At 57.1% G+C, this 56,375-nt stretch carries 56 protein-coding genes, 1 tRNA gene and 1 other RNA gene (2 of these 58 only partly in view); 13 read left to right on the top strand and 45 right to left on the bottom strand.

The features are described 5' to 3' along the window. On the top strand, positions 1–18 hold the end of the coding sequence (locus tag DVA43_RS22835) for an EAL domain-containing protein (RefSeq protein WP_063215959.1). The gene continues 654 nt to the left of window position 1, outside the view; 18 of the gene's 672 nt are visible here — the last part of the coding sequence; its start codon lies beyond the left edge, outside the window; the stop codon is at positions 16–18. A 45-nt stretch (positions 19–63) separates the two neighbouring features. Here DVA43_RS22835 and DVA43_RS22830 read toward each other — a convergent pair. Beyond that, positions 64–1,184, bottom strand: a protein-coding gene (locus DVA43_RS22830) for an IS3-like element ISSen4 family transposase (protein WP_087451024.1) whose coding sequence is annotated in 2 segments (ribosomal slippage) — positions 64–926 and positions 926–1,184 — 1,122 coding nt in all. Because the reading frame shifts where the segments join, the coding sequence is not laid out codon by codon here. Positions 1,185–1,556: 372 nt separating this feature from the next. Here DVA43_RS22830 and DVA43_RS22820 point away from each other — a divergent pair. Further along, positions 1,557–1,856 (top strand): hypothetical protein, encoded by a 300-nt coding sequence (locus DVA43_RS22820; RefSeq protein ID WP_062773082.1) that lies wholly within the window; start codon positions 1,557–1,559, stop codon positions 1,854–1,856. A gap of 755 nt (positions 1,857–2,611) precedes the next feature. Here the strand turns inward: DVA43_RS22820 and DVA43_RS22815 are convergent. Continuing rightward, positions 2,612–2,685 (bottom strand) — tRNA-Gly (locus DVA43_RS22815). Positions 2,686–2,765: 80 nt separating this feature from the next. After that, the gene (gene actS, locus DVA43_RS22810) at positions 2,766–3,503 is read right to left on the bottom strand and encodes an amidase activator ActS (RefSeq protein WP_114316862.1); all 738 of its coding nucleotides are present in this window, start codon (positions 3,501–3,503) and stop codon (positions 2,766–2,768) included. A 184-nt stretch (positions 3,504–3,687) separates the two neighbouring features. Here actS and idi point away from each other — a divergent pair, with 184 nt between their 5' ends. Continuing rightward, positions 3,688–4,239 carry an isopentenyl-diphosphate Delta-isomerase gene (gene idi / locus DVA43_RS22805; RefSeq protein WP_114316861.1) on the top strand — a complete coding sequence of 184 codons (552 nt, stop codon included), beginning with the start codon at positions 3,688–3,690 and terminating at the stop codon, positions 4,237–4,239. A 46-nt stretch (positions 4,240–4,285) separates the two neighbouring features. Here the strand turns inward: idi and lysS are convergent, their stop codons facing one another. From lysS to xerD, 5 genes are all read right to left on the bottom strand, one after another. Further along, positions 4,286–5,803, bottom strand: coding sequence for a lysine--tRNA ligase (gene lysS, locus DVA43_RS22800; protein WP_103822764.1), 1,518 nt, complete (start codon positions 5,801–5,803; stop codon positions 4,286–4,288). 9 nt (positions 5,804–5,812) lie between these two features. Further along, a protein-coding gene (prfB, locus tag DVA43_RS22795) for a peptide chain release factor 2 (RefSeq protein ID WP_103176869.1) occupies positions 5,813–6,911 on the bottom strand; the annotation gives its coding sequence in 2 pieces (ribosomal slippage) (positions 5,813–6,835 and positions 6,837–6,911; 1,098 coding nt in all). A gap of 90 nt (positions 6,912–7,001) precedes the next feature. Continuing rightward, positions 7,002–8,735, bottom strand: coding sequence for a single-stranded-DNA-specific exonuclease RecJ (recJ, locus tag DVA43_RS22790; protein ID WP_114316860.1), 1,734 nt, complete (start codon positions 8,733–8,735; stop codon positions 7,002–7,004). A gap of 5 nt (positions 8,736–8,740) precedes the next feature. After that, positions 8,741–9,454, bottom strand: a complete 714-nt coding sequence (dsbC, locus tag DVA43_RS22785) for a bifunctional protein-disulfide isomerase/oxidoreductase DsbC (protein ID WP_114316859.1) — start codon at positions 9,452–9,454, stop codon at positions 8,741–8,743. Between the two features lie 21 nt (positions 9,455–9,475). Then, the gene (xerD, locus tag DVA43_RS22780) at positions 9,476–10,402 is read right to left on the bottom strand and encodes a site-specific tyrosine recombinase XerD (RefSeq protein ID WP_255584722.1); all 927 of its coding nucleotides are present in this window, start codon (positions 10,400–10,402) and stop codon (positions 9,476–9,478) included. A 70-nt stretch (positions 10,403–10,472) separates the two neighbouring features. On the opposite strand from xerD, the gene fldB reads away from it, so the two are divergent. Then, the gene (fldB, locus tag DVA43_RS22775; protein WP_103176873.1) at positions 10,473–10,994 is read left to right on the top strand and encodes a flavodoxin FldB; all 522 of its coding nucleotides are present in this window, start codon (positions 10,473–10,475) and stop codon (positions 10,992–10,994) included. A 4-nt stretch (positions 10,995–10,998) separates the two neighbouring features. Here the strand turns inward: fldB and DVA43_RS22770 are convergent, their stop codons facing one another. Both DVA43_RS22770 and sdhE read right to left on the bottom strand, forming a co-directional pair. Beyond that, on the bottom strand, positions 10,999–11,412 hold the full coding sequence (locus DVA43_RS22770; RefSeq protein ID WP_103822769.1) for a protein YgfX: 414 nt from the start codon (positions 11,410–11,412) through the stop codon (positions 10,999–11,001). Further along, on the bottom strand, positions 11,393–11,659 hold the full coding sequence (sdhE, locus tag DVA43_RS22765; RefSeq protein WP_103176875.1) for an FAD assembly factor SdhE: 267 nt from the start codon (positions 11,657–11,659) through the stop codon (positions 11,393–11,395). The genes DVA43_RS22770 and sdhE overlap by 20 nt, the downstream gene beginning before the upstream one ends. A 302-nt stretch (positions 11,660–11,961) precedes the next feature. On the opposite strand from sdhE, the gene ygfZ reads away from it, so the two are divergent. Further along, on the top strand, positions 11,962–12,942 hold the full coding sequence (gene ygfZ, locus DVA43_RS22760) for a tRNA-modifying protein YgfZ (protein ID WP_114316858.1): 981 nt from the start codon (positions 11,962–11,964) through the stop codon (positions 12,940–12,942). Between the two features lie 90 nt (positions 12,943–13,032). On the opposite strand, the gene DVA43_RS22755 is transcribed toward ygfZ, so the two are convergent. Beyond that, a complete protein-coding gene (locus tag DVA43_RS22755; RefSeq protein ID WP_114316857.1) occupies positions 13,033–13,692 on the bottom strand; it encodes a hemolysin III family protein in 660 nt (219 codons plus the stop codon). Positions 13,693–13,857: 165 nt separating this feature from the next. Beyond that, a complete protein-coding gene (gene yqfB, locus DVA43_RS22750; RefSeq protein ID WP_114316856.1) occupies positions 13,858–14,169 on the bottom strand; it encodes a N(4)-acetylcytidine aminohydrolase in 312 nt (103 codons plus the stop codon). Positions 14,170–14,221: 52 nt separating this feature from the next. Here yqfB and DVA43_RS22745 point away from each other — a divergent pair, with 52 nt between their 5' ends. After that, the gene (locus DVA43_RS22745; RefSeq protein WP_114316855.1) at positions 14,222–14,953 is read left to right on the top strand and encodes a MurR/RpiR family transcriptional regulator; all 732 of its coding nucleotides are present in this window, start codon (positions 14,222–14,224) and stop codon (positions 14,951–14,953) included. 114 nt (positions 14,954–15,067) lie between these two features. Beyond that, on the top strand, positions 15,068–16,501 hold the full coding sequence (locus DVA43_RS22740) for a 6-phospho-beta-glucosidase (RefSeq protein ID WP_114316854.1): 1,434 nt from the start codon (positions 15,068–15,070) through the stop codon (positions 16,499–16,501). Positions 16,502–16,579: 78 nt separating this feature from the next. Here DVA43_RS22740 and DVA43_RS22735 read toward each other — a convergent pair whose 3' ends face one another. From DVA43_RS22735 to DVA43_RS22695, 8 genes are all read right to left on the bottom strand, one after another. After that, positions 16,580–17,323, bottom strand: a complete 744-nt coding sequence (locus tag DVA43_RS22735) for an SDR family oxidoreductase (RefSeq protein ID WP_114316853.1) — start codon at positions 17,321–17,323, stop codon at positions 16,580–16,582. 69 nt (positions 17,324–17,392) lie between these two features. Next, on the bottom strand, positions 17,393–20,266 hold the full coding sequence (gene gcvP / locus DVA43_RS22730; RefSeq protein WP_114316852.1) for an aminomethyl-transferring glycine dehydrogenase: 2,874 nt from the start codon (positions 20,264–20,266) through the stop codon (positions 17,393–17,395). Positions 20,267–20,393: 127 nt separating this feature from the next. After that, positions 20,394–20,783, bottom strand: a complete 390-nt coding sequence (gcvH, locus tag DVA43_RS22725) for a glycine cleavage system protein GcvH (RefSeq protein WP_039029826.1) — start codon at positions 20,781–20,783, stop codon at positions 20,394–20,396. Positions 20,784–20,806: 23 nt separating this feature from the next. Beyond that, entirely contained in the window at positions 20,807–21,901 is a 1,095-nt protein-coding gene (gene gcvT, locus DVA43_RS22720) for a glycine cleavage system aminomethyltransferase GcvT (RefSeq protein WP_114316851.1), read from the bottom strand. A gap of 426 nt (positions 21,902–22,327) precedes the next feature. Continuing rightward, a complete protein-coding gene (gene ubiI / locus DVA43_RS22710) occupies positions 22,328–23,530 on the bottom strand; it encodes an FAD-dependent 2-octaprenylphenol hydroxylase (RefSeq protein WP_114316849.1) in 1,203 nt (400 codons plus the stop codon). 12 nt (positions 23,531–23,542) lie between these two features. After that, positions 23,543–24,721 (bottom strand): 2-octaprenyl-6-methoxyphenyl hydroxylase, encoded by a 1,179-nt coding sequence (gene ubiH, locus DVA43_RS22705; RefSeq protein ID WP_114316848.1) that lies wholly within the window; start codon positions 24,719–24,721, stop codon positions 23,543–23,545. After that, positions 24,718–26,031, bottom strand: coding sequence for a Xaa-Pro aminopeptidase (gene pepP / locus DVA43_RS22700; protein ID WP_114316847.1), 1,314 nt, complete (start codon positions 26,029–26,031; stop codon positions 24,718–24,720). Before pepP ends, ubiH begins: the two co-directional genes overlap by 4 nt. A 21-nt stretch (positions 26,032–26,052) precedes the next feature. Then, positions 26,053–26,631, bottom strand: a complete 579-nt coding sequence (locus DVA43_RS22695) for a YecA family protein (protein ID WP_139156297.1) — start codon at positions 26,629–26,631, stop codon at positions 26,053–26,055. 167 nt (positions 26,632–26,798) lie between these two features. On the opposite strand from DVA43_RS22695, the gene zapA reads away from it, so the two are divergent. The 3 genes from zapA to DVA43_RS22675 all read left to right on the top strand — a co-directional run bounded on the left by zapA (position 26,799) and on the right by DVA43_RS22675 (position 27,975). Next, positions 26,799–27,128 (top strand): cell division protein ZapA, encoded by a 330-nt coding sequence (gene zapA / locus DVA43_RS22685; RefSeq protein ID WP_039029820.1) that lies wholly within the window; start codon positions 26,799–26,801, stop codon positions 27,126–27,128. Between the two features lie 41 nt (positions 27,129–27,169). After that, positions 27,170–27,353: non-coding RNA, 6S RNA (gene ssrS / locus DVA43_RS22680), on the top strand. A 25-nt stretch (positions 27,354–27,378) separates the two neighbouring features. Next, the gene (locus DVA43_RS22675; RefSeq protein WP_114316846.1) at positions 27,379–27,975 is read left to right on the top strand and encodes a 5-formyltetrahydrofolate cyclo-ligase; all 597 of its coding nucleotides are present in this window, start codon (positions 27,379–27,381) and stop codon (positions 27,973–27,975) included. A 90-nt stretch (positions 27,976–28,065) separates the two neighbouring features. Here DVA43_RS22675 and serA read toward each other — a convergent pair whose 3' ends face one another. Both serA and rpiA read right to left on the bottom strand, forming a co-directional pair. Continuing rightward, positions 28,066–29,298 (bottom strand): phosphoglycerate dehydrogenase, encoded by a 1,233-nt coding sequence (gene serA / locus DVA43_RS22665; RefSeq protein ID WP_114316845.1) that lies wholly within the window; start codon positions 29,296–29,298, stop codon positions 28,066–28,068. Positions 29,299–29,565: 267 nt separating this feature from the next. Further along, positions 29,566–30,225 carry a ribose-5-phosphate isomerase RpiA gene (gene rpiA, locus DVA43_RS22655; RefSeq protein ID WP_114317187.1) on the bottom strand — a complete coding sequence of 220 codons (660 nt, stop codon included), beginning with the start codon at positions 30,223–30,225 and terminating at the stop codon, positions 29,566–29,568. Positions 30,226–30,375: 150 nt separating this feature from the next. On the opposite strand from rpiA, the gene argP reads away from it, so the two are divergent. Continuing rightward, complete coding sequence (gene argP, locus DVA43_RS22650) at positions 30,376–31,269, top strand: DNA-binding transcriptional regulator ArgP (protein WP_103822785.1); 894 nt, start codon at positions 30,376–30,378, stop codon at positions 31,267–31,269. A 57-nt stretch (positions 31,270–31,326) separates the two neighbouring features. Here the strand turns inward: argP and DVA43_RS22645 are convergent, their stop codons facing one another. The 7 genes from DVA43_RS22645 to tkt all read right to left on the bottom strand — a co-directional run bounded on the left by DVA43_RS22645 (position 31,327) and on the right by tkt (position 39,766). After that, a complete protein-coding gene (locus tag DVA43_RS22645; protein WP_114316843.1) occupies positions 31,327–32,112 on the bottom strand; it encodes an oxidative stress defense protein in 786 nt (261 codons plus the stop codon). Positions 32,113–32,204: 92 nt separating this feature from the next. Then, a complete protein-coding gene (gene argO / locus DVA43_RS22640; RefSeq protein ID WP_103822787.1) occupies positions 32,205–32,840 on the bottom strand; it encodes an arginine exporter ArgO in 636 nt (211 codons plus the stop codon). Between the two features lie 141 nt (positions 32,841–32,981). Next, the gene (locus DVA43_RS22635; RefSeq protein WP_103176894.1) at positions 32,982–33,839 is read right to left on the bottom strand and encodes a small-conductance mechanosensitive channel MscS; all 858 of its coding nucleotides are present in this window, start codon (positions 33,837–33,839) and stop codon (positions 32,982–32,984) included. Positions 33,840–34,024: 185 nt separating this feature from the next. After that, positions 34,025–35,104 carry a class II fructose-bisphosphate aldolase gene (gene fbaA, locus DVA43_RS22630; protein ID WP_039029814.1) on the bottom strand — a complete coding sequence of 360 codons (1,080 nt, stop codon included), beginning with the start codon at positions 35,102–35,104 and terminating at the stop codon, positions 34,025–34,027. Positions 35,105–35,193: 89 nt separating this feature from the next. After that, on the bottom strand, positions 35,194–36,357 hold the full coding sequence (pgk, locus tag DVA43_RS22625) for a phosphoglycerate kinase (RefSeq protein ID WP_103822789.1): 1,164 nt from the start codon (positions 36,355–36,357) through the stop codon (positions 35,194–35,196). 49 nt (positions 36,358–36,406) lie between these two features. Beyond that, positions 36,407–37,426 (bottom strand): erythrose-4-phosphate dehydrogenase, encoded by a 1,020-nt coding sequence (gene epd, locus DVA43_RS22620; RefSeq protein WP_103822790.1) that lies wholly within the window; start codon positions 37,424–37,426, stop codon positions 36,407–36,409. Between the two features lie 348 nt (positions 37,427–37,774). Further along, entirely contained in the window at positions 37,775–39,766 is a 1,992-nt protein-coding gene (tkt, locus tag DVA43_RS22610) for a transketolase (protein WP_103176897.1), read from the bottom strand. A gap of 279 nt (positions 39,767–40,045) precedes the next feature. Between tkt and DVA43_RS22605 the strand changes: the two genes are divergently transcribed. Continuing rightward, positions 40,046–40,804 carry a M48 family metallopeptidase gene (locus DVA43_RS22605; protein WP_103176898.1) on the top strand — a complete coding sequence of 253 codons (759 nt, stop codon included), beginning with the start codon at positions 40,046–40,048 and terminating at the stop codon, positions 40,802–40,804. A gap of 115 nt (positions 40,805–40,919) precedes the next feature. Here DVA43_RS22605 and DVA43_RS22595 read toward each other — a convergent pair whose 3' ends face one another. From DVA43_RS22595 to DVA43_RS22530, 14 genes are all read right to left on the bottom strand, one after another. After that, complete coding sequence (locus DVA43_RS22595) at positions 40,920–42,560, bottom strand: thiamine pyrophosphate-binding protein (RefSeq protein WP_114316842.1); 1,641 nt, start codon at positions 42,558–42,560, stop codon at positions 40,920–40,922. Between the two features lie 13 nt (positions 42,561–42,573). Continuing rightward, complete coding sequence (locus DVA43_RS22590) at positions 42,574–44,043, bottom strand: aldehyde dehydrogenase (RefSeq protein WP_114316841.1); 1,470 nt, start codon at positions 44,041–44,043, stop codon at positions 42,574–42,576. Between the two features lie 9 nt (positions 44,044–44,052). Then, positions 44,053–44,823, bottom strand: coding sequence for an aspartate dehydrogenase (locus DVA43_RS22585; RefSeq protein WP_114316840.1), 771 nt, complete (start codon positions 44,821–44,823; stop codon positions 44,053–44,055). Positions 44,824–44,832: 9 nt separating this feature from the next. Further along, positions 44,833–45,627, bottom strand: a complete 795-nt coding sequence (locus DVA43_RS22580) for an SDR family oxidoreductase (protein ID WP_114316839.1) — start codon at positions 45,625–45,627, stop codon at positions 44,833–44,835. Then, positions 45,611–46,381: an alpha/beta fold hydrolase gene (locus tag DVA43_RS22575; RefSeq protein ID WP_114316838.1), complete on the bottom strand. Its 771-nt coding sequence runs from the start codon at positions 46,379–46,381 to the stop codon at positions 45,611–45,613. The genes DVA43_RS22580 and DVA43_RS22575 overlap by 17 nt, the downstream gene beginning before the upstream one ends. A gap of 10 nt (positions 46,382–46,391) precedes the next feature. Further along, positions 46,392–46,922, bottom strand: a complete 531-nt coding sequence (locus DVA43_RS22570; protein ID WP_103822797.1) for a cupin domain-containing protein — start codon at positions 46,920–46,922, stop codon at positions 46,392–46,394. Positions 46,923–46,932: 10 nt separating this feature from the next. Next, positions 46,933–48,189 (bottom strand): MFS transporter, encoded by a 1,257-nt coding sequence (locus tag DVA43_RS22565; protein ID WP_114316837.1) that lies wholly within the window; start codon positions 48,187–48,189, stop codon positions 46,933–46,935. 25 nt (positions 48,190–48,214) lie between these two features. Next, on the bottom strand, positions 48,215–49,402 hold the full coding sequence (locus DVA43_RS22560) for an NAD(P)/FAD-dependent oxidoreductase (protein ID WP_114316836.1): 1,188 nt from the start codon (positions 49,400–49,402) through the stop codon (positions 48,215–48,217). Then, entirely contained in the window at positions 49,399–50,325 is a 927-nt protein-coding gene (locus DVA43_RS22555) for a VOC family protein (protein ID WP_114316835.1), read from the bottom strand. The genes DVA43_RS22560 and DVA43_RS22555 overlap by 4 nt, the downstream gene beginning before the upstream one ends. Positions 50,326–50,403: 78 nt before the next feature. Further along, on the bottom strand, positions 50,404–51,192 hold the full coding sequence (locus DVA43_RS22550; RefSeq protein ID WP_114316834.1) for an IclR family transcriptional regulator: 789 nt from the start codon (positions 51,190–51,192) through the stop codon (positions 50,404–50,406). Positions 51,193–51,204: 12 nt separating this feature from the next. Next, positions 51,205–51,954 (bottom strand): SDR family oxidoreductase, encoded by a 750-nt coding sequence (locus DVA43_RS22545; RefSeq protein WP_114316833.1) that lies wholly within the window; start codon positions 51,952–51,954, stop codon positions 51,205–51,207. Continuing rightward, on the bottom strand, positions 51,954–52,976 hold the full coding sequence (locus tag DVA43_RS22540) for an aromatic ring-hydroxylating dioxygenase subunit alpha (RefSeq protein WP_114316832.1): 1,023 nt from the start codon (positions 52,974–52,976) through the stop codon (positions 51,954–51,956). The genes DVA43_RS22545 and DVA43_RS22540 overlap by 1 nt, the downstream gene beginning before the upstream one ends. A 10-nt stretch (positions 52,977–52,986) precedes the next feature. Further along, positions 52,987–53,295 (bottom strand): recombinase-like helix-turn-helix domain-containing protein, encoded by a 309-nt coding sequence (locus tag DVA43_RS22535; protein ID WP_103822804.1) that lies wholly within the window; start codon positions 53,293–53,295, stop codon positions 52,987–52,989. Further along, positions 53,292–53,615, bottom strand: coding sequence for a non-heme iron oxygenase ferredoxin subunit (locus tag DVA43_RS22530; protein WP_114316831.1), 324 nt, complete (start codon positions 53,613–53,615; stop codon positions 53,292–53,294). The genes DVA43_RS22535 and DVA43_RS22530 overlap by 4 nt, the downstream gene beginning before the upstream one ends. A 414-nt stretch (positions 53,616–54,029) precedes the next feature. On the opposite strand from DVA43_RS22530, the gene DVA43_RS22525 reads away from it, so the two are divergent. After that, on the top strand, positions 54,030–55,241 hold the full coding sequence (locus DVA43_RS22525; RefSeq protein ID WP_114316830.1) for an MFS transporter: 1,212 nt from the start codon (positions 54,030–54,032) through the stop codon (positions 55,239–55,241). A 3-nt stretch (positions 55,242–55,244) separates the two neighbouring features. On the opposite strand, the gene speB is transcribed toward DVA43_RS22525, so the two are convergent. Together speB and DVA43_RS22515 are read right to left on the bottom strand one after the other, a co-directional pair. Then, positions 55,245–56,165 (bottom strand): agmatinase, encoded by a 921-nt coding sequence (speB, locus tag DVA43_RS22520; protein ID WP_058608614.1) that lies wholly within the window; start codon positions 56,163–56,165, stop codon positions 55,245–55,247. 151 nt (positions 56,166–56,316) lie between these two features. Next, positions 56,317–56,375 carry the 3' portion of a sugar phosphate isomerase/epimerase gene (locus DVA43_RS22515; protein ID WP_168194676.1) on the bottom strand. The gene runs 757 nt beyond the window's last position, so only the last 59 of its 816 coding nucleotides appear in the window; the start codon falls outside the window, past its right edge — the gene reads right to left on this strand; its stop codon occupies positions 56,317–56,319.

Genomic DNA, 56,375 nt, shown 5'->3' with positions numbered 1-56,375 from the left:
GTAGTTTCCTTGGTATAGCTCGAATCATCTTCCTTTGACCTGCCCCACGATTAGATACAACACTCAGTTAGTAACGTCGGAATCTTCATTCTCAGAATGACCCTTTCTCCAGCCCGCTGCAAATTCAGACGGTGTCTGATAATTCAGCGTGGAGTGCGGGCGGCATTCGTTATAATCCTGCCGCCAGTCATTAATAATTTTCCTAGCATGAACGATATCGCTGAACCAGTGCTCATTCAAACATTCATCGCGAAATCGTCCGTTAAAGCTCTCAATAAATCCGTTCTGCGTTGGCTTGCCCGGCTGGATTAAGCGCAACTCAACACCATGCTCAAAGGCCCATTGATCCAGTGCACGGCAAGTGAACTCCGGCCCCTGGTCAGTTCTTATCGTCGCCGGATAGCCTCGAAACAGTGCAATGCTGTCCAGAATACGCGTGACCTGAACGCCTGAAATCCCAAAGGCAACAGTGACCGTCAGGCATTCCTTTGTGAAATCATCGACGCAGGTAAGACACTTGATCCTGCGACCGGTGGAAAGTGCGTCCATGACGAAATCCATCGACCAGGTCAGATTGGGCGCCGCCGGACGGAGCAGCGGCAGACGTTCTGTTGCCAGCCCTTTACGACGTCTTCTGCGTTTTACGCCCAGGCCACTGAGGTGATAAAGCCGGTACACGCGCTTATGATTAACATGAAGCCCTTCACGGCGCAGCAACTGCCAAATACGACGGTAGCCAAAACGCCTGCGCTCCAGTGCCAGCTCAGTGATGCGCCCTGATAAATGCGCATCAGCAGCCGGACGGTGAGCCTCATAGCGGCAGGTCGACAGGGATAAACCTGTAAGCCTGCAGGCACGACGTTGCGACAGACCGGTCGCATCACACATCAACATCACGGCTTCCCGCTTCTGGTCTGTCGTCAGTACTTTCGCCCAAGAGCCACCTGAAGCGCCTCTTTATCCAGCATGGCTTCGGCAAGCAGCTTCTTGAGTCTGGCGTTCTCTTCCTCAAGCGACTTCAGGCGCTTAACTTCAGGCACCTCCATACCGCCATACTTCTTACGCCAGGTGTAAAACGTGGCATCGGAAATGGCATGCTTGCGGCAGAGTTCACGGGCGGGTACCCCAGCTTCGGCTTCGCGGAGAATACTGATGATCTGTTCGTCGGAAAAACGCTTCTTCATGGGGATGTCCTCATGTGGCTTATGAAGACATTACTAACATCGGGGTGTACTAATCAACGGGGAGCAGGTCAAAGTGGTGAAATTTGCAGGGACGACGATACAGCTTCACCTGTTACCAACAAACCTTAGAAGAGCAGTTGATCAACAAGTGGCAGGGGCAGCCAACCACCAAGAAGCCCGCCCCCGCCGTACTCAACATTCCCAACGGAGAGAAGGAAATGCCGAACAGCAGCATTATGACGTTAGCGCTCGCGATGTGCAACGTAAGCAACGGTAAAACCGTCCGAATCCCTGCCATGACAGGAAGCCAGCTTCATTTGCTTATGATGTGGCTACGGGCTTTGAAATAACCATAACGAACGAGGAGATAAAATGGCGACATACAATTCTTATTCAATCAAGCAAGACATTGAACTCTATCAAGAAGAGTTGCAGGAAAAACACCCACGGCTATCTGAGAAACGGTTAGATGCGATCCTTGAGGTGAAAAGTGCAATAGCGCTACGTTTTAAAGACATTGCCGACAAGGACGAAGCAGCGAAAGAGCACATTGCTGTATGCAACATTATCCGAGCCAACAAAGAACTAAGTAAGGCTGATTTCTCGAAGTTTATGGACTTTGCGCAAATGTACTGGCGACAGTATCAAAGCGAATGTGCTCAAGAAGCCTAACCAATTTCTTGACGGGGGCGCAATGCCCCTTTTTCTTTAGGGTATTACTCCCCGTTGGTTTTATCCCCGTCCTCTTGCCGCATAGATTCGATAAACTCCCGTTGTTCCTGTGTGAGTGCAAGCTCGTCCAGCAAGCGATCCAACTCTTCTTCAGGTGATTCCTCTTGAATCTGTCTGTTCCCGGTAACCATACTCACCCTTGATTTATTCAGATTAATCTTAGGTTAACCAGGGTGCAGAAAATGCCCAACTCACAGATTTTAGAGAATAGAAGCCATAATGCCCGTTGGTGGTAAGACAACGTGCGGAGCCGTTAGGCGACTTCATCAGGGTTATGTCAGACAGTGAAGTTTATCAGGATGACCATGTACCCGAAGGAGCGAGGCCGAACCGCTGGCAGAGCCGGATCTGTAGCTACCGGAGCATCACCACCATAAACCTGTTTATTCCCTGCAACGTCATCACGACGTGTGGCATGGGGGAGCATCGGCAAAAAATGCGCTTCACTGTAAGGTTATGAGAAGTGCGATCCGTCGCTGCCTGGTGTAGGCTTTGCGTTCATTGTTGGGCTATCGCGGTAAGAACTTGAAACCACCGCCGACGATTGGCTACACTCTCATCTCACCGAGTAACCATTCGTGACAAGTCTCAAAGTAGTGAACTATGGTAGAACGCCTCAGCATGTTAGTAAGCACTACTGCGTAACATGCTGAAAGAACCGGAGTTTTTTCGAACGGTTCCACCTGGGGAGATGCTGGAGCGGGCGAAGGGAATCGAACCCTCGTATAGAGCTTGGGAAGCTCTCGTTCTACCATTGAACTACGCCCGCGTTGAGGTGCGTAAAGCATTATAGACCTTACGCCTCTGCTGACAAGAGACCGGCTCGCTAAGTGGCGATTAAATAATCACTTAGCACTTCGGTTTACCACCTGGTGCCGGTAAATAGCGGATCGGATCGATAGCCGTCGCCCGGTAGCGGATCTGGAAATGGAGCGCCACGGTATTGGATCCGGTGCTGCCCATGGTGGCGATCTTCTGCCCTGACTTCACGTTTTGCCCATTATTCACCAGCATCGTGTCGTTATGGGCATAGGCGGTGATGTAGTCCTCGCCGTGCTTAATCATGATCAGGTTGCCATAACCCCGCAGCTGGTTGCCGACATAGACCACCTTGCCTGCATCGGAGGCATACACCGGCGCGCCGCGGGTGCCGGCGATATCAATGCCTTTGTTTCCCCCTTCCGCAGTGGAGTACGGAATCACCACTTTGCCGCTGGCAGGCCAGACCCAGCAGCGCTGCCCGACAGGCGGCCAGGAGGATTTAGGTACGGTGTAAGAAGGGGTGACCGCGGCGGTTTTACCGCTGCTCTTTGAGGAGGATTTTCTGGCCGTGCTGCTGCTGCCGTTAATCTTCAGCTTTTGCCCCACTTCGATGGTGTAAGGCGGGGAAATATTGTTCAGGCGCGCCAGATCCTTCACGCTGGTGCCGGTTGCACGTGATATACGGTACAGCGTATCACCGCGTTTAACGGTATACACAGGACCAGAATCCGATGATTTACTGCCCGCACATCCCGCCAGCAACAGGGCCAGGGTCAGGCAAAACAGAGCAGAAACAGGGTTTTTCGTCGGGCTTCCTGCAAACAAAACAGTACCTCGGTCAACGTGAATGGCAGCGCTATCATAACAGTCTCAATCAGGATGCCAATAGCACCCTGAGCGACAACCCGTTTAGCAGCGATTACGATATAATCGCCCAGCCAGGCCGTGCTGAACTTACTGGAATGCTAACAGGTCAGTATCGCCCGGTAATTTCAGCACGGGAGCTACAATGGGAACGCACGAACACGTCATTTTAGTTAACGACCACGGAACGGTTATTGGCACACAGGAAAAGTACGCCGCACACACCTCGCACACCCCTCTTCATCTGGCCTTCTCATGTTGGTTATTCAATGCCAGGGGGGAGACGCTGGTTACGCGTCGCGCCATGAGCAAGAAAGCCTGGCCCGGCGTCTGGACCAACTCCGTTTGCGGACATCCGCAACAGGGGGAATCTCTGGAGCAGGCCATGATCCGCCGCTGCCGCTATGAAGTGGGCGCAGAGATCGCCGGGATCTGCCCGGTCGCACCGGCATTCCGCTACTGCGAAACCGATCCTTCCGGGATTGTCGAAAATGAGATCTGCCCCGTCTTCGCGGCGCTCGCCGTTAACACCGTGATCATCAACCGCGACGAAGTGATGGATTATCAGTGGGTAACGCTGGAGGCGATGCTCGGCGCGCTGGAGGCCACTCCCTGGGCGTTCAGCCCGTGGATGGTGATGGAAGCCCAGGCAGCGAGAGACACCCTGCTTCGCTTCGCGGCAAACGCCAGGCAATAAAAAAGCCCCGACGCGTTATACGCCGGGGCTTTTTATCAACAATGACTTATTTTACCGGACGCATCGCCGGGAAGAGGATCACGTCGCGGATGGTGTGGCTGTTGGTGAACAGCATCACCATACGGTCGATACCGATACCCAGACCCGCCGTTGGAGGCAGGCCGTGTTCCAGGGCGGTCACGTAGTCTTCGTCGAAGAACATCGCTTCGTCGTCGCCTGCGGCTTTCGCATCAACCTGATCCTGGAAACGCTGCGCCTGATCTTCTGCATCGTTCAGCTCGCTAAAGCCGTTGCCGATTTCGCGGCCACCGATGAAGAACTCGAAGCGGTCAGTGATTTCCGGATTCACATCGTTACGACGTGCCAGCGGAGAAACTTCAGCCGGGTATTCGGTGATGAAGGTTGGCTGAATCAGGTGCGCTTCGGCCACTTCTTCGAAGATCTCGGTCACGATACGGCCCAGACCCCAACTCTTCTCAACCTTGATACCGATGCTCTCAGCGATCGCTTTCGCAGAGTCGAAGTTATCCAGATCCGCCATCTCAGTTTCCGGACGGTATTTCTTAATCGCTTCACGCATGGTCAGCTTAGCGAACGGCTTACCGAAGTCGAACACCTCTTCGCCATACGGCACTTCGGTGGTGCCCAGAACGTCCTGCGCCAGGGTGCGGAACAGGGATTCGGTCAGCTCGATCAGATCTTTGTAATCCGCGTAGGCCATATAGAGTTCCATCATGGTGAACTCTGGGTTATGACGCACGGAGATGCCTTCGTTACGGAAGTTACGGTTGATCTCAAATACACGATCGAAACCGCCCACCACCAGACGCTTCAGGTACAGTTCCGGCGCGATACGCAGGTACATGTCCAGGTCCAGGGCATTGTGATGGGTGATGAATGGACGCGCGGAGGCTCCGCCCGGGATCACCTGCATCATTGGGGTTTCCACTTCCATAAAGTCGCGGTTAACCATGAACTGGCGGATACCGGCCATGATCTTAGAGCGAATTTTGAAGGTATTGCGGGATTCATCGTTAGAGATGAGATCCAGGTAGCGCTGACGGTAACGCGCTTCCTGATCCTGCAGGCCGTGGAACTTGTCCGGCAGCGGGCGCAGGGCTTTGGTCAGCAGACGCAGCTCGGTGCAGTGGATGGAGAGCTCGCCGGTCTTGGTTTTGAACAGCTTGCCTTTGGCGCCCAGGATATCGCCCAGGTCCCACTTTTTGAACTGCTCGTTGTAGATGCCTTCAGGCAGATCGTCGCGAGAAACATACAGCTGAATGCGGCCGCCAACATCCTGCAGCGTAATAAAGGAGGCTTTACCCATGATACGACGGGTCATCATACGGCCAGCAACGGCCACTTCGATGTTCAGCGCTTCCAGCTCTTCGTTCTCTTTAGCGTCGAAGTCAGCGTGCAGTTGGTCTGAGGTACGATCGCGACGAAAATCGTTCGGGAACGGCACGCCCTGCTCGCGCAGCGCAGCCAGCTTCTCGCGGCGGGTTTTCAGTTCATTATTAAGATCGGCTACCGCGTCAGCGCCCTGTGCTTGTTGTTCAGACATGTTGGTTCCTCATAACCCTGCTTTCAAACTTGCTTCGATAAATTGGTCCAGGCTGCCATCCAGCACCGCCTGCGTGTTACGGGTTTCGACACCGGTACGCAGGTCTTTGATGCGGGAGTCATCAAGGACGTAAGAACGGATCTGGCTGCCCCAGCCGATATCAGACTTGTTATCTTCCATCGCCTGTTTCTCAGCATTTTTCTTTTGCATCTCCAGCTCATAAAGCTTCGCTTTCATCTGCTTCATGGCCTGGTCTTTGTTTTTATGCTGGGAACGGTCGTTCTGGCACTGAGTCACCAGACCGGTAGGGATGTGGGTAATACGCACCGCAGATTCCGTACGGTTAACGTGCTGACCACCCGCACCGGATGCGCGGTAGACGTCGATACGCAGATCTGCCGGGTTGATTTCGATGTCGATATCTTCGTCCACTTCCGGATAGACAAAGGCGGAGCTGAACGAGGTATGACGGCGACCGCCGGAGTCGAACGGGCTCTTACGCACCAGACGGTGTACGCCGGTTTCGGTACGTAGCCAGCCGTAAGCGTAATCGCCAATAATCTTGATGGTGACAGATTTCAGGCCTGCCACTTCGCCTTCAGACTCTTCGATAATTTCAGTCTTGAAGCCGCGGGCTTCAGCCCAACGCAGATACATACGGGTCAGCATGCTGGCCCAGTCCTGCGCTTCTGTACCGCCGGAACCGGCCTGGATATCAAGGTAGCAGTCGGCGCTGTCGTACTCGCCGGAGAACATACGACGGAATTCCAGCTGTGCCAGCTTCTCTTCCAGCCCATCGAGCTCTGCGACAGCTTCGTTGAAGGTCTCTTCGTCGTCGGCCTCAACGGCCAGCTCCAGCAGCCCGGAAACATCATCCAGACCCTGCGCCATTTGATCCAGCGTATCTACGATAGCTTCGAGAGAGGAACGCTCTTTACCCAGCGCCTGTGCGCGTTCAGGTTCGTTCCAGACGTCCGGCTGTTCCAGCTCGGCGTTTACTTCTTCAAGACGCTCTTTCTTGGCATCGTAGTCAAAGATACCCCCTAAGAACGTCGGAGCGCTCGGTGAGGTCCTGAATGCGGTTTTTTACCGGATTAATTTCAAACATGGTCTGTTTTCTTTTATGGACGAGTAAAAATGCGGTGTAAGGGCGGAATTGTACCGGATTCACGCCCTTTTTTATAGCGGAATAGTGATGCTAAAGTGGCCAGATATGGTCAATGATGATTTGCAGGCTGCGGTTGCCGCGAAACTCGTTAATATCCAGTTTATAGGCCAGTTCGACTTCGCGTACGCCGTTATCAGGCCAGATTGTGGTATCCACGTTAAAGGCGATACCGTCCAGCAGCGGGCCGCCGCCAACCGGTTCTACCATCACCTTCAGATGCCGTTCACCCACCAGCCGCTGCTGCAGCAGGCGGAAACGTCCGTCAAACAGCGGCTCCGGGAACATCTGTCCCCACGGACCGGCGTCGCGCAGCATCTGCGCCACCTCCATGGTCATATCCGCCGGCGCCAGCGGGCCATCGGTGACCACTTCGCCCCGGAGCAGAGCCGGATCCAGCCAGTCGGTAACCAGCTCGCTGAACAGGCGCTGGAACTGGTCAAATTTCGCCTCTTCCAGCGACAGTCCCGCCGCCATGGCGTGGCCGCCAAATTTGATCATCAACCCCGGATGCAGCGTATGCAGGCGCTCCAGCGCGTCGCGCATGTGCAGCCCCTGAATCGAGCGCCCGGAGCCTTTCAGGGTGCCGTCGCCTGCAGGGGCAAAGGCGATCACCGGGCGGTGAAAACGCTCTTTAATGCGCGAGGCGAGGATGCCCACCACCCCCTGATGCCACTCGGGGTGATACATCGCCAGCCCGCCGGGCAGCGAGTCGCCGCTGCGCTCCAGCTTTTCGCAGAGGATCAGGGCTTCGGCCTGCATCCCCTGCTCGATCTCTTTGCGGGTCTGGTTCAGCGCGTCCAGCTCGTTCGCCAGCACGCGCGCCTCGCCGATGTTATCGCACAGCAGCAGCGCTACGCCCACCGACATATCGTCCAGACGTCCGGCAGCGTTCAGACGCGGGCCAAGGGCAAAGCCGAGATCGCTGGCCGCCAGCCGCAGCGGGTCCCGGTTGGAGATCTCCAGCAGCGCCTTGATACCCGGACGGCATTTTCCCGCCCGAATGCGGTTCAAACCCTGCCAGGTCAGAATACGGTTATTGGCATCCAGCGGCACCACGTCCGCTACGGTGCCCAGCGCCACCAGATCGAGGAATTCCGCCAGATTAGGCGGCGCAATACCTTTAGCGTCAAACCACCCTTCATCACGCAGCCGTGTACGCAGCGCCAGCATCAGATAGAAGGCCACCCCCACTCCCGCCAGCGATTTCGACGGGAAGTCGCAGTCGCGCAGGTTGGGGTTAATGATCGCTTCTGCCGCCGGTAAGGTATCGCCAGGCAAGTGGTGATCGGTGACCAGCACCGGGATGCCAAACTCATGCGCGCGCTCAACCCCGGCATGGGAGGAGATCCCGTTGTCCACCGTCAGGATCATCTGCGCGCCGCGGGCGTGAGCCTGATCCACCACTTCCGGGCTCAGGCCATAGCCATCCTCAAAGCGGTTCGGCACCAGATATGAGACGTTGTCGCACCCCATCGCCCGCAGGCTGAGCACGCTCAGCGCGGTACTGGTGGCGCCATCGGCGTCAAAATCCCCCACCACAATGATGCGCGTCCCCTCCCGCAGGGCGTTGTACAGCAGATCGGTGGCGCGTTCGACGCCGCTAAGCTGCTGCCAGGAGAGCATGCCTTTTACGCTGCGTTCAAGGTCATCTGCATTTCGCACACCACGGCTGGCATACAGCCGACGCAACAGCGGAGGGAGCGTCGCGGGTAACGCGGCGCTCTCGTCCACTTCACGACGACGAAGTTGTGTCGAAGATTTCACGCGAATTATTTACCACCAAACTGTTTCTGGTGCGCATCAAGGAAGGTTTTCATCTCTTTCGGCCCCTGGTAGCCCGGCACCACGTAGCCGTTGCTCAGCACGATCGCAGGCGTACCGGTCACACCAAACTGCACGCCCAGCGCGTAGTGATTGGCAATGTCGATGTCGCAGGAGGCAGGCTGAACGCCTTTACCGCTCATGGCATCATCAAAGGCTTTGTTGCGATCTTTCGCACACCAGATGGCCTTCATGTCCTGCTCAGGCTGGCTCTGCACGCCCGCACGCGGGAAGGCGAGATAGCGCACGGTGATCCCCAGCGCGTTGTAGTCTTTCATCTCTTCATGCAGCTTGTGGCAGTAGCCGCAGGTGATGTCGGTAAAGACGGTAATGACATGTTTTTCCTGCGCCGCTTTGTAGACGATCATCTCTTTTTCCAGCGCGTTCAGGTTTTTCATCAGCATCTGGTTGGTAACGTTAACCGGCTGCGCGCCGCTCACGTCGTACAGCGGCCCCTGGATAAAGTGCTTACCGTCTTCGGTCACATACAGCACGCCGCTGTTGGTCAGTACCGTTTTCATGCCCGCAACGGGCGCAGGCTGAATTTCGCTACTGGTGACACCGAGCTTCGCCAGAGACTGTTTAATGGCCGCATCGTCAGCATGCGCCAGACCGGATAATGACGCTGCCAGCAGAGAGAACAGCACTAAAGACTTTTTCATATTGGTTCCTGTTACAAGTCATCACGCACGTGGGTGATGCTGTTGGTGTAGCTGCCGCAGGCGTTCCGTCGCGACATGCGTGTAGATTTGCGTCGTTGACAGGTCACTGTGCCCAAGCAGCATCTGGACCACGCGCAGATCGGCGCCGTGGTTCAGAAGATGGGTCGCAAACGCGTGACGCAGAACGTGCGGCGAAAGTTTTTCACTGTCGATACCCGCCAGTGTGGCGTAATGTTTGATGCGATGCCAGAAGGTTTGACGTGTCATTTGCTGCGCGCGCTGGCTGGGAAACAGCACGTCAATGGAGACACCGTTCAGCAACCATGGGCGGCCATGCTGAAGATAGTTCTCCAGCCAGTAAACCGCCTCTTCGCCCAGCGGCACCAGACGCTCTTTATTGCCTTTGCCGATCACCCGTACCACGCCCTGGCGCAGACTGATATCGCTCATCGTCAGCCCGACCAGTTCAGACACGCGCAACCCTGTGGCATAAAGCACTTCGAGCATCGCTTTATCGCGTAACTCCAGCGGTTGGTCAACCACTGGCGACTGTAATAATCTCTCAACTTGTGCTTCGCTGAGATCTTTTGGCAGACGCTGGGGCAATTTTGGCGACGCCAGTGCCGCACTGGGATCATCAGGGCGTATCTTCTCGCGGTAAAGGTGCTGAAACAGACGCCGCATGGCGCTCAGCAGCCGCGCGGAACTGGTGGCTTTATATCCCCCTTCCATCCGCTCGGCAAGCAGCGCCTGCAGATTGTCGCTTTGGGCCGTGGTCAGAGAGAGATCATGATGGTGTAACCATGCCACCAGCATCGCCAGATCGCGTCGGTAGGCGCTGAGGGTGTTCTCGGCAAGATTCTTCTCCAGCCAGAGCGCATCGAGAAACTGTTCGATGAGTGAGAGATCCTTTTCCACGTCCGCCTCTTTCGTTCTGCAATGGGGCATTATGCCTGAATGGGTCTTGTTTCTGGTACACTACTCGCAAAGTCATAGCAAGTATTGAGACATTTTAGCGATGAATATTGGTCTGTTTTATGGTTCCAGCACCTGCTACACCGAGATGGCCGCAGAGAAAATTCGCGACATTATCGGCCCGGAACTGGTCACCCTGCACAATCTCAAAGATGATGCCCCCTCGATGATGGAGCAGTACGACGTGCTGATCCTCGGCATCCCGACCTGGGATTTCGGTGAACTGCAGGAAGACTGGGAAGCCATCTGGGATCAGCTCGACTCCCTGGCGCTTGAAGGCAAAATTATCGCGCTTTACGGTATGGGCGATCAGCTGGGCTACGGCGAGTGGTTCCTCGACGCGCTGGGGATGCTGCATGACAAGCTGGCACCGAAAGGGGTGACGTTCATTGGTTACTGGCCGACAGAAGGCTATGAGTTTACCAGCAAGAAACCGATTATCGCCGACGGAGAACTGTTTGTCGGGCTGGCCCTGGATGAAACCAACCAGTATGACCTCAGTGAAGAGCGCCTGCAGAGCTGGTGCGAGCAAATCCTTGGCGAAATGGCGGAGCAGTTCAGCTAAACCACTACCGCCCCTGCGTCGGCTGGTGCGACATCATCCGACGCAGATCCCGCCACTCCGCTTCATCCATACTGTCTGCCGCCAGCCATAAATGATGGCAGCGCTGACCCGCGCCTTTGCGTAAGCGGAGCATCATGCCGGATTTCAGCATCCACGGCGTGCCGACAATTTCCCACTCGCTGTCTTGCCAGTGCAGACGGGAATCCATAAACAGTTTGATTTCACCCTGACGGGCGTTAATGCGCCGCTGACTGCGTACGCTATCAAACACCACCAGCGACAGTAGCATCAGCCATAATGGGGTGTAGCTCAGCGGCCACGGCATCAAAAGAATAACAGCCGCGACCAGGCCGTGGAGCAGAAGCGACATCCACTGGGCGCGCCATGAGACGCGTAGATCAGATTGCCACAGGACCACGTTCCTGATTCCGTGTCTGAATTAAAAGCACCATCCGTTGCAGCTCGGCGTCGGCAGGTTTGCCGTGATTCATCAACCAGTTAAATAAATCGGGATCGTCGTTCTCCAGCAGGCGGACGAAGAGATGCTTATCCTCATCGCTCAGGCTGTCATATTCATATTCGAAGAACGGCATGATGGAGATATCGAGTTCGCGCATGCCGCGACGGCATGCCCAGTGAATGCGGGCTTTGTTATTAATGTCCATGTCTGATTCCTGCATAACGTTGAGTTCAGGCAGTGTTCCGTTCGTATCGGCAGAGAAACGTGCTCAACCGGGAAGAAACGGCTCTTAGTGTAACGTGTTTTTGCTGTTTCATTACTGGAATATTACGTTCCAGGAGCAGGCTTCCACAAAAAAACACAATAAATAAGCGTGTTCAGCTGTTTTGCGTAGCGTTACGCAGATTAGGCTAAGGGCACGAATAGCCTGTTGAAACCGCTTGCAATGGCTACAGTCTCTTTTACCATTAGGCATTATCAAAGCGTTAAGCAATTCAGGACATCAATATGGCATTTACACCCTTTTCTCCGCGCCAGCCTGTCGCCTCTGCGCGTCTGCCGCTGACGCTTATGACCCTTGATGACTGGGCGCTGGCAACCCTCGTCGGCGTGGACAGCGAAAAGTACCTGCAGGGCCAGGTGACCGCGGATGTCAGTCAGCTGACCGAACACCAGCATCTGCTGGCGGCGCACTGCGATCCCAAAGGCAAGATGTGGAGCAACCTGCGCCTCTTCCGTCGTCAGGATGGTTTTGCCCTGATCGAACATCGTAGCCTGCGCGACGCCCAGCTCACCGAGCTGAAAAAGTATGCGGTATTCTCGAAAGTGACCATCGCGGCCGATGACGAGCTGGTGCTGCTGGGTGTGGCGGGCTTCCAGGCGCGCGCCGCGCTGAAAAACCTGTTCAGTGAACTGCCTGATGCAGAAAAACAGGTCACTAACGACGGGGCTACTTCGCTGCTGTGGTTTGAACATCCGGCAGAGCGTTTCTTACTGGTAACCGATGTCGCTACCGCCGAGCGCGTGACCCAGGCCGTGCGTGGCGAAGCGCAGTTAAATAACAGCCAGCAGTGGCTGTCGCTGGACATTGAAGCGGGCATCCCGGTTATCGAGGCGGCCAACAGCGGGCAGTTTATTCCGCAGGCAACCAACCTGCAGGCGCTCGGCGGTATCAGCTTTAAAAAAGGCTGCTATACCGGTCAGGAGATGGTGGCACGTGCGAAGTTCCGCGGCGCCAACAAACGCGCGCTGTGGTATCTGGCGGGTAAAGCCAGCCGCGTACCTGAAGCTGGTGAAGATCTGGAGCTAAAAATGGGTGACAACTGGCGCCGTACCGGCACCGTGTTGGCTGCCGTTCAGCTTGACGATGGCCGCCTGCTGGTTCAGGCCGTGATGAATAATGATATGGAGCCAGACAGCGTGTTCCGCGTGCGTGAGGATGTGAATACGTTAAGCATCGAGCCGCTGCCGTATTCGCTGGAAGAGTAACGCCTGTGAGTGCCGGGTGGCGGCTTCGCCTTACCCGGCCTACGGATTTTGTAGGCCCGTGCAAGCGAAGCGCCGCCGGGCAAAGCGGAATCAAACCTGCCCGACGTACAGATAAATCGCCAGGAAATGGCACACGCTGCCGCCCAGTACAAACCCGTGCCAGATAGCGTGGTTATAGGGGATGCGCTTGCAGACGTAAAAAATGACCCCCAGCGAATAGACAATTCCGCCCACCGCCAGCAATGTCACGCCGCCCGCCGCCAGTTTTACCGCCAGCTGATAGATCACAATCAGCGACAGCCAGCCCATGGTCAGATAGGTCACCAGTGACAGCACCTTAAAGCGGTGCGCGATGGTCAGCTTAAACAGGATCCCCAGCAGCGCCAGGCTCCAGATAACAATCATCAACCCGCGCGCCAGGGGTGAATCCAGCCCCACCAGCAAAAACGGCGTATAGGTTCCGGCAATCAGCAGATAGATGGCGCAGTGGTCAAATTTCTTCAGCCAGATCTTGGCCCGCTGATGGGGAATGGCGTGGTACAAGGTGGAGGCCAAAAACAGCAGGATCATACTCCCGCCGTAGAGGCTGTAACTGGTGATCGCCAGCGTGCTGGCGTTAGTGTCGATGGCCTGCACCAGCAGCAACACCAGCCCAACGATGCCAAACACCAGGCCAATACCGTGGCTAATGCTGTTGGCTATCTCCTCAGCCAGCGAATATCCCTGTGTGGTTAATGGTTTGCTAACCATAGATAACTCCGGGAAAACAAAAGTGAATAATGTCTCGCTGTCTATGCTAACTGAGAATGATTCCAGTGAACACCTGTTCGCTAAAATAAATATCAGTTTAAAATTTATTTATTACAATCATAAGGTTGAGAAGTTATTTCGGCTAACGACCGTTCACACAAAAACTCAAAGGCATTTAAATTCAATGACATAAAACTGATGCTGGTCCGGGTAAATGTCTGTAATTACCCGCTTCAGTTCGTCCAGGGACATGTTCTCCTGTTGAGCATGTTTTTCACTCAGCGTATCGAGCGTGACCGTCGACGTGCCTGTAACCTCAATGGTGCAGAAGTAGCCGTCATCTTCATAACGCCCCACCCGCAGCACATCGCCCGCTTTGAAATGTGATTCGCTTTCATCGCGGAGAGTAATGGTCTTACGTCCGGCCAGAATGTCATCCTGAAAGCGCTGAAAAAAAGTAATGTCGTTTGGCTGCATGTTATTATTCCCTGAAGATGAAGTCTGATGAGTGAGTTTAGCCCCAGTGAGCATGTTCTCCCATTCCGCCATTGCCAGCCTCAACAACCTGGAGATGATGGTCTACAACACCGTCATTAAAAACCGCGATCGGGTAATGTACATGACCATTCGCGAACTGGCGGATGCGGCGGGGGTCTCCACCACCACCGTGCTGCGCTTTTGCCGCAAGTTAAACTGCGATGGCTATTCGGAGTTCCGCGTGCGGTTTAAATTATATCTTGAGCAAAACGAACCGCAGCAGGCTAATTTTGGTGCCAGTGAGATTATCAGTTTTTTCAAAAGCGTAAACAACGACGAATTTGACGCGCTATTAAATAACGCCGTGGATATTATATTATCCTCAGAGCGTATTATATTTGTCGGCGCTGGCACCTCAGGTTCGCTGGCAAAATATGGCGCACGGTTCTTTTCCAATATTGGAAAATTCAGCAACCATATCGACGACCCTTATTTCCCGGTCACCAACGATATGGCGAAAAACGCGCTGGCGATTGTGCTCTCAGTCTCGGGCGAAACCGAAGAGATCCTGCGCTTCGCCAGCCAGTTCAGCCTGCATCACTGCAAGGTACTCTCCATTACCAGCCACGAACATTCGCGACTGGCGAAGCTGGCGGACTTCAATCTCTCCTGGCACGTGCCGCAAACCCGCATTGGTGGCGTCTACGATATTACCACGCAGATTCCGGTGATTTATATTCTTGAATCGCTGGGGCGCAAACTGGCGAAGAAATTAACGGAATAAAACACCCTGTTTTTTCGGTGTGACATATTACAACTCTCACGAATTGTTATATCGTGACATTTTATTCCCCTTTGTTAGACTCAAAAACAATAGCAATAAATGAGATTAGCAAAGATGAAAAAACTCACCTTACCAAAAGACTTTTTATGGGGCGGCGCGGTTGCGGCGCATCAGGTTGAAGGCGGCTGGAACAAAGGCGGCAAAGGCCCGAGCATTTGTGACGTGCTGACCGGCGGCGCGCACGGCGTACCGCGTGAAATCACCCAGGAGGTGGTTGAGGGCAAATACTACCCTAACCACGAGGCCATCGACTTCCACGGTCACTATAAAGAAGATATCAAGCTGTTTGCCGAGATGGGTTTCAAATGCTTCCGCACCTCCATCGCCTGGACCCGTATCTTTCCGAAAGGTGACGAAACCCAGCCCAACGAAGAGGGGCTGAAGTTTTACGATGACATGTTCGATGAGCTGCTGAAATACAACATCGAGCCGGTCATCACCCTCTCCCACTTCGAAATGCCGCTGCACCTGGTGCAGGAGTACGGCGGCTGGACCAACCGTAAGGTGGTCGATTTCTTCGTCAACTTCGCTGAAGTGGTCTTTGAGCGCTACAAGAGCAAGGTCAAGTACTGGATGACCTTCAACGAAATCAACAACCAGCGTAACTGGCGCGCGCCGCTGTTCGGCTACTGCTGCTCCGGCGTGGTCTATACCGAGCATCAAAACCCGGAAGAGACCATGTACCAGGTGCTGCATCACCAGTTCGTGGCCAGCGCCCTGGCGGTGAAAGCCGCCCGTCGCATCAACCCGGAAATGAAAGTCGGCTGTATGCTGGCGATGGTGGCGCTCTATCCGTTCTCCTGCAAACCAGAAGATGTGATGTTTGCCCAGGAATCGATGCGTGAACGCTATGTCTTTACCGACGTGCAGCTGCGGGGTTACTACCCGTCCTACGTGCTGAATGAGTGGGAGCGCCGCGGTTTCACCATCAATATGGAACCGGGCGACGAGCAGATCCTGCGTGAAGGCACCTGCGACTATCTGGGCTTCAGCTATTACATGACCAACGCGGTGAAAGCGGAAGGCGGCACCGGCGATGCGATCTCCGGCTTTGAAGGCAGCGTGCCGAACCCGCACGTGAAAGCGTCCGACTGGGGCTGGCAGATTGACCCGGTGGGCCTGCGTTACTCCCTGTGCGAACTCTATGAGCGCTATCAGAAACCGCTGTTTATCGTGGAAAACGGCTTTGGCGCGTACGACAAAGTGGAACAGGACGGCAGCATCAATGATGACTACCGCATCGACTACCTGCGCGCGCACGTGGAAGAGATGATGAAAGCGGTCACTTACGATGGTGTGGATCTGATGGGCTACACCCCGTGGGGCTGCATCGACTGCGTGTCGTTCACCACCGGCCAGTACAGCAAACGTTACGGCTTTATCTATGTGAACAAGCACGACGACGGCACCGGCGACATGTCCCGTTCGCGTAAGAAGAGCTTTGAGTGGTACAAAAAAGTGATCGCCAGCAACGGCGAGACGCTTTAATCCGGCATTGCCGGGCGGCGCTGCGTTTGCACCGGCCTACAGCGATCGTAGGCCCGGTAAGCGTAGCGCCACCGGGCGTTACTTCCCGCCCGCTAACTCAATAAAACTGCCCGTCACGTACGAGGCTTTCTCGCTCAGCAGCCAGACAATCGCCTGCGCCACCTCTTCCGGCTGGCCGCCGCGCTGCATCGGCAGCATCGACTTCACCCGATCCACCCGCCCCGGTTCACCGCCGGAGGCATGAATGTCGGTGTAGATCAGCCCCGGACGGACACAGTTCACCCGGATGCCCTGGGCCGCCACTTCCAGCGACAGTCCGGTCGTCAGGGAGTCCACCGCCCCTTTCGAGGCTGCATAATCGACATATTCCCCCGGCGCGCCGAGTCGCGAGGCCGCAGAAGAGACGTTTACAATCGCCCCGCCTTTCCCGCCATGCTTCAGCGCCATGCGCTTCACCGCCTCACGGCAGCAGAGGAAATACCCGGTCACGTTAGTGGCCAACACGCGGTTAATCCGCTCGGCGGAGAGGTTCTCAATGGTGCTCTGCTCGAAGAGAATCCCGGCGTTGTTGACCAGCGCGGCGAGGGGCTCCCCTTCGCGATCGAGGCTGTCGAACATCGCCATGACCTGCGCTTCGTCGCTGATATCCGCGCGCAGGGCAAAGGCTCTGCCGCCCTCTTCTATAATCTGATTGATCACGTCGGTGGCGGCGCTGATGTTGTGGTGATAATTCACCGCCACGTTATAACCCACACGCGCCAGTTCAAGCGCCGTCGCTTTGCCAATCCCACGGCTGGCGCCGGTGACTAATGCGATTGCCATCTACAACCTCCGGATAAAAAAAAGCCGGGTGGCGCTGACGCTTACCCGGCCTACAGTATGACAGAAAGATTACTGGTATTCGCTCATCGGCACACAGGAGCAGAACAGGTTACGGTCGCCGTAAACGTCATCAAGACGCTTCACGGTCGGCCAGTACTTGTTGGCTACGCCTGCCGGGAAGACCGCCAGTTCGCGGGTGTAACCGTGGTTCCACTCCGCCACCAGTTCGTTCTGGGTATGCGGCGCGTTAACCAGCGGGTTATCTTCCAGGGTCCACTCACCGGCCTTCACGCGGTCGATTTCGCTGCGGATCGCCAGCATCGCATCAATAAAGCGGTCCAGCTCAACTTTGCTTTCGGACTCAGTTGGTTCAACCATCAGCGTACCCGCAACCGGGAACGACATGGTCGGGGCGTGGAAGCCGTAGTCGATCAGACGCTTGGCGATATCCAGTTCACTAATACCAGTCTCTTCTTTCAGAGGACGAATATCGAGGATGCACTCGTGCGCCACGCGACCATCACGGCCGGTGTAGAGCACCGGATAGGCATCTTTCAGACGCGTCGCGATGTAGTTGGCATTCAGGATCGCCACCTGGCTGGCCTGCTTCAGCCCTTCCGCGCCCATCATGCGGATATACATCCAGCTGATTGGCAGAATAGAGGCGCTGCCGAACGGTGCCGCAGAGACCGCGCCCTGACGGGTCAGCATGCCTTCGATCTGCACCACGCTGTGGCCCGGAACAAACGGCGCCAGGTGCGCTTTCACACCGATTGGGCCCATACCCGGACCGCCACCGCCGTGCGGAATGCAGAAGGTTTTATGCAGGTTCAGGTGCGACACGTCCGCGCCGATAAAGCCTGGCGTGGTGATCCCCACCTGGGCGTTCATGTTGGCCCCATCAAGGTAAACCTGGCCGCCATACTGGTGCACAATTTCGCACACTTCGCGGATGGTCTCTTCATACACGCCGTGAGTGGACGGATAGGTGACCATGATGCAGGAGAGCTTATCGCCGGTCTGTTCCGCTTTCGCACGTAGGTCAGCCAGGTCGATGTTGCCGTTTTTATCGCAGGCCACCACCACCACTTCCATCCCTGCCATCTGGGCCGATGCCGGGTTGGTGCCGTGGGCGGAGCTTGGGATCAGGCAGATATCGCGATGCCCTTCGTTACGGCTCTCGTGGTAATGGCGGATCGCCAGCAGACCTGCGTATTCACCCTGGGCGCCGGAGTTTGGCTGCATGCAGAGGGCGTCGTAGCCGGTCAGTTTCACCAGCCAGTCGGAGAGCTGGTTGATCATCTGGTGGTACCCTTCCGCCTGATCGGCCGGGCAGAATGGGTGCAGTTCAGCGAATTCCGGCCAGGTGATGGGGATCATCTCGGCGGCGGCGTTCAGCTTCATGGTGCAGGAGCCCAGCGGGATCATCGCCTGATTCAGGGCCAGATCTTTGCGCTCCAGAGAGTGCATATAGCGCATCATCTCGGTTTCGCTGTGATAGCGATTAAAGACCGGATGCGTCAGGATCGCGTCATCGCGCAGCATGCTCGCCTGAATGGAGCGGCTGTCGTGCGCCACCTCTTTATCGAGGGTATCCACGTCCAGACCGTGGTCTTCATCCAGCAGGACGTTAAACAGCACCTGTAGATCGTCACGGGTGGTGGTCTCATCCAGGGTGATGCTGACCGCATTCAGGATATCGCTGCGCAGGTTAATCTCTGCCGCTTCTGCGCGTGCCAGCACGGCAGCTTTGTCGGCCACGTCAACGCACAGGGTATCGAAGAAGTGGGCGTGACGCAGTTTTTGACCTTTCTGCTGCAGGCCACAGGCGAGAATATCGGCCAGGCGATGAATGCGGCTGGCGATACGCTTCAGGCCAACCGGGCCATGGAAGACCGCATAAAGGCTGGCGATATTGGCCAGCAGTACCTGAGAGGTACAGATGTTGGAGTTCGCTTTCTCACGGCGGATGTGCTGCTCGCGAGTCTGCATCGCCATGCGCAGGGCGGTGTTGCCGGCGGCATCTTTCGATACGCCAATAATACGGCCTGGCATGGAGCGTTTGAATTCATCTTTAGCGGCGAAGAAGGCCGCGTGCGGGCCGCCGTAGCCCATCGGTACGCCGAAGCGTTGCGCGGAGCCGAAGACGATATCCGCACCCTGTTTGCCCGGGGCGGTTAACAGCACCAGCGCCATAAAATCGGCCGCCACGCTGACGACAATTTTGCGCCCTTTTAGCTCGGCAATCAGTTTGGCGTAATCGTGCACTTCACCGGTGGTGCCAACCTGCTGCAACAGCACGCCGAACACATCCTGGTGATCCAGCACTTTATCGGCATCATCAACGATCACCTCAAAGCCAAAGGTCTCTGCACGGGTACGTACCACGTCGAGGGTTTGCGGATGAACGTCGGCTGCGACGAAGAAGCGGTTTGCGCCTTTCAGTTTGCTGACGCGTTTTGCCATCGCCATCGCTTCTGCGGCGGCAGTGGCTTCATCCAGCAGCGAGGCAGAGGCGATATCCAGACCGGTCAGATCCAGCGTCACCTGCTGGAAGTTGAGCAGCGCTTCCAGACGGCCCTGAGAGACTTCCGGCTGATAAGGGGTGTAGGCGGTGTACCAACCCGGGTTTTCCAGCATGTTGCGCAGGATCACCGGCGGCAACTGCACGTTGGTATAGCCCATGCCAATGTAAGACTTAAAGCGCTTGTTCAGGCTGGCAATGCCTTTCAGTTCCGCCAGGGCGGCATATTCAGTGGTCGATTCCCCCACCTGCGGCGGCGTGTCGAGCTGAATATCCTTTGGCACAATCTGGCCGATCAAGGCGTTGAGCGAATCCGCGCCAACCGTCTTCAGCATCTCCTGCTGTTGCTGAGCATCCGGCCCAATGTGACGTTCGATGAAGGCGCCACGGTTTTCAAGCTGGCTTAAAGTCTGTGTCATGAGCGATGGTTCCTGAAACGTGCAGTGAATCGTAGTTGTCTGTAACTCTGTTGCCCGGTGGCGCTAACGCTTACCGGGCCTACGCTGTTCTGGAGGCCGGATAAGCGCAGCGCCATCCGGCACAACCTTATTCGTCTTCCAGTAAGGCTTCGTACGCGGTGGCATCCAGCAGGGCGGCAACTTCCGCTTCGTCACTGGCTTTGATTTTGAAGATCCAGCCTTCGCCGTAAGGCTCGCTGTTGACCAGCTCCGGGGAGTCGCTCAGGGCGTCGTTAACCGCCACGATTTCACCGCCCACTGGCGCATAGATATCAGAAGCGGCTTTAACAGATTCCGCTACGGCACAGTCGTCGCCGGCGGTCACGGTCGCGCCCACTTCCGGCAGATCCACGAAGACCATGTCACCTAACAGCTCCTGAGCATGTTCGGTGATCCCAACGGTATAGGTGCCGTCGGCTTCTTTGCGCAGCCACTCGTGTTCTTTGCTGTATTTCAGTTCTGCTGGCACATTGCTCATTGAATTTCTCCTGATAAAAATAATTAGGCGACCGGTTTACCGGCGCGAACAAAAATCGGTTTGGTCACGCGGACCGGCATTTCGCGGTTGCGGATCTGCACCACGGCCGTCTCGCCAATGCCCGCCGGCACACGCGCCAGCGCAATACTGTAACCCAGCGTCGGGGAGAAGGTGCCGCTGGTGATAATGCCTTCGCAGTGGTTGCCACTGGCATCGGTGAAACGTACCGGCAGCTCGCCGCGCAGGACGCCTTTCTCGGTCATCACCAGGCCAACCAGCTGTTCGGTGCCCTTCTCGCGCTGCTGTTCCAGCACTTCACGACCGATAAAGTCGCGATCGGCTGGTTCCCAGGCAATGGTCCAGCCCATGTTAGCCGCCAGCGGAGAGACCCCTTCGTCCATCTCCTGGCCATATAAATTCATACCGGCTTCCAGACGCAGCGTATCGCGCGCGCCCAGACCTGCCGGCTTAACGCCCGCTTCCACCAGCGCACGCCAGAAGTCAGCCGCTTTTTCGTTCGGCATCGCAATTTCATAGCCCGCTTCACCGGTGTAGCCGGTGGTCGCCACAAAGAGATCGCCCGCCTGCACGCCAAAGAACGGCTTCATGCCTTCGGTGGCTTTACGCTGTTCGTCATTAAACAGGGAGGCGGCTTTCGCCTGGGCATTTGGTCCCTGCACCGCGATCAGCGACAGGTCGTCACGTACGGTGATGTCGATGCCGTAAGGTTCAGCGTGTTGGGTGATCCAGGAGAGGTCTTTTTCGCGGGTGGCGGAGTTTACAACGAGGCGGAAGAAATCTTCAGAGAGGTAATAGACAATCAGGTCGTCAATAACGCCGCCGGAGGCATTCAGCATGCCGCTATAGAGCGCTTTACCCGGCGTCTTCAGTTTGGCGACGTCGTTTGCCAGCAGATAACGCAGAAACTCCCGGGTGCGGCTGCCGTGCAGATCGACAATGGTCATGTGAGAGACGTCGAACATACCGGCATCGGTGCGCACCGCATGATGCTCATCAATCTGCGAACCGTAATGCAGCGGCATCATCCAGCCATGGAAATCGACCATGCGTGCACCGCATAAGGTGTGTTGTTCATACAAAGGCGTCTGTTGAGCCATCTTATCCTCGTTGAATGAGCTGGGCTGTCTTGCGTTTCATGGCGAAAAATTCACCACGAAACCCGGCATCGGCATCGCTCCCGGACACCGACGCAAACGTTCTCTTTTACCTGAACTTACCACCGAAAACGGTGGTTAACCATAAGGCAAAGTGGGTCATCACATTAGCTTATGGTCAAAAGCCAGCAAAGCGTACAGAATTATTCACTGCAAAAATGCGAATCATTCCGCACAAACGCAAAGGCAATAAGAGAGGATTTAGCAGGGAGTGATATTTACTGCGGAAAAATGCGCGAAATTTCCGTAACATAAAAATAGTCAGATTAGTTAATCTAATGCGAAAAAGGCGGTGAAATTAGATTATTTCAAACGAGGGAGATCCCCCGGCCTACAGGCCGGGAGAATAAAGTGTGATGGAGTTCTAAATTAGCGTAGCCAGTCCGGCAGGTCGTTAAGACCCATCGCCTGACGCAGAAGTTGTGGTTTAACGCCCGGGAGGGTGTCAGCCAGTTTCAGGCCGAGATCGCGCAGCAGTTTTTTCGCCGGGTTGGCACCGGCAAAGAGTTCGCGGAAGCCCTGCATTCCCGCCAGCATCATTGCCGCGCTGTGCTTACGGCTACGCTCGTACCGGCGCAGGTAAAGATGCTGACCGATATCTTTGCCTTCACGATGGAGGCGGCGCAGTTCATTCACCAGCTCGGCGGCATCCATAAAGCCCAGGTTTACCCCCTGCCCGGCCAGCGGATGAATGGTGTGCGCCGCGTCGCCCACCAGCGCCAGACGATGGGCGGCAAACTGGCGCGCATAGCGACCGGTTAACGGGAATACCTGACGCTCGCTTTCGACGGTGCAGAGCCCCAGCCGGTTATCAAAGGCCACGCACAGGGCCTGATTAAATTCTTCGGCTGACGCCTCCTGCATCTGCTGCGCCTTCTCAGGGGAAAGCGACCAGACGATGGAACAGAGATGCGGATCGCTGAGGGGCAGGAAGGCCAGAATGCCGTCGTTATGGAAGATCTGCCGGGCCACCGCCTGGTGCGGTTCCGCCGTCCTGATGGTGGCGACCAGGGCATGATGGCGGTAGTCCCAGTACGTCAGGGGTATGTCGGCTTTGTTGCGCAACCAGGAGTTGGCACCATCGGCCCCGACCACCAGACGCGCGGTCAGCATGTCGCCACTTTGCAGGGTAATAAAGGCATCGTTTTCACCCCAGGCCACCTGCTGCAGCTGCGCGGGGGCGATCAGCGTGACGTCGCTGCACTGCTGCGCTTTCTGCCACAAGGCATGATGGATCACCGCGTTTTCGATGATATGGCCGAGATGGCTGTAGCCCATGCTCTCATCATCGAAAGCGATATGCCCGAAGCTGTCTTTATCCCACACTTCCATGCCGTGATAGCAGCTGGCGCGCTGGGCGATAATCTCTGACCAGACGCCAACGCGGGTCAGCAGCTTTTCACTGGCGGCGTTGATCGCCGAAACGCGTAGCTCAGGCGGCGCATCGGGAGCGACAGGCTGCGGCTGTTTCTGCTCCAGCACCGCCACGCGCAGACCGCTCCCCTGCAGACCGCAGGCCAGCGCCAGTCCTACCATTCCGCCACCGACAATGGCGACATCAACATTCTGCACTTTGTTTACTCCTTAGCGAGCGACCCAACCAAGCGTCCTCTGTGCCAGCACATCACGTGCCGGAATAAATAGTTCCATCGCCATTAACCCGGCGTTACGTCCCGCTACCAGCGGCGCCCAGCGATTGGCAAACAGATGCACCAGCCCGTCGGTTACGCCGATCGTCGCCGCTTTATCTGCCTGGCGACGCTTCTGGTAGTGGCATAACACCGGATATGCCCCGCAATCCTGCTGTTGCGCAAATGCCTGGGCCAGGGTTTCGGCGAGGCTCATGACATCGCGCAGCCCGAGGTTAAAGCCCTGTCCGGCGATGGGATGTAACGTCTGTGCCGCATTGCCCACCAGCGCGACGCGATGGGAGACAGATTGCGACGCCGTGGTTAAGGCCAGGGGATAGACCGAACGCTTGCCCGCATGGGTGATCCGCCCCAGCCGCCAGCCAAAGGCTTTTTGCAGTTCGGTGCAGAAGCGTTCATCAGACCAGCTCTGCACGTCGTCCGCACTCTCCAGCGAATGGCACCAGACCAGCGAGCTGCGCCCCTGCGACATCGGCAGCATAGCCAGCGGGCCATGTTGGGTAAAACGTTCAAAAGCGCGACCACGGTGCGGCTCGGCGGTGGCGACGTTGGCAATCACCGCCAGCTGATGATAGGGCTGCTGTTGCCACTGGATCCCGCACTGCTGGCCGAGCGCCGAACGGGAGCCGTCGGCTGCCACCAGCAGTTGTCCCTCAAGGGTCGTACCATCATCCAGCGTAACGCTGACTGAGGTTTCGCTGCGGGTAAAATGCTCCACGCGCGCCGGGCAATGCAGCGTCACGCCTGGGGCATCCTTTAGCAGACGGAACAGGCGCAGGCCCACATCGTGCAGTTCAACCACCTGCCCCAGCGCATCAATGCGGTAATCCTGTGCCTCGAGAGTAACAAACCCGGCATGACCCCGGTCGCTGACATGAACGGTTTCGATGGCCGTGGCGCAATCGGCAATCGCCTGCCAGATGCCGCTACGCGCGAGCTGCTGGCAGGTGCCCTGCGCCAGGGCGATAGCGCGTCCGTCAAATCCCGGATGGCCCGTCGACTGCGGCGCAACCGCTTCGATAAGATGGATCGGCAGCTTACCCTGGGTCAGGGAAGAGAGGGTCAGCGCCAGCGTCGCTCCCGTCATGCCTCCGCCAACGATGATGATACTCATGCGCGTGCCGCCGCCATCAGCGCCTCGATCTCGTCGGCATTTTTCACCACCGATGCGGTGAGGTTTTCGTTGCCAGTTTCGGTGATAACGATGTCGTCTTCGATACGAATGCCGATGCCGCGATACTCCGCGGGCACATCAGCATCCGGTGCGATATAGAGTCCCGGCTCAACGGTCAGCACCATGCCGGGTTCCAGCACGCGGGAACGTTCCGGGCCATAGGCACCCACATCATGCACATCCAGCCCCAGCCAGTGGCTCAGGCCATGCATAAAGAAGGAACGGTGCGCGTTCTCAGCAATCAGCTGATCGACATCGCCCTGCAGGATACCCAGATCCACCAGTCCGCTGACCATAATGCGCACCACTTCGCCGGTGACTTCCTGAATAGAGGTGCCGGGGCGGAACAGCATCAGCGCAGTGTCCAGCGAGTGCAGAACGATGTCGTAAATGGCGCGTTGGGCTGGGGTAAATTTACCGTTCACCGGGAAGGTACGGGTGATATCCCCGGCATAGCCTTTAAATTCACATCCGGCATCAATCAGCACCAGATCGCCATCCCGCAGTTCGGACTCGTTTTCGGTGTAGTGAAGAATGCAGCCATTTTCACCCCCGCCCACAATGGTGTTGTAGGCCGGATAGCGCGCGCCGTGGCGGGAAAACTCATGATGAATTTCCCCTTCCAGCTGATATTCGAACATCCCCGGACGGCACTTTTCCATCGCCCTTGTATGGGCCAGCGCGCTGATCTCACCCGCACGACGCATCACCTCCAGCTCTTCAGCCGATTTAAACAGGCGCAGTTCATGCACAACGGGACGCCAGTCGGTGATCGTTGCGGGCGCTTTCAGATTTTGCCGGGAGCCTTTACGCAGCTTATCCAGCGCGGCAAAGAGAATCTCGTCGGCATACGCATATTCGCCCTGGGCGTGGTAAACCACATCCAGGCCATTGAGCAGCTGGTAAAGCTGATCGTTGATTTCGCTGAACGCCAGGGCGCGATCCACGCCCAGCTTTTCCGGCGCGGCCTGCTGTCCCAGCCGACGGCCAAACCAGATCTCGGCGGTGAGATCCCGGACGCGATTAAACAGCACGCTGTGGTTGTGGGTGTCATCACTTTTAATCAGCACCAGTACCGACTCCGGCTCGTTGAAGCCGGTGAAGTACCAGAAATCACTGCTCTGGCGATACGGATATTCGCTATCGTTACTGCGCGTGGCCTCCGGTGCGGCAAATATCAGCGCGGCGCTTCCCGGCTGCATCGTAGCCAGCAGCGCCTGACGGCGACGAAGGTACTCTTGCTGAGTCATGACACCCTCCAGTAGTTGTTATTAGTGTAAGGTTGGTTTGCGCACTTCCGGCGCAGTGGGCTGAGTCCGCGTAAAGGTATCGTGGCAGAGCAACGACGCGACGCGCACATACTCAATGATCTCTTCGAGGGACATTTCCAGCTCTTCCTGGTCCTCTTCCTCGTCGTAGCCCAGCTGTGCAATGTTGCGCAGATCGTCGATCGCTTCTCCGGCTTCGCCCGTCACCTTTTCAAGTTTAGGCTGCGTTACGCCCAACCCCAACAGGTAATGGTTAACCCACCCGGCCAGCGCATCGGCGCGATCGAACACGCTGACGTCGTCGCCATCAGGCAGATAAAGCTGAAAAAGGAAGCCGTCATCTTCCAGCGCATCGCTGATTGCGCCATGCATACTGCGCAACGCCTGGGCCAGATCGTGACCAAACGCCAGACCTTCGTTCGTCAGGTCGTGAACCAGCGGCAGCCATGAGCTGTCGTTGTTTCCACCACACAGCATCCCGCTGATCAGACCGTGCATTTCAGCAGGTGTTAAACCCACGCCCTGCTGGTTCAGTAACTGGCTAACGTCGTTGTAGCCAGGCATTTCGTTCTGTATAGACATGCGCATTCGTCATCATTGGGAGGAATATTCATGGTATGCTACCACTTTGGACCCTGGTGAACCAGAATAGGGCTTGTATCTGCGCACCAGGGTAGCTATAGTGTCGCCCCTTCGCAGCCCCCGGAATCGGGTGTGAAGGCAGCGCAGTCAAACAGCAGGAAGGTGGCATGTCTGCACAACCCGTCGATATCCAAATTTTTGGCCGTTCGCTGCGAGTGAATTGTCCGCCTGAACAAAGGGATGCTTTGAATCAGGCTGCGGATGATTTGAATCAGCGGTTGCAAGATTTAAAAGAACGCACTAGAGTCACAAATACTGAGCAGCTGGTTTTCATCGCCGCGTTGAACATCAGTTATGAACTGACTCAGGAAAAAGCGAAGACCCGCGAATACGCGGCGAGCATGGAACAACGCATTAAAATGCTCCAGCAGACCATTGAACAGGCATTGCTTGATCAGGGTCGCATTACTGACAGACCGGGGCAAAACTTTGAATAACACTTCATGGTCTACTATGGTAGAGTGACCCTGAAGGAAAAATTTCTCTGAGATGTTCGCATGCGGGCCAGTCCCCTGAGCCGATATTTCATACCACAAGAATGTGGCGCTCCATGGTTGGTGAGCATGCTCGGTTCGTCCGAGAAGCCTTAAAATCATGACGACACATTCACCTTGAACCAAGGGTTCAAGGGTTACAGCCTGCGGCGGCATCTCGGAGATTCCCTCACCTTTCTACCCAGCGACTACCATGACGCAACTTCCTGAAGTTCCTGCCACACGTCAACACATTCGTCAGTTTATTCGTCAGCAACGCAGAGCACTAACGCCTGAACAGCAAGCCCATTTCGCGCAGCAAGCCGCGGCCCGCATGATGGCGTATCCGCCTATGGTCATGGCGCACACGGTGGCCCTGTTTCTCTCCTTTGACGGCGAACTGGATACCCAGCCGCTGATTGATGAACTCTGGCGAACCGGGAAAAAGGTCTATCTGCCGGTACTCCACCCTTTTAGCCCAGGTAACCTCCTGTTTCTGCACTACCATCCTCACAGCGAACTGGTGGTGAATCGTCTGAAAATCACCGAGCCGAAACTGGACGTGCGCGACGTATTGCCGCTGGATCAGCTGGACGTGCTGGTGACGCCGCTGGTGGCGTTTGATGAGAGCGGCCAGCGCTTAGGCATGGGCGGGGGTTTTTACGATCGCACTCTGCAAAACTGGCAGCAGTACGGTTTACATCCCGTAGGCTATGCGCATGATTGTCAGGGCGTGGAAACGTTACCGGTGGAGAAGTGGGACATCCCGCTGCCTGCGGTGGTGACGCCGTCCAGGATTTGGCAGTGGTGAAAAAAGCCGGGTGGCGGCGTCGCCTTACCCGGCCTACACAATCCGTAGGCCCGGCAAGCAAAGCGCCGCCGGGCAGCAGACCGCACTAAATCAGTAAAGCAGACGCGCGCGAATCGTGCCCGGAATGGCTTTCATCCCCTGCAGCGCTTTCTCTGCAACGTCTTCATCCGCTTCGATATCGATAACCACATAACCCATCTGCGCGTTAGTTTGCAGATACTGTGCGGCAATGTTGACCCCCTGCTCGGCGAAGATCTGGTTAATGGCCGTCAGCACGCCCGGACGGTTTTCGTGGATGTGCAGCAGACGGCGTCCGCCGTGCAGCGGCAGAGAGACTTCCGGGAAGTTGACCGCAGAGAGGGTGGAACCGTTGTCGGAGTATTTGCTCAGCTTACCGGCCACTTCAAGACCGATATTTTCCTGCGCTTCCTGCGTGGAGCCGCCAATGTGCGGAGTCAGGATCACGTTATCAAACTCGCACAGCGGCGAGCTGAATGGATCGCTGTTGGTCGCCGGCTCGGTCGGGAAGACGTCAATGGCCGCCCCCGCCAGATGTTTGCTTTTCAGGGCGTCACACAGGGCAGGAATATCCACCACCGTACCGCGCGCGGCGTTGATCAGCAGCGAGCCCGGCTTCATCAGCGCCAGCTCTTCCGCACCCATCATGTTTTTGGTGGAGGCGTTTTCCGGCACGTGCAGGCTCACCACGTCGCTCATGTTGAGCAGATCGGAGAGATGCTGAACCTGGGTGGCGTTACCCAGCGGCAGTTTGCTTTCAATGTCGTAGAAGAAGACGTGCATCCCGAGCGATTCGGCGAGAATGCCCAGCTGCGTGCCGATGTGGCCGTAACCGATAATCCCCAGCTTTTTACCGCGCGCTTCGAAAGAGCCGGAGGCCAGCTTATTCCAGATCCCGCGGTGCGCTTTGGCGTTGGCTTCAGGAATGCCGCGCAGCAGCAGCAGGAGTTCGCCGATAACCAGCTCCGCCACGGAACGGGTGTTGGAGAATGGCGCGTTGAATACCGGAATACCGCGCTTCGCGGCAGCATTGAGATCGACCTGGTTGGTGCCGATGCAGAAGCAGCCAATCGCCACCAGTTTTTCTGCCGCGGCAATAACCTCTTCTGTCAGGTGGGTACGGGATCGCAGGCCGATGAAGTGGGCATCACGGATCGACTCTTTCAGCTGTTCGGTATCCAGTGCACCTTTGTGAAATTCGATGTTGGTGTAACCCGCCGCACGAAGGCTATCCAGTGCTTTCTGATGCACCCCTTCGACCAGCAGAAATTTAATCTTGTCTTTCTCCAGTGATACCTTTGCCATTTCCCCGACCCTGTCTGATTGTCTGAACTGTTGTTGTGCTGGATTGAAATCCACTCCCGCCAACATATCAAAAAAAACTATTGCAGCAATATGAACGTTTGCGTCGGCACTCTGAAGAAATGTCATACAGCCGCAATTGGCAGTGAATTATTCTGTGGAGCAGGAGGAAAGCGGCAGGATCGTCAGGGGAGGGTTATAAATGTGACACAAGTCACCAAATATCGCTTTTGCAAAAATAATTAGCGGGGGGAAGCTCCCCCCGTCAGATCATTTCATGATGGTTTTCACGCCTTCGGCGGTGCCAATCAGCGCGACATCCGCGCCACGGTTGGCGAATAACCCTACAGTTACTACGCCTGGCAGGCCATTGATAACGTTTTCCAGCGCCACGGCGTCGAGGATCTCCAGACCGTGAACATCCAGAATCACGTTACCGTTGTCCGTCACCACGCCCTGACGGTATTCCGGGCGTCCGCCCAGCTTGACCAGCTCACGGGCAACCGCGCTGCGCGCCATCGGGATCACTTCAACCGGCAGCGGGAATTTGCCAAGGATATCCACCTGCTTCGAAGCATCGGCGATACAGATGAACTTGTCCGCAACAGAGGCGATGATTTTTTCGCGCGTCAGCGCCGCGCCGCCGCCTTTGATCATCTGCATATGACCGTTAATTTCATCCGCGCCATCAACGTAGATACCCAGGCGGTCGACTTCATTCAGATCGAAAACGGTAATGCCCAGGCTTTTCAGCTTTTCCGTGGATGCATCGGAGCTGGAAACTGCGCCCTCGATCTGCCCTTTCATCGTGCCCAGTGCATCAATAAAGTGTGCTGCCGTAGACCCTGTACCCACGCCGACAATGGTACCCGGCTGTACATACTGGAGAGCGGCCCATCCTACTGCTTTTTTCAGTTCATCCTGCGTCATGATCTCTTGCCCGTGGTGATTTTGCGTGACGCGCATTATAGAGCATTCACCTGCGCCATGTGATCTGCAAGGTCACCAATTTCGTCTGTATCAAACATAAATTTATGTCATAGTGCGAAGTATTGAATCATTTGGGAGTCAGCCAGAGCAATGAAACGTCCGGACTACAGAACATTACAGGCCCTTGATGCCGTTATTCGTGAACGCGGATTCGAACGCGCAGCACAGAAGCTGTGCATTACCCAGTCCGCCGTTTCGCAACGGATCAAACAGCTTGAGAATATGTTCGGGCAGCCGCTGCTGGTTCGTACCGTTCCGCCGCGTCCCACCGAACAGGGGCAAAAACTGCTGGCGCTGCTGCGTCAGGTTGAGCTGCTGGAAGATGAGTGGCTGGGTGACGAACAGACCGGCTCCACGCCGCTGCTCCTCTCCCTGGCGGTCAACGCCGATAGTCTGGCAACCTGGCTGCTGCCCGCACTGGCCCCGGTGCTGGCCGATTCGCCTATCCGGCTGAATTTGCAGGTGGAAGACGAAACCCGCACCCAGGAGCGTCTGCGTCGCGGTGAAGTGGTGGGCGCGGTCAGTATCCAGCCTCAGGCGCTGCCAAGCTGCCTGGTGGATCAGCTGGGGGCGCTGGATTATCTCTTCGTCGCCTCCAAAGCCTTTGCTGAACGTTACTTCCCGAATGGCGTCACCCGCGCGGCGCTGCTGAAAGCGCCCGCCGTGGCGTTTGACCATCTCGATGATATGCATCAGGCGTTTTTACAGCAGAACTTCGACCTGCCGCCCGGCAGCGTACCCTGCCATATCGTTAACTCATCAGAGGCCTTCGTGCAGCTGGCGCGTCAGGGCACAACCTGCTGCATGATCCCGCATCTGCAGATCGAGAAAGAGCTACAGAGCGGCGAACTGATCGACCTGACGCCAGGCCTGCACCAGCGCCGCATGCTCTACTGGCACCGCTTCGCGCCGGAAAGCCGGATGATGCGCAACGTTACCGATGCGCTGCTGGCCCACGGCCATAAGGTCCTGCGCCAGGACTAATAAAAAAGCCGGGTCGCGTTAACGCTCACCCGGCTTTTTATTACTGCTAAACAACCATTACGGTGCTTTTGTCGCAGTATCAGGCTGCTGCACTTGCTGCTGCACCTGTGGAGTCTGCTGGCTCTGCTGCTGACCCTGTGCAGGCTCCAGCTGGAACACCACATCAACCTGATCGTCGAACTGAATCGTTGGCTGCTCGTAAGTATCCTGCGCGGAGACCGGCGCCGCTTCCGCTTTCATCATGCGCACCATCGGGCTCGGTTGGTAGTTAGAGACGTGGTAACGCACGCTGTATACCGGCCCCAGTTTGCTGTTAAAGCCAGAAGCCAGCTGCTGCGCCTGATGCAGGGCGTCATCAATCGCCGCTTTACGCGCTTCGTCTTTATACTTCTCTGGTTGCGCAACGCCCAGGGACACCGAACGGATCTCATTCAGACCCGCTTTCAGCGCGCCATCGAGCAGAGAGTTAAGTTTATCCAGCTGACGTAAGGTCACTTCGACGGTACGTACCGCGCGATAACCTTTCAGGATGCTTTTGCCATTCTGATAGTCGTAATCTGGCTGGGTGCGCAGGTTAGCGGAATTGATATCTTTCTTCGCTATGCCATTCTGCTCAAGGAATGAGAGATATTGCGCAACGCGATCGTCTGCCTGTTTCTTGGCGGTGGCCGCATCTTTGGCCGCCACGTTGACTTCAATGGCAAGGGTAGCGATATCCGGTACTGCATCCACGCTTGCGGTTCCGGAAGTGACAATATGCGGGCTGTCAGGCAGTTCACTGGCCTGAGCGGATACTGCGCCAAAACCCATTAATGCCGCCAGGGCAATTACATTCAACTTCACTTTAATTCCTCCATGTTGCGAAGAGTGCCCAGGTAACAGGGCGCATGCCAGCAAGCTTAGCGACTGCTGGCCGAATGTCCATAAGACAACGCTTAGTTGAATAGTTCACGAATGTGATGAATCCCCTCTTTCGCCAGCTGGAAAGCAATAAACCACATCACCACGCCGACCAGGCCGTTAATAATGCGCTGGGCTTTGGCGGTGCGCAGGCGGGGTGCCAGCCATGCAGCGAGCAGCGCCAGACCAAAGAACCAGAGGAAGGAGGCGCTCACGGTACCCAGCGCGAACCAGCGTCTCGGCTCAGCATCCAGCTGCCCTCCCAGGCTGCCCAGCACCACAAACGTATCGAGATAAACGTGCGGATTAAGCCAGGTCACCGCCAGCATGGTGACGATAATTTTCCAGCGCCCCTGCTTCATGACTTCAGCGCTGGCCAGCTCAATATTGCTGCCCAGCGCCGTTTTCAGGGCGCCAAAGCCATACCAGAGCAGAAAGGCGACGCCGCCCCAGGTGACCAGTGCCAGCAGCCAGGGAGACTGCATCAACAGCGCGCTACCGCCAAAAATCCCGGCACAAATCAGCAGCATATCGCTTAGTGCGCAGAGCAGCGCGATCATGATGTGATATTGACGTCGAATGCCCTGATTCATGACGAAGGCATTTTGCGGACCGAGAGGCAGGATCATCGCCGCGCCAATCATAAGCCCCTGAATGTAAAAAGATAACATGGAAACCAATCTCAAAAATGTGTCTTAGGGGCTGACTATACTGCGGGAGAATAATAAGAGGAAATGGATAATATTAATTGGCAATAAGGGAAGCTAATAAAACCCGGTACGCATTGTGCGCACCGGGTTAAGGTAAAAACCTTATTCCGCTGGTTCTTTCACCCGTTTGAAGTTCACGTCCATCTGCGGATACGGGAAGCTGATGCCGTTGGCATCAAAGTCGCGCTTGATGCGCTCCAGTACATCCCAGTAAACGCTTTGCAGATCGCTACTTTTGCTCCAGACGCGCACCACAAAGTTGATCGATGAAGCGCCCAGTTCGTTCAGACGCACGGTCATGTCGCGATCCTTCAGAATGCGTTCATCAGACTCGATAATATTGGTGAGCAACTGCTTCACTTTGTCGATATCCGAGTCGTACGCTACGCCAATAATGAACTCATTACGACGCTCAGGTTCACGTGAGAAGTTGATGATGTTATTGGCGATAATCTTACCGTTCGGGATCACCACGATACGCCCGTCAACGGTGCGTAAGGTGGTCGAGAAGATCTGCACCTGCAGCACGGTTCCGGCCACGCCGCCCAGATCCACATATTCGCCCGAGCGGAACGGACGGAAGGTGACCAGCAGCACCCCGGCGGCCAGGTTCGACAGCGAGCCCTGTAATGCCAGGCCAATAGCCAGACCGGCGGCACCGAGTACGGCGATTACCGACGCGGTCTGTACCCCTACACGCCCAAGCGCCGCGATCAGGGTAAAAGCGATGATGCCGTAGCGCACCAGCGCAGAGAGAAAGTCTGCTACCGTGGCATCAATATGGCGCGCCCGCATCACGCGGTTGACCGCATTAGAAATGATGCGCGCAACAATCATACCGATGATGATAATGGCGATGGCCGCCACAATGTTTACCGCGTAACTCAACAGCAACGCCTGATTACGCACCAGCCAGGAGCCCGCGTTATTGATGCTATCTACAACACCGAGATCTTCCATTTATCTTTCCTTATGCACATAAAACACAAATCCGCCCCATGCGGAGAGGAGCAAGTGTGTAAAGGGTAAACAAAAAGCCCACAATATGCCAAGCAGATCACATAAAACAGCCGCTATAGCCAGTTGAAAAGACATAAAAAAAGCCCGCGATTAACGCGGGCTTTTGATGGTGTCAGCAGCTTAAATTACAGAACGTCAACCGCGTTCAGCTCTTTGAAAGCCTGCTCCAGACGCGTCACCATAGAGGTCTGGGCTGCACGCAGCCATACGCGTGGATCGTAGTATTTCTTGTTCGGCTGGTCTTCGCCTTTCGGGTTGCCCAGCTGGCCCTGCAGGTAAGCTTCGTTAGTTTTATAGTACTGCAGAATACCGTCCCAGGTTGCCCATTGGGTATCGGTATCGATGTTCATTTTGATAACACCGTAGCTAACGGAATCTTTGATTTCCTGAGCAGAAGAACCGGAACCGCCGTGGAAGACGAAGTTCAGGCTGTTGTGCGGCAGGTTGTGTTTCTTGGAAACGTATTCCTGAGAATCACGCAGGATGGTTGGGGTCAGAACCACGTTACCTGGCTTGTACACACCGTGTACGTTACCGAAGGAAGCCGCGATAGTGAAACGTGGGCTGATTTTGCTCAGCTCGGTGTAAGCGTAATCAACGTCTTCTGGCTGAGTGTACAGAGCAGAAGCGTCCATGTGGCTGTTGTCCACGCCGTCTTCTTCGCCACCGGTGCAACCCAGTTCGATTTCCAGGGTCATGTCCATTTTGGCCATGCGCGCCAGGTATTTAGAGCAGATCTCGATGTTCTCTTCCAGAGACTCTTCAGACAGGTCGATCATGTGAGAAGAGAACAGTGGCTTACCGGTTGCAGCGAAGTGTTTTTCGCCCGCGTCCAGCAGACCGTCGATCCACGGCAGCAGTTTCTTCGCGCAGTGGTCAGTGTGCAGGATTACTGGAACGCCGTAGTGTTCAGCCATCTGGTGAACGTGATGCGCGCCAGAGATTGCGCCCAGGATTGCAGCACCCTGAGGAACGTCAGTTTTCACGCCTTTACCTGCGATAAACGCAGCACCGCCGTTAGAGAACTGAACGATTACCGGTGCTTTAACTTTTGCTGCTGCTTCCAGTACGGCGTTGATAGAGTCGGTACCGACGCAGTTAACTGCTGGCAGAGCAAAGTTGTTTTCTTTAGCTACCTGGAACACTTTCTGAACGTCATCACCAGTGATCACGCCAGGTTTTACGAAATCAAAAATTTTAGACATGTTGCGAGTCCTGTATCTTCGGCCTTGGAAAGGGGCGAGCTCTTAAAAGCGCGCTGAAAATTGGGCAGGTTTCCCTGCCCTAAAATGGCTTACTTCTTAGCGCGCTCTTCGAGCATGGCTACTGCTGGCAGAACTTTGCCTTCCACGAATTCGAGGAATGCGCCGCCGCCAGTGGAGATGTAGGAGATCTTGTCGGAAATACCGAACAGATCGATGGCTGCCAGGGTGTCACCGCCGCCAGCAATGGAGAATGCTTCGCTGTCTGCAATCGCGTTAGCCACGATTTCAGTACCTTTACGGAAGTTCGGGAATTCGAACACGCCAACCGGACCGTTCCACAGAATGGTTTTTGCATTCTTCAGGATTTCAGCCAGTTTCTCTGCAGAGGCGTCGCCCAGGTCCAGAATCTGCTCTTCATTTTTGATGTCAGAAACAGATTTCAGCTCTGCGGTTGCGGTTTCAGAGAACTCGGTCGCGACGCGAACGTCAGTTGGAACCGGGATATCGCAGGTGCTCAGCAGACGTTTCGCTTCGTCAACCAGGTCTGCTTCGTACAGGGATTTACCCACGTTGTGGCCCTGGGCAGCAACGAAGGTGTTAGCGATACCACCGCCAACGATCAGCTGGTCAGCGATTTTGGACAGGGAGTCCAGAACGGTCAGTTTGGTGGAAACTTTAGAACCACCAACGATAGCAACCATCGGACGAGCAGGTTCTTTCAGTGCTTTACCCAGCGCATCCAGCTCAGCGGCCAGCAGAGGACCTGCACAAGCGACGTCGGCGAATTTACCGATACCGTGGGTAGAAGCCTGGGCACGGTGAGCGGTACCGAAGGCGTCCATTACGAATACGTCGCACAGTGCAGCGTATTTTTTGGACAGGGTTTCGTCGTCTTTCTTCTCGCCTTTGTTGAAGCGAACGTTTTCCAGAACAACCAGCTCACCTTCAGCAACTTCCACGCCGTCCAGGTAGTCTTTAACCAGACGTACCGGGCTGGACAGTTTGTCTTTCAGGTAATTAACAACCGGCAGCAGAGAGAATTCTTCGTTGTACTCGCCTTCGGTCGGACGACCCAGGTGGGAGGTTACCATCACTTTTGCACCCTGCTTCAGTGCCAGTTCGATGGTTGGCAGTGATGCACGGATACGCGCGTCGCTGGTTACTTTCCCATCTTTAACCGGTACGTTCAGATCCGCACGGATGAAAACGCGTTTACCTGCCAGATCCAGATCGGTCATCTTAATTACAGACATGGTGAATCCTCTCGTTGATTCTTAAAGTTTTGCAGACGCAATACGCGTCTTACCTGAAACCTTGTGCGGCCATGGCTAACGTGGTGTCGAGCATCCTGTTAGCAAAGCCCCATTCATTATCACACCAGACCAGCGTTTTGATCAGGTGCGCCCCACTCACTCGCGTTTGGGTGCCATCAACAATAGCGCTATGCGGATCGTGGTTAAAATCTACTGAGACCAACGGTAATTCCGTATAGTCAACTATACCATGAAATGCTTGCTGTGCCGCCTTTTGCAGCAACAGGTTGACCTCACAGGCTTTTACCGGTTTTTTTACGGTAACACTGAGGTCGATCGCCGTCACGTTGATGGTAGGTACGCGGACGGCGATAGCTTCAAAACGATCTTCAAACTGCGGGAAAATTCGGGTAATACCGGCCGCCAGTTTGGTGTCCACCGGGATAATCGACTGACTCGCCGCGCGAGTGCGTCGCAGGTCCGGGTGGTAAGCGTCAATGACCTGCTGATCGTGCATGGCTGAGTGGATAGTGGTAACCGTACCCGACTCAATGCCGTAGGCATCGTCCAGCAGTTTGATGACCGGAATAATACAGTTGGTGGTACAGGAGGCATTGGAGACAATTCGGTGTTCTGCGTGCAACTCGTGATGGTTGACGCCGTAAACCACCGTGGCATCGAGATCGTTACTGCCAGGATGTGAAAAGAGCACTTTTTTTGCGCCAGCCGCCAGATGGGCTTCGCCGTGCTCGCGGTTGCCGTAGACGCCGGTACAATCGAGAACCACATCTACACCCAGTTCACGCCAGGGTAATGCTTCGATCGTCCGCTCATGAAGCACACGGATCACGTCATCACCGACAAGCAGTTGCTCTCTCTCCTGACGAACGTCCCAGGCAAAGCGTCCATGGCTGGTGTCATATTTCAATAAATGCGCCATGCCTGCGGCATCCGCCAGTTCATTGATGGCCACCACGGTAATTTCCGCCCGGCGTCCGGATTCATATAAAGCACGAACCACGTTACGTCCGATGCGACCGAAACCATTAATCGCTACGCGTACGGTCATAAGTCTCCTGCAAAGCTTTCCCTGACACGAGGTGGCTGACAGAGTAATGCAGCAACGCGCTGAGGGGAATCCTTGCCTGTCACAAACTCCAACTGATTGGTCATTTGTCGAACGTTTAATCGACTGAAACGCTTCAGCCAGAATAAGCGAAACACGGAATAAAGGGAATGACCGTCCAGATCAATAAGCCAGCTATATGACACACATCACATTTTAAGTGGAATAATTTACAGAGGTATTACATCTTTGAGGAATAACATGCACAAAAAAGCCGGGTGACGCTTACGCCTGCCCGGCCTGAATATTTTGTAGGCCCGGCAAGCTACGCGCCGCCGGGCCCAACCGTGATTACAGCAGTTCTTTCGCTTTCGCGACCACGTTCTCAACGGTGAAGCCGAACTCTTCGAACAGCTGCTCAGCTGGCGCAGACTCACCGAAGGTGGTCATGCCAACGATAGCGCCGTTCAGGCCCACGTATTTGAACCAGTAGTCAGCGATACCCGCTTCGATTGCCACACGGGCAGAAACGGCTTTCGGCAGCACGGATTCACGGTAAGCCGCGTCCTGCTTGTCGAAGGCATCGGTAGATGGCATGGAGACCACGCGCGCTTTCACGCCTTCGCCTGCCAGCTGATCCCAGGCGGCAACAGCCAGTTCAACTTCAGAACCGGTTGCGATGAAGATCACCTGCGGCTGACCGTCGCAATCTTTCAGCACGTAACCACCGCGAGCGATGTTCGCCAGCTGCTCTTCGGTACGATCCTGCTGAGCCAGGTTCTGACGGGAGAGGATCAGCGCGGTCGGGCCGTCCTGACGCTCAACGCCATATTTCCACGCTACCGCAGATTCAACCTGGTCACATGGACGCCATGTGGACATGTTCGGGGTCACACGCAGGGAAGCAACCTGCTCAACCGGCTGGTGGGTCGGGCCATCTTCGCCCAGACCGATAGAGTCGTGGGTGTAGACCATCACCTGACGCTGTTTCATCAGCGCAGCCATACGCACCGCGTTACGGGCATATTCCACGAACATCAGGAAGGTGGAGGTGTACGGCAGGAAACCACCGTGCAGGGAGATACCGTTGGCAATCGCGGTCATACCGAACTCACGAACACCGTAATGGATGTAGTTACCGGCAGTATCTTCGTTGATCGCTTTAGAACCAGACCAGATAGTCAGGTTTGATGGCGCCAGGTCAGCGGAGCCGCCGAGGAACTCTGGCAGCAGCGGGCCGAAGGCTTCGATCGCATTCTGGGAGGCTTTACGGCTGGCGATTTTAGCCGGGTTAGCCTGCAGCTTAGCGATGAACTCGTTCGCTTTGGCATCGAAGTCTGCTGGCATGTCACCTTTCATACGACGGGTGAACTCTGCCGCTTCCTGTGGGAAGGCTTTAGCGTAGGCGGCGAATTTCTCATTCCATGCCGCTTCTTTCGCCTGACCGGCTTCTTTGGCATCCCACTGCGCGTAGATTTCAGACGGGATTTCAAACGCAGCGTGTTTCCAGCCCAGTGCTTCACGGGTCAGGGCGATCTCTGCATCACCCAGCGGTGCACCGTGGGAGTCGTGCGTACCGGCTTTGTTCGGAGAACCGAAACCGATGATGGTTTTGCACATCAGCAGGGACGGTTTGTCGGTCACTGCGCGCGCTTCTTCTACTGCACGTTTAATCGCTTCAGCATCGTGACCGTCAACGCCACGCACTACGTGCCAGCCGTAGGCTTCGAAACGTGCTGCGGTGTCGTCAGTGAACCAGCCTTCAATATGGCCGTCGATGGAGATGCCGTTGTCGTCATAGAACGCAACCAGTTTGCCCAGTTTCAGGGTGCCTGCCAGGGAGCACACTTCGTGAGAAATGCCTTCCATCATGCAGCCGTCACCCAGGAATGCATAGGTGAAGTGGTCGACAATGTCATGACCCGGACGGTTGAACTGCGCCGCCAGCGTCTTCTCGGCAATCGCCATACCCACGGCGTTAGCAATACCCTGACCCAGCGGACCGGTCGTGGTTTCAACACCTGCGGTGTAACCCACTTCCGGGTGACCCGGGGTTTTGGAGTGCAGCTGACGGAAGTTTTTCAGCTCTTCGATTGGCAGGTCATAGCCGGTGAGGTGCAGCAGGCTGTAGATCAGCATTGAGCCGTGGCCGTTAGAGAGAACGAAACGGTCGCGGTCAGCCCATGCAGGGTTCTGCGGGTTGTGGTTCAGGAAATCACGCCACAGGACTTCGGCAATGTCAGCCATACCCATAGGGGCACCCGGGTGACCGGACTTAGCTTTTTGTACAGCATCCATGCTCAGCGCACGAATAGCATTGGCAAGCTCTTTACGTGAGGACATTTTGACTCCAGATCGGATGTTGAAGGCCATGCCCGTTTCGGCTTGACGACAGCGCGTTTTGGGCTACGCCAGAAAAAAGTGCCAACAATGTAACCCAAGCGACAAAGCATGTACATGGACCATTCTTTTGCCGCTTAAGAAATCTCTGGAACAGGCTCGCACGTTGCGCAATCTTCTCGCCCGCCTTCGTTTATATTCTTTATAATTGGAGCTGCACCCTCCTCCGGGGCGGCAAAACTTTCAGAATTTATCAAGTTTAACGAGTACGGAAGCAACATAATGAAAATGCGTGCAGTAGTGCTGGCTCTGGGAACGACCCTTCTTCTTAGCGGGTGTCAGAATATGAATTCTGGTGGCCTGCTGAGCTCCGGAGCAGAGGCGTTTCAGGCCTACTCCCTCACCGATGCCCAGGTGAAAACATTAAGCGATGAGGCCTGTAAAGAGATGGACGGTAAAGCGACCATCGCACCGGCAGACAGCACTTACGCTCAGCGTCTGAATAAGATTGCTTCAGCACTTGGCGACAACATTAACGGCCAGCCGGTGAACTACAAGGTTTACATGGCGAAAGACGTTAACGCCTTTGCGATGGCTAACGGCTGCATCCGCGTCTACAGCGGATTAATGGACATGATGAACGACAATGAAGTCGAAGCGGTTATCGGCCATGAAATGGGCCACGTTGCCCTCGGCCATGTGAAGAAAGGGATGCAGGTTGCCCTCGGCACGAACGCTGTTCGCGTGGCGGCGGCCTCTGCGGGTGGCATTGTAGGTAGCCTCTCCCAGTCGCAGCTCGGCGATCTCGGTGAAAAACTGGTTAACTCCCAGTTCTCTCAGCGTCAGGAATCTGAGGCCGATGACTACTCTTACGATCTGTTGCGCAAACGTGGGATTAACCCATCAGGTTTAGCCACCAGCTTCGAAAAACTGGCTCAACAGGAAGCGGGCCGTCAAAGCTCCATGTTTGACGACCACCCTGCCTCCGCAGCGCGTGCGCAGCACATCCGCGATCGCATGGCGGCAGACGGGATTAAATAATGTACCGGGGAGGCGCCCGCGCCTCCGTTGAAAAGCCGGGTGGCGGCTTCGCCTTACCCGGCCTGCTTTGTGCGTAAACGTAGGCCCGGTAAGCGCAGCGCCACCGGGCACACAGCTAGTACAGCGTTTTCTGCGGCGGTCCGGCAAACTTCAGGGCGCCAATCTGCCCCATCCGCACCTCCACTACCGACGGCCCCGGCATCGCCAGCGCCTCCGTCATCACCGCATCAAAATCCTCTGCCCGCTCAACGCTCCACGCCTGCAGGCCAATCGCCTGGGCCAGCAGGGTAAAGTCCGGCGTATGCAGCTCGTTATAATACTGCCGTCCGCCGAAATATTTATCCTGAATGCCACGCATCACGCCGTAACCGCCGTCGTTCATGATCAGCAGCGTCACGTTGGCTTTCTCCTGCGCCAGCGTCGCCAGCTCGCCTAAATTCAGGCTCAGGCCGCCGTCGCCCACCAGCCCCACGACCTTGCGCTGCGGATTGGCAATCGCAGTACCAATCGCCATCGGCAGCCCCATGCCAATCGCCCCGGCCAGAGAGTGAATGTTCATCAGCGGACCGTTGGCGCGGAACAGGCGGCTGCCCCACAGGCTGCCGGAAACGGTGATATCGCGCACCAGCAGGCCGTCCTTCGGCAGCGCTTTCTCAATGGCATCGTTGAGTTTCGCATAGGCACCACACTGCTCGCGCAGACCCTGCTCAGCTTGCTCCACCGCCTGCTGAACCTGCGTATCCCACTGCGCGTTACCCCATTCACGCCCCTGCGCTTTTGCTGCCAGCGCGTTAAGCAGCGCTGAACAATCGGCTACCAGCGTTTTATCCATCAAATAGTTACGGCTTGCAGCCGCCGGGTCGATATCGATCTGCACCCGCGGGTAAGGCAGCTCCAGCGTCCAGGAGCGGGTTTCGTTGCTGCGCAGGCGTGAGCCCGCTACCAGCGTAAAATCACACCGGGCGATCAGCGCCTCCACTGACGGCGAGTTGTGGAAAGCCCGCAGGCTGGCGCGATGGCTGTCCGGCAGCACGCCGCGCGCGTGGGTGCTGGAGATCACGGTGATACCCGCATCCGCCAGTTTTTTCACGGCGTCAGCGCTTTCCAGCGCCCCGCCACCCAGCCACAGCAGCGGCTGTTTCGCCTGCTTCAGCTGCGCCCAAAGCGCATCAACCGTCCCGGCATCTGGCGCTGAAGCTGACGCCGGTTTTACCGGCGCCGTCACCAGCGACAGCGGAATTTTCGCCCCCTGAATATCAATCGGGATTTCCACAGAGACCGGCCCGCACGGCGGCGTCTGTGCCTCCTGAATCGCTTTATGGAGAATCGCTATCGCCTGGTTGGCGTTACTGATGCGATACGCCCGTTTTGAGCTGGCCTTCAGGAAGGTCAACTGGTCGCGGGTTTCGTGAATAAACCCGGTGTCGGCATCCAGCCAGGCTTTTTCCACCTGTCCGGTTAAATGCAGCAGCGGCGTGCAGGCATTCATTGCTTCCACCAGCGCGCCTACCGCGTTACCTGCCCCTGCCCCGGTACTGGTCAGCGCCACGCCGAGGCCGGAAAAACGCCCGTGGGCATCGGCCATGGTGACGGAACCGGCTTCGCCGCGCGCGGGCACAAAGCGGATATTGCCGCGCTGCCCTACCGCATCGGCGATCGGCAGGTTGTGAATGGAGATGACGCCGTAGATGGCCTCAACCTGATACTGCTCCAGCGTTCTGGCGATGGCGTCGCCGACGGTTATCATTTCGCTCATTGCTCACCCTTTCTCAGTCGCACCAGTGGTTGACGCTGTTACCCGTCGCCAGATAAATGCTCTTTTGTTGCATCCAGGCTTTCAGCCCCTGAATGCCCTTTTCGCGGCCCAGACCGCTCTCTTTAAAGCCCCCGAACGGGGTCGAAATCGCAAAGACCTTGTAGGTGTTGATCCACACCGTGCCCGCCTCAAGCTGCTCGCTTAAGCGCAGCGCGCGTCCGGTATCCCGCGTCCAGATCCCGGCAGCCAGACCATATACCGAGTCGTTCGCCTGCTGGATCAACGCCGCTTCATCGTTAAATGGCATCGCCACCAGCACCGGGCCGAAGATCTCCTCCTGACAGGCGCGGGCGCTGTTGCTCAGCCCTTCGATAATCGTTGGCTGGAAGAAGCTGCCGTTTGCAAGACTGGGATCGGCTGGGATCTCCCCGCCGCACAGCACGCGGCCCCCTTCGCGCTTCGCCAGCTCGACGTACTCGATCACGCTCTGGCGATGCTTATCGTTGATCAGCGGCCCGACGTGGGTGCCGTCGGTAAACGGATGCCCGACGCGCAGGTCGCGGGTTAACTCCAGCAGCCGCGCCATCAGCGGGGCGTAAAGGCTTTCGTGGATAAACAGCCGCGACCCGGCGATACAGGCCTGTCCCGCCGAGCTAAAAATGCCGTAGCAGATCCCGCGCGCGGCCTGCTCGATATCCGCATCCTCGAGCACGATGGTCGGGGATTTACCGCCCAGCTCAAGAGAGGCCGGGATCAGCTTTTCCGCCGCCACGTGCGCCAGATGACGGCCAGTGGTGGTGCCGCCGGTAAAAGAGATTTTGCGCACTTTAGGATGGCGTGCCAGCGCATCGCCAATCACCGAGCCTTTGCCCGGCAGTACGCTCAGCAGCCCGGCGGGCAGCCCGGCCTGTTCAAAGATGCGCGCCAGCTCCAGCGCCATCAGCGGCGTCGCTTCGGCGGGCTTGAGGATCACCGCGTTTCCGGCGGCAATGGCCGGAGCGACTTTCTGCATTTCACTGGCAATCGGCGAGTTCCACGGCGTGATGGCTGCCACCACGCCAAGCGGCTCATAGCGACTCAGGGTTAGTAAATCCGGCTGGCGCGGCGTCGGAAGCTCCCCTTCCAGCAGTTCGCAGGCGGCGGCAAAGTAGCGCGCCGTTCCCGCCGCACTCATCACAAGCCCGCGTGCTTCCGCCAGCGGTTTGCCGTTATCGCGGCTCTGCATCTGCGCCAGCGCATCGACGCGGGATTCAATTTGATCCGCCACTCTGTGCAGGATCTTCGCGCGCATATGCGGCAGGCTGTTGCGCCACGCGGGATCGCGCCACGCCCGCTCGCCAGCCTCGATTGCGTCATGCAGATCGTCGAGGCTTGCCGCGTTTAAAACCGCGTTGATCGTTCCATCAGCCGGGAAGTGGCTCTGCATCGGGTTGCCGCTGCCGTGTCGCCACTGGCCGCCGATAAAAATCTTCAGTTCGTCCATCGTCACTCCTCAGCTCAGGGCCAGCTCGCGGCAGGCGCGTACCGCGCTGAGTGCCGCCAGGGTGGAGGTTTTCGGGTTAGAGGCAAGCGGCAGCCCGCTCAGCTCAAGATGGAACTCGCCAAACACGCCTTCGACGTGCAGCGTGTGGGTATTGCGTTTCGTGGCCGGGTCGACCATCAGCTGTACGCGGGTCTCATCCATCCCGACGCCACCGAGCGCCACGGTCGCCGCCACGTTGGCGTTGGCCGGGAACAGTCGTGCCGCCTCCCGGGCGCTGCCTTCGAAAAAGACCTGCGCCACTGACACCGAATTAAGATCGATAAGCTGTTCGGCGTAGCTGCCGCGCCAGCTGGCCGGGCTTTTACGCGACTGATAGGTCACGCGCTCAAGCCCGCCCTCTTTCGCCGCCGCCAGCCCGTCGATGCCGGCCACCGCGCCGGAGAGCAGCGTCAGTTTGCCGCCCGCGTTGAGCAGTCGCTGTTCGAGCGCGCTGTCTGCCAGTGCGCCGGTGGAGATCACCGCCAGATGCCAGCCGCGACGCAGAATATCCTCGCCGTACTGCGCCACCGCCTGCTGGCTGGCGCACTCCAGCACCAGATCGGGCGCGTCAGCGCACTCCAGCGGCGAGGTCAGCGCCACTACCGCATCGCCAAACTGCTGGCGAATCGCCGCGTGGTGAGACGCGCGCGCCACGATCCAGCCGATAGCGACACCGGCAGGCAGGCGCTCAATCACCGCCTGCGCCATCGCGCCAAAACCAATTAACATGATCTTTTTCATGATGCGTCCTTACAGATGGCGGCAGAAGCCGCCGGAAACGTCCAGCGCGGCGCCGGTGGTAAACGAGGCCAGCGGTGAGGCGAGGAACAGTAGCGCCTGCGCGGGCTCCTGCGGCTTGCCGAGGCGCGCCATCGGGATGCCGCGTTTGCGCGCGATCTCCGCCGTCCACTCCGGCCAGCTCTGGCTTTTGTCTGTACGGTTTTCAAAGCGGCGCTGCCACTGGCCGGACTCCACCATGCCGAGCAAGATGGAATTCACCCGAATGCCTTTCCCCACCAACTCTTTCGAGAGCGTCAGGGTCATATTCAGCAGCGCGGCGCGGGCGGCAGAGGTGGCGATCATGTGCTCTTCCGGCTGCAGCGCCAGCAGGGAGTTGACGCAGGTGATGGAGGCGATATCGGACTGCTCCAGCAGCGGCTGAAACGCCTGAACCGGATTGATCACCCCGAACAGTTTCAGCTCGGCTTCGTGCAGCCACGCCTCGCGCGGCGTGTCATTGAAGTGCGCCACGTAGCCCTGCCCGGCGTTATTGATCAGCATATCCGCCGCGCCAAAGCGCGCCTGAACGGCATTCGCAAAGGCCTGCACCTCGTCGGCTTTCAGTACGTCGCAGCGGTAAGAGAAAATCTCCCCGTCCGGGTATTCGTTATGCAGCGCCGCATGGGCGCTGGCGAGCCGGTCCGGGTCGCGGCCACAGAAGGCCACTTTAGCCCCCTCGCCCAGCAGCAGGCGCAGCGTTTCAAAGCCAATGCCAGAAGAACCGCCGGTGACGACCGCTATGCGCCCATCAATTTGTGCATTCATCGCGCACCTCTTCGTTAATGCGTAAAAGCTGTTGGTTAAAAAACGCGTCGTTATCGAGATAGCTGGCGTGACCGGCCTGCGGAATGGCGATAAACGGCATGGCGTAGCGCAGCGCCAGCCCCGCTACCCGTTCAGGTTCCGTTATCGCATCCTGCTCACCACACCAGACTTCAAATTGGCCTGTGTAGCGTTTCAGCCAGCCGTGAATATCGTCGTGCGCCAGCATCCATGCGGCAGCGAGGTAGCCCTCCGGGCGCAGCTTGCGCATTCCCGCCGCGACGCAACTGACATCCTCCGCCCGCGCACCGGGACGCAGCAGCTTCGCGGCGCGGGTCTGGGCGAGAATTTCGCCGCCCAGCGCCATCTGCTGCTCGCGGTTGCGCCAGACCTGCTCGCGCTGCTCCGGCGCGGCCTGGCCGTAGCCCTGCGCGGCATCTGCCAGCACCAGATGGATAACGCGTTCCGGGAACTTCGCCGCAAAAGCACTGGCGACCAGCGCCCCCAGAGAGTGCCCTACCAGCACCGCCTGCCAGACGCCCGCCCGATCGAGCATCGCCGCCAGCGCGTCGGCGTAATCTCCGGCGTTTTCCCGTTCAGCTGCCAGCATCGGGCTTTCGCCATAGCCGGGCATGTCCCACGCCAGCACCCGAAAACCGTTCAGCGCCATCTGCTTATGCCAGGAGGCGGCGCCGGAGCTGATGCCGTGCAGCAACATCAGCGGAATGCCGCATCCCTGTTCACGAAATTCCGTCATCGTGCACCCCTTAGTTCCGCTTCACTTTTGAGAGCGGATGATCGGCCGGGTAGGTCGGGATTTCCGGCTTGTTAGTGCCCAGCATGACGCACATCAGTGCCTCTTCTTCCCCGTGGTTAAACAGCCCACGATAGATACCCGGCGGGACAGAGATCAGGTCACGCTCGCGCAGCACGGTTTCGGTGTAGTTGTCGCCATCCTGGATCATCAGCGTGATCTGCCCTTTCAGCATGAAGAAGACCTCTTCCACATCGTCATGCAGGTGCAGCGGCCCTTCGCATTTCGACGGCAGTACCATGGTGGAGAAGGTAAAGTGATCCGCCTGCACGGTGTTGGTGTCGTTCGCCACGCCGGTGGCACCGGTGCCGATGTAGCGCATCTGCGCCCGACGGTATTTCGGGTCAAAATCGGCCTGGAACTTCAGCGCGTTCCAGTCATATTTACGCCCTTCGAAACGCGCGATGCGCGACTCGACCCACTCTTCCATCGTCAGGTGGTCAGGTTTGATGCCAGATTTGTTGGTTACGGTTGAATCAGTCATGACACTCTCCTCAGTAACGTCTCAGCAGCGGCAGTAACAGGACGCAACCCACCGCCGCCATCACCGCCAGAAAAATCAGCCCGGAATCCATGCTGTGGGTGAAGGCGATTAACGCGCCCATCACCGCCGGCGACAGCGCGCCCGCAAAGTTTCCCAGCCCGTTGAAGATGCCGCCCGCCGTGGCGCTCACCCTTGGATGGGTGGCCTTTGCCAGCAGGGCAAAAATGTTGGGAGCCCCGGTGCCCCACATAAAGGTGCTGAAGCTCATCGCCGCGATGATGGTCAGCGGAGTGTCGAGGTGCATGACCGCTGCCAGCCCCACCGCCGCCCCCGCCATGGAGATAAAGCAGGCCGCGGCGCGCTTATCGACCCGGTCCGAGAGCCATGCGCCAATCACCTCGCCTGCCAGCATGGCGATAAACGGCATCGACGACAGCCAGCCCGCGTGCTCAAGGTGAATGCCTTTGCCCTTGATGAGGTAGCCCGGCAGCCAGCCGTTGATACCCCACAGGTAGGTCAGGAAGGCGATGTTAAAGATGCAGATGATCCAGAAGTGCGGACTGACGAACAGCTCGCGCCGGGCCGCGCGACGCTCATCCTGCGACGCCTGAGTGGTGGCCGGTTTCGCATCCAGACGGATCCCCCGCAGACCGATGCGCACAAAAATAAGCACCGGCACGGTCAGCATCGCCATCACGAAGAAGGTGCTCTGCCAGCCGAAGGTATTCAGCAGCCAGAGGGAGAGCGGGAAGCCAATCGCCGCCCCCACCGGGGTGCCCAGCAGCCACAGCATGGTGGCGCGCGCCTGCAGATGCTGCGGGAAGTTGTGGCGCACAATGGCGAAGGCCAGCGGGAAGAGCGGCCCTTCTGCCACCCCCAGCAGGATGCGCAGGACAATCATCAGCGTGTAGTTATGGGTAAAGCCCATCGCCACCATCAGCACGCACCAGATCACCATCATCCCGGTGAGCAGGCGCAGCGGGGCGATCTTGTCCCCCAGCCCGCTTAAAAAGACCGATGAAAAGCCGTAGCTCAGCAGGAAGGCGCTCATCAGAATGCCGAGGCGCGTGGTGTCGAAATCGATGCCCATCGCCTGCTGGAAATGGCCGTCAGAAAAGAGCGCTGCAATGCTGATTTTGTCGAAAAACGCCAGCAGCACGCAGGCCAGCAGCGCCAGCGGGATGGCCCAGCGCACCGCTTTTTCAGGCGTGCGGGTTCCCTCACCGCTCGCCTCAACAGGCGCGGTGTTGGTCTCTAATGTGGTCATGTCTCCCCCTACGGGTGCGGGTTAGCTATCGCAATGACATCAGTGAAAAGGTCGGGTCGCTGAGCGGTACGTCTGACAGATCCCTTCCCGCCGCCATCCAGCGCTTCGCCAGCTTGACGGTGCGCGCATCGTTAAACGCCACCAGCTGCGTCAGCCGCCCGTTCGCGTCGAGCGAGAAGAACAGCGAATCGTCCCGCACTATCGTGCTGCTGCCCGGCTGCGGAATACCGAGGATCTGAATGTTGTGCTGGTATTGATCTGACCAGAGCCACGGCGCGTCGTCGTAACCTGGCGCATCGGGGTTGAGCATCGCTTTCGCCGTCGCCACCGCCTGATTTTGGGCAAAGGCCCAGGACTGGATGCACAGGCCGTAGTGATGATGCTGGGCCACATCCCCGGCGGCAAAGATGAACGGATCTGCGGTGCGTCCCTGGGCATCCACCACGATCCCGCGTTCGGTTTTAAGCCCGGCGTTGCGCGCCAGCTCCAGGTTGAGATCGACGCCGATCCCCACCACCACCGCATCAAAGGTTTCACGCTGGCCGTCGCAGTGGATGACCGGCAGACCGTTATCGTCTTCCAGCTCCAGTGCGACGCAGCCGGTACGGATCGCCACACCCTGCTCGCGATGAATTGTTGCTAAGCGCTGCGACACCTCGCCGCTCACCGAGCGCATGCAGAGTGCGGACTGCTGCTCGAACAGGGTGACCGCTACACCGCTTTTGCGCGCGGAGGCGGCAATCTCCAGGCCGATCCAGCCCCCGCCGATAATCGCCAGTGTTTTACTTTCCGCCAGACGGCTTTTCAGGCGCTGCGCGTCCTGCCAGTGGCGCAGGGTGTAGACCTGCGGGTGCGCCGCCCACGCCTCACCCGGCAGGCGCGCCCGCCCTCCGGTAGCCAGTAAAAGCATGTTGTAACTAAGATGCTCGCCGTTGCTCAAAACAACCGCTTTCGCTTCACGGTCAATGGAGTCAGCCCGCAACGGACGATACCAGGTCAGGTTCAGCGCCTGCTGCGCCTCTTCGGAAAAGAGTCGCGGAAGCGCCGCCTCTGGTTGCAAAAGAGAGGCTTTCGACAGCGGTGGCCGTTCATAGAAATCCCACTCTTCTTCCGCCACCACGCAAATCTCACCGTCGAAACCCTCATCGCGCAGGGTTTTCGCCGCCCAGCCCCCCGCCTGGCCGCCACCGATAATGACAATGCGCGACGTCATACCGCCTCCGTTTTTTTCTGCTGACGGCGCGTGTCGTGGTCGATGCCGCCTTCCACCGCCCATTCGGTAAAGGAGACCAGCGAGTGCTCCAGCTCGCGCGGCTGCCAGTTTTCGGTCAGGTAGTCGTCGTTGGTGTAGTACTCAAACGCGCCGCCGGTCGGGCTGTTGACGTACCAGAAGTAGGCCGACGAGACCGGATGGCGGCCCGGCCCGATAAAGGTGCTCCATTCATTTTTATTCATCGCGATACCGCCGCCGATCACCTCGTGGATATCGCGCACGGTAAAGGCCACGTGGTTCAGGCCACGCTTACGGTTCGGCAATTGCAGCAGGAACAGGTTGTGATGCCCCCCACGCACGCCGCAGCGCAGGAACACGGCGCGGTTGATGTAGCGGTCAGAGACCTGGAAACCGAGCACCTCGCGGTAGAATTTCTCCACCGCCGCCAGCTCCTCCACAAAGAAGACCACGTGGCCAACGTTGATGGGCTGGGCGCGGTCGTAAACCGGGCTGGGGGTGTCAATCCGGCGGGCATCACCCCACTGGTTAATCGGCTCCACGTTCAGCTCCACGTCAGTCTGCTGGCTGACCTGCACGCGCAGGGTCATGCCGTTCGGGTCAAGACACTCCAGGGCATCACCCACCTCGCGGAAGCCGGGCTGCCCGGCAAGCTTCGGGCGCAGCGCGTCCAGATCGTTCTGGGTCGCCACCCCCCAGGTCATGCGGCGCAGGGTGTTACCCGTTTCAAACGCCGGGGGCAGATCGGGGCTGTCGATCGGGTTAAGCTCCACGCGCGCGCCGCTCAGGGTGGTAAAACGCTGGCCGCTGGCATCGCCCGTCAGGCCAAAATCACGCATAAATTTGGCGCAGTGCGTCAGGTTCTCAACGCCAAATTCCAGCTTTTCAATTCCGGTTACACTCATCGTTCGTTGCCTCATCTGGCCCAAATTGGGCGTAAAACATGCCCGACGCAATGAAGCGCCTGACGTTAACTCACTGATTTAACTGGCCTGTGATAAATACCCTAAGAAGCCAGAAATTTTATCCGCCGCCAGACGAACGTCGTTTTGCAGACGTTCGCGGTCGGTTTGCGGGATCTCTTCCGCCGGCACCAGGATGCTGACCACCGCCGCCACGCGTCCGCTTCGGTCATACACCGGGTAGACGATGGAGGAGATGCCGTGGCGGAAGAAGGATTCGCCGATCACATACCCACGGGCTTTGTCCTGCTGCACCATCTGCCACAGGGCTTCGCGGTCATGAAGCTGCCCCGGCGTGTTGCCCGGCAGGCGCTCGTGCGGGAACAGCTGTTCAAAATCGGCGCGGGAAATATCGGTCAACAGCATGCGGCCGAGCGAGGTGCAGTGCACCGGCAGGCGGGTGCCGATACTGACCTGATTGATGCGCGACCCGGCGGCGCTGACGCGGGCGATGTAGATGATGTCGCGCCCGTCGCGGATCGCCAGATGGCTACTGCACTGGCTGACGTCGCGCAGCTGTTCGATAACCGGCTGGCCGACCTGGGCCACATCCAGCGAGGCGATGTATTCAAAGCCCAGACGCAGCACGTTCATGCCCAGCGAGAAGGTATTGGTGCGTGTGTTGCGCTCCAGAAACCCCATATACTCAAGCGTCTGTACCACGCGGTAGGCGGTAGCCTTCGGCATATCCACCAGCCGGTGCAGCTCGGCAAAGGTCAGATCGCGATGCTGCTCGCCGAAGGCCAACAGCAGCTGTAAACCGCGCTCCAGCCCCGGCACCAGATACTTCACTTCCTGATCGTTTGCCATAATCGCCAACCCTTAGTTAAAGACAAAACCGCCGTTGACCGGGATAAGCTGCCCGGTGATGAACCGCGACAGATCGCTTAACAGCCAGACCACGCTGCCGGTGACATCTTCCGGCTGCTGCGCCCCCGTTAACGCCCGACCATTTTCATAGAGCTGATGCCGTTCGGCGGGCACATATTCCGTCGCCTCAACGCGGGTTAATCCCGGCGCGATGGCGTTAATACGAATACGCTTTTCACCCAGCTCCCGCGCCATTGAGCGGGTCATGGCAATCACGGCCCCCTTACTGGCGACGTAGGCCATCAGGCGCGGCGCGCCCCACAGGGCGGTATCGGAGGCCACGTTGACAATCCCCGCACCTTCGCGCAGCAGCGGCACGGCGGCGCGGGTGACCAGCCAGGTGCCTTTGACATTGACACTCATCACCCGATCCCAGAGATCCGGATCGTAATCGAGCATGTTTTTGCCGCCGACACCGGTCGCCATCGCCGCGTTGTTCACCAGGCCGTCAATCTGCCCCTGCTCGCCAATGGCGCTGAACACCTGTTCGATGGAATGGGGATCGGCGAGATCGATAACGTGCGATTCGATCGCATAACCCTGTTCGCTCAGTCCGTGGGCGCTTTCAGCCAGCTCGCCTTTCAGGATGTCGCACATCACCACCGCCGCCCCCTGCTCCACGCAGGCTCTGGCGAAGTGGTAGCCCAGCCCGCGCGCGGCACCGGTTACAACGATGCGTTTTCCGCTCAACAGCCCGTTCATCAGGCGGCTCCCTGCTGCGCGTCGCGCATCGCCAGCTGCTCTTTCGCAGCTTTTTGCATCATGCGGCGCAAGCGGGAGAGGCCGACGTCATGCTGGTAGAGGTATTCATGGTCGCGGGCGTTTGGCGCCATGCTTTCCAGCACCACGCGATCCTGCTCCAGCACTTCCCAGTGCAGTTTTTCCAGACGGTTACGATACATAAAGCGCCACATATCGCGCTGCCAGCCCTGCACGCGGCGGATGCGCCAGAAGAAGACGCGGCAGTTGTCGTTATCTTCCGGCACTACCATACCGACGATAAAGAAGTGACCGCCCGGTCCGAAACGCTTCCTGTAAGGAATGGAGAGGCGCATCCAGCAGGTGCCGCTGTTGCCCAGCTCCACCCAGTCGAAGTTGACGCCGCTCTGCCCTTTTTTCTCAAAGATGAAGCCGGTTTTGGTCGGCTGGAGCACCATGTCGGCCTTGCGGTCCCCTTCCGCCATCGAGTGCGAGGAGGAGTGCAGATAGGTGCCGTGCATCGGGTCCATCACGTTTTCCAGCGCATACTGGTAATTGCATTTCCACCCGGCGGTGCAGAGGAAGTTGCTGAAATTTTCCGTGTCGGCGAGTTCATCCGGGAAGGTCAGTTCGTCCGGCTGCTGATCGGCGGTGACGCCGAACCACAGGAAGATGGCGCCGTGCGCCTCCTGCACGTTATAGCTGCGTACGCACTGCTGGCCGACCAGCGGACATTTGTCCACCGCAGGCACATCTTTCACCTCTCCGTTGCCCGCCACTTCCACGCCGTGATACCAGCAGGCGATACGGTCCCCGAGATTCCAGCCCATCGACAGGCGCGCGCCGCGGTGCGGACAGCGGTCCTCCAGCGCCTGGACCTGACCATCTTTGTTGCGCCAGACCACAATCTGCTCCCCCAGGCGGGTAATGCCCACCGGCGCAGACTGCACTTCCCAGCTCGCCAGGACCGGATACCAGAGGCCGCGCAGACCCTTATCGAGATAGTTTTGTACGGTAGTCGTCATCGCGTTGTCCTCAGTAGCCGTTAACCTGTAAGAATGCCTGGAAGCTGGCGTCGCTCCACGGCTCGCCCTGCTGATCGTGCATCCGCACCGCGTTCAGCCCCTTCACCAGCTCCGGTAAGGTTTCAATGCCCTGTTCGAAGAGATCTTCCAGCGTCGCAATCAGCTTCACTTCCCAGCTTTCCGGCTCGCGGCTGCGGGTCTGCCAGATCAGATTCTGATATTCGCCCGGCTTATGAATGGCGCCGTTACCGCCCTCGGCTGGCGGGGTAAACTGGCGGCTTTCGGGCAGTGCCGGGTTGAAATTCAGGGTGTCGCTCATGCCACGGTCTCCTCGACGAAGGTAATCTGGATTTGATTTTCAATGACCCGAACCGGGTAGCGGTTGAGGTTGCGACCACCGGGGCCATGCAGACACTGGCCGGTTTTGACGTCAAACACCGCCTCATGCAGCGGGCACTCCACTTTGCCATCTTCCACGAAGCCCTGGCTCAGCAAGGCATACGCGTGCGGGCATACGTCTTCCAGCGCGTAATATTCACCGTCAATCAAATAAACGCCGATCTCTTTGCCTTCGACGTTGCCGCTAAAAGGGAAATCTTCCTGTACTTGTTCTGCGTCACATACGCCTATCCAGCTCATCGCGATCCTCCAGGCTTTTGTTTCATATATGAAACTCTGTTTCTTATTTAATACGGTCAATATAAAAGCGATGAATGTTTCGTCAAGCGCTAATGTGACGAATTTGTTAACCGAAAGGTAATTAATTAACTAAGTGTGCAAAGGATCACGAAAAAATGCAGCGATATGAAATTTTCATTATTACGGCGTGAATGAATACGATTTACCGATGAGGTTAAATTTAAATAAATAAATATTGACTTCTTTTACTTTTGTTACCTAAAAATAAAACAACTGAAAAGCTCAGTGTTTCACCTGTGAAACAGCCTTAAATTTTATTCTGTATAAACAATGAGTTTCACAGGTTAACCATTTTAGCTCCGTGACAATCACGCAAATAAAAATAAAATTACACGCATGTATAAGGCAGGCATTATGACGGCAAGATGGCAAGGCACAATTGCATTGTTATTACTCATTATTATTTCCTACGTGGACCGGGTGAATATCTCGGTGATGATTTTAAACCCAGAATTTGCCGAGCATTTTCGGTTGAATGAAAACAGAATGTTACAGGGAATGTTAATGACCTGCTTTCTGCTGGGTTATGGGTTTTCCGCTTTATTATTAACTGCTGTTATTGAAAGCAAACTTCATTATCGGCAGGGGTTGTTAAGCAGCATTGCGATCTGGGCTCTGGTCTGCGCTGTTTCGCCATTGCTGGGCTCGCTAATGGGGATGCTTATCGCCCGCCTGGTGCTGGGCATTGCCGAAGGTCCGCTCTTTTCCCTGAAAACGCGCTTTATCAGCGATAACTTCAGCGCAGAAGAGATAGGCAAACCCAACGCCGTCACTGCGCTGGGCGTCTCGCTCGGGCTGGCGGTGGGCTTTCCGCTCGTCACCTGGCTGATAGCACATCTGGGCTGGGCGGGTTCGTTCTATGCGCTGGCGGCAATCAATCTGCTGCTGGGTGGCGGGTTAATCTGGCGCTTCCTGCCCGCACCGCGCGGTGCGGTGCAGAAGAAAAAATCGGGATTTGTCGAAACCTTTACTCTCGCCTGGCAAACGCCGCTGCTGGGCTGGATTTTACTGGTTGAAATCGCCACCCTGAGCTACCTCTGGGGAAGCAGTGCCTGGCTGCCCGCGTGGTTGCGGGATGAACACCATTTCTCCCTTCACGCGACGGGCTGGCTTGCGGCGATCCCCTTCCTGCTGAGCCTGGGTTCAAAGTTCCTGGGTGGTGTACTGCTCGATAAAATGCGCCCGGACCAGGCTCCGGTACTCTTTGTTGTGGGCGGCGCGTTGACCGCGTTGTCAGTGGTCGCCCTGATGCTCAGCCATCAGCCGGTATGGCTGGCGCTGTTTATGCTTTCCGCCAATATCTTCTGGGGGCTTCAGGGGGCCGCCATTCCTGCCGTGATCCAGCATCACGCCGCGCGGGAAGCGGTGGGCAGTGCCTACGGGATCATTAATGGGATTGGCAATATCTGCGCGGCGTTTATTCCGCTGCTGATGGGGATGGTGATGAAATCGGTCGGGTCGGTCAGCTCCGGTTTTTCGGTGCTGGTGGTGTCGCAGGTTATCACCCTGCTGGCCGGGGGAATGTTGCTGCTGCGCATGCGTCGCGCAGCAGCAATCAGTGCCTAAGGCTTACTCGCCTTTTTTCGCCGCCTGGATGTAGAGCATCTCCAGCGCCAGGGTCGCTGCGGCCAGCGCAGTGATCTCGGACTGGTCATAGGCAGGGGCCACTTCAACGACGTCCATACCGACGATGTTCAGATCCTTCAGGCCGCGCACCAGTTTGATGGCGCGGTCTGAGGTCAGGCCGCCAATTACCGGGGTGCCGGTGCCTGGGGCAAAGGCTGGATCCAGGCAGTCGATGTCGAAGGTCAGGTAGACCGGCATATCACCGACGATCTGCTTAACCTGGGCGATGATGTCATCCACGCCGCGATCGTTCACCTGGCAGGCGTCCAGCACGGTGAAGCCGTTGTCTTTGTCGAATTCGGTACGGATGCCGATCTGCACGGAGTGGTTCGGATCGATCAGACCTTCCTTCGGCGCGGTGAAGAACATGGTGCCGTGGTCAAATTCACAGCCGTTCGCGTAGGTGTCGGTATGCGCATCGAAATGCACCAGCGCCATCTTACCGAAGTGCTTCGCGTGGGCGCGCAGCAGTGGCAGCGTCACGAAGTGGTCACCACCGAAGGAGAGCATGCGCTTGCCGGCAGCCAGCAGTTTTTCTGCGTGCGCCTGCAGTTTTTCACTCATTTCACGTGCGTCACCGAAGGCATATACCAGGTCACCGCAGTCCACGACGTTCAGGCGCTCGCGCATGTCGAAGTTCCACGGGAAGCGGTTATGCTCCCAGGCGAGGTTGGTGGAAACCTGACGAATGGCCGCCGGGCCATGACGGCCACCGGCACGACCGGACGTCGCCATATCAAATGGTACGCCGGTGATCACCCAGTCCGCATCGCTGTCGTAAGGCTGGAAGTTCATCGGAAGGCGTAGAAAACCAAAGGCATTGGAAACTAACGAGTTGTCGTACTGGTGACCTAAGGTGCTCATGGCAAAAACCTCATATTCGTCGCTATAAAAAAACCCTCCCGCGTCGTTAGCCCGACGAGGAAGGGTTAGATTGGAAAAAGGCAATAAAAAGAATTATCGCCGTTAATCTGCGCAGGTTCAAGTCAGGAAAAATGATCCCCCACTTCACCCCTTATAAGCGACGCAACCGATCGATCAGCGGACCGGCCTCTTCAATCAGCGTTGCCGTTG

It is taken from the genome of Leclercia sp. W6 (assembly GCF_003336345.1).
Classification (GTDB): Bacteria; Pseudomonadota; Gammaproteobacteria; order Enterobacterales; family Enterobacteriaceae; genus Enterobacter.
This window is presented reverse-complemented; position numbering and strand designations above follow the sequence as displayed.

Coding starts and splice junctions, on each gene's coding strand:
- DVA43_RS22820 (WP_062773082.1), top strand. CDS start 1,557: ATGGCGACATACAATTCTTATTCAATCAAGCAAGACATTGAACTCTAT.
- idi (WP_114316861.1), top strand. CDS start 3,688: ATGGGAACGCACGAACACGTCATTTTAGTTAACGACCACGGAACGGTT.
- lysS (WP_103822764.1), bottom strand. CDS start 5,803: ATGTCTGAACAACAAGCACAGGGCGCTGACGCGGTAGCCGATCTTAAT.
- dsbC (WP_114316859.1), bottom strand. CDS start 9,454: ATGAAAAAGTCTTTAGTGCTGTTCTCTCTGCTGGCAGCGTCATTATCC.
- xerD (WP_255584722.1), bottom strand. CDS start 10,402: ATGCCCCATTGCAGAACGAAAGAGGCGGACGTGGAAAAGGATCTCTCA.
- fldB (WP_103176873.1), top strand. CDS start 10,473: ATGAATATTGGTCTGTTTTATGGTTCCAGCACCTGCTACACCGAGATG.
- sdhE (WP_103176875.1), bottom strand. CDS start 11,659: ATGGACATTAATAACAAAGCCCGCATTCACTGGGCATGCCGTCGCGGC.
- ygfZ (WP_114316858.1), top strand. CDS start 11,962: ATGGCATTTACACCCTTTTCTCCGCGCCAGCCTGTCGCCTCTGCGCGT.
- DVA43_RS22755 (WP_114316857.1), bottom strand. CDS start 13,692: ATGGTTAGCAAACCATTAACCACACAGGGATATTCGCTGGCTGAGGAG.
- yqfB (WP_114316856.1), bottom strand. CDS start 14,169: ATGCAGCCAAACGACATTACTTTTTTTCAGCGCTTTCAGGATGACATT.
- DVA43_RS22745 (WP_114316855.1), top strand. CDS start 14,222: ATGTTCTCCCATTCCGCCATTGCCAGCCTCAACAACCTGGAGATGATG.
- DVA43_RS22740 (WP_114316854.1), top strand. CDS start 15,068: ATGAAAAAACTCACCTTACCAAAAGACTTTTTATGGGGCGGCGCGGTT.
- DVA43_RS22735 (WP_114316853.1), bottom strand. CDS start 17,323: ATGGCAATCGCATTAGTCACCGGCGCCAGCCGTGGGATTGGCAAAGCG.
- gcvP (WP_114316852.1), bottom strand. CDS start 20,266: ATGACACAGACTTTAAGCCAGCTTGAAAACCGTGGCGCCTTCATCGAA.
- gcvH (WP_039029826.1), bottom strand. CDS start 20,783: ATGAGCAATGTGCCAGCAGAACTGAAATACAGCAAAGAACACGAGTGG.
- gcvT (WP_114316851.1), bottom strand. CDS start 21,901: ATGGCTCAACAGACGCCTTTGTATGAACAACACACCTTATGCGGTGCA.
- ubiH (WP_114316848.1), bottom strand. CDS start 24,721: ATGAGTATCATCATCGTTGGCGGAGGCATGACGGGAGCGACGCTGGCG.
- pepP (WP_114316847.1), bottom strand. CDS start 26,031: ATGACTCAGCAAGAGTACCTTCGTCGCCGTCAGGCGCTGCTGGCTACG.
- DVA43_RS22695 (WP_139156297.1), bottom strand. CDS start 26,631: ATGTCTATACAGAACGAAATGCCTGGCTACAACGACGTTAGCCAGTTA.
- zapA (WP_039029820.1), top strand. CDS start 26,799: ATGTCTGCACAACCCGTCGATATCCAAATTTTTGGCCGTTCGCTGCGA.
- DVA43_RS22675 (WP_114316846.1), top strand. CDS start 27,379: ATGACGCAACTTCCTGAAGTTCCTGCCACACGTCAACACATTCGTCAG.
- serA (WP_114316845.1), bottom strand. CDS start 29,298: ATGGCAAAGGTATCACTGGAGAAAGACAAGATTAAATTTCTGCTGGTC.
- rpiA (WP_114317187.1), bottom strand. CDS start 30,225: ATGACGCAGGATGAACTGAAAAAAGCAGTAGGATGGGCCGCTCTCCAG.
- argP (WP_103822785.1), top strand. CDS start 30,376: ATGAAACGTCCGGACTACAGAACATTACAGGCCCTTGATGCCGTTATT.
- argO (WP_103822787.1), bottom strand. CDS start 32,840: ATGTTATCTTTTTACATTCAGGGGCTTATGATTGGCGCGGCGATGATC.
- DVA43_RS22635 (WP_103176894.1), bottom strand. CDS start 33,839: ATGGAAGATCTCGGTGTTGTAGATAGCATCAATAACGCGGGCTCCTGG.
- fbaA (WP_039029814.1), bottom strand. CDS start 35,104: ATGTCTAAAATTTTTGATTTCGTAAAACCTGGCGTGATCACTGGTGAT.
- pgk (WP_103822789.1), bottom strand. CDS start 36,357: ATGTCTGTAATTAAGATGACCGATCTGGATCTGGCAGGTAAACGCGTT.
- epd (WP_103822790.1), bottom strand. CDS start 37,426: ATGACCGTACGCGTAGCGATTAATGGTTTCGGTCGCATCGGACGTAAC.
- tkt (WP_103176897.1), bottom strand. CDS start 39,766: ATGTCCTCACGTAAAGAGCTTGCCAATGCTATTCGTGCGCTGAGCATG.
- DVA43_RS22605 (WP_103176898.1), top strand. CDS start 40,046: ATGAAAATGCGTGCAGTAGTGCTGGCTCTGGGAACGACCCTTCTTCTT.
- DVA43_RS22595 (WP_114316842.1), bottom strand. CDS start 42,560: ATGAGCGAAATGATAACCGTCGGCGACGCCATCGCCAGAACGCTGGAG.
- DVA43_RS22590 (WP_114316841.1), bottom strand. CDS start 44,043: ATGGACGAACTGAAGATTTTTATCGGCGGCCAGTGGCGACACGGCAGC.
- DVA43_RS22585 (WP_114316840.1), bottom strand. CDS start 44,823: ATGAAAAAGATCATGTTAATTGGTTTTGGCGCGATGGCGCAGGCGGTG.
- DVA43_RS22580 (WP_114316839.1), bottom strand. CDS start 45,627: ATGAATGCACAAATTGATGGGCGCATAGCGGTCGTCACCGGCGGTTCT.
- DVA43_RS22575 (WP_114316838.1), bottom strand. CDS start 46,381: ATGACGGAATTTCGTGAACAGGGATGCGGCATTCCGCTGATGTTGCTG.
- DVA43_RS22570 (WP_103822797.1), bottom strand. CDS start 46,922: ATGACTGATTCAACCGTAACCAACAAATCTGGCATCAAACCTGACCAC.
- DVA43_RS22565 (WP_114316837.1), bottom strand. CDS start 48,189: ATGACCACATTAGAGACCAACACCGCGCCTGTTGAGGCGAGCGGTGAG.
- DVA43_RS22560 (WP_114316836.1), bottom strand. CDS start 49,402: ATGACGTCGCGCATTGTCATTATCGGTGGCGGCCAGGCGGGGGGCTGG.
- DVA43_RS22555 (WP_114316835.1), bottom strand. CDS start 50,325: ATGAGTGTAACCGGAATTGAAAAGCTGGAATTTGGCGTTGAGAACCTG.
- DVA43_RS22550 (WP_114316834.1), bottom strand. CDS start 51,192: ATGGCAAACGATCAGGAAGTGAAGTATCTGGTGCCGGGGCTGGAGCGC.
- DVA43_RS22545 (WP_114316833.1), bottom strand. CDS start 51,954: ATGAACGGGCTGTTGAGCGGAAAACGCATCGTTGTAACCGGTGCCGCG.
- DVA43_RS22540 (WP_114316832.1), bottom strand. CDS start 52,976: ATGACGACTACCGTACAAAACTATCTCGATAAGGGTCTGCGCGGCCTC.
- DVA43_RS22535 (WP_103822804.1), bottom strand. CDS start 53,295: ATGAGCGACACCCTGAATTTCAACCCGGCACTGCCCGAAAGCCGCCAG.
- DVA43_RS22530 (WP_114316831.1), bottom strand. CDS start 53,615: ATGAGCTGGATAGGCGTATGTGACGCAGAACAAGTACAGGAAGATTTC.
- DVA43_RS22525 (WP_114316830.1), top strand. CDS start 54,030: ATGACGGCAAGATGGCAAGGCACAATTGCATTGTTATTACTCATTATT.
- speB (WP_058608614.1), bottom strand. CDS start 56,165: ATGAGCACCTTAGGTCACCAGTACGACAACTCGTTAGTTTCCAATGCC.